At 40.8% G+C, this 54757-nt stretch carries 51 protein-coding genes and 1 riboswitch; of the genes, 23 read left to right on the top strand and 28 right to left on the bottom strand.

The features are described from left to right. Positions 1-245: 245 nt before the first annotated feature. The 12 genes from nanA to pepN form a co-directional block, all read right to left on the bottom strand. Positions 246-1127: an N-acetylneuraminate lyase gene (gene nanA, locus A3EO_RS0101475; RefSeq protein WP_018345685.1), complete on the bottom strand. Its 882-nt coding sequence runs from the start codon at positions 1125-1127 to the stop codon at positions 246-248. A 23-nt stretch (positions 1128-1150) separates the two neighbouring features. Continuing rightward, positions 1151-2017 (bottom strand): MurR/RpiR family transcriptional regulator, encoded by an 867-nt coding sequence (locus tag A3EO_RS0101470; RefSeq protein ID WP_018345684.1) that lies wholly within the window; start codon positions 2015-2017, stop codon positions 1151-1153. Positions 2018-2032: 15 nt separating this feature from the next. Further along, a complete protein-coding gene (nanQ, locus tag A3EO_RS0101465) occupies positions 2033-2500 on the bottom strand; it encodes an N-acetylneuraminate anomerase (protein WP_018345683.1) in 468 nt (155 codons plus the stop codon). 9 nt (positions 2501-2509) lie between these two features. Continuing rightward, positions 2510-3394, bottom strand: coding sequence for an N-acetylmannosamine kinase (locus tag A3EO_RS0101460; protein WP_018345682.1), 885 nt, complete (start codon positions 3392-3394; stop codon positions 2510-2512). Positions 3395-3404: 10 nt separating this feature from the next. Beyond that, the gene (locus tag A3EO_RS0101455; RefSeq protein ID WP_013747025.1) at positions 3405-4091 is read right to left on the bottom strand and encodes an N-acetylmannosamine-6-phosphate 2-epimerase; all 687 of its coding nucleotides are present in this window, start codon (positions 4089-4091) and stop codon (positions 3405-3407) included. A 227-nt stretch (positions 4092-4318) separates the two neighbouring features. Continuing rightward, positions 4319-5290, bottom strand: a complete 972-nt coding sequence (gene cysB, locus A3EO_RS0101450; protein WP_013747024.1) for an HTH-type transcriptional regulator CysB — start codon at positions 5288-5290, stop codon at positions 4319-4321. Positions 5291-5311: 21 nt separating this feature from the next. Next, the gene (gene rluB / locus A3EO_RS0101445; RefSeq protein ID WP_018345681.1) at positions 5312-6205 is read right to left on the bottom strand and encodes a 23S rRNA pseudouridine(2605) synthase RluB; all 894 of its coding nucleotides are present in this window, start codon (positions 6203-6205) and stop codon (positions 5312-5314) included. Positions 6206-6239: 34 nt separating this feature from the next. Then, positions 6240-6863, bottom strand: coding sequence for an L-threonylcarbamoyladenylate synthase (locus A3EO_RS0101440; protein ID WP_018345680.1), 624 nt, complete (start codon positions 6861-6863; stop codon positions 6240-6242). Positions 6864-6940: 77 nt separating this feature from the next. After that, positions 6941-7780, bottom strand: coding sequence for a PHP domain-containing protein (locus tag A3EO_RS0101435; protein WP_018345679.1), 840 nt, complete (start codon positions 7778-7780; stop codon positions 6941-6943). Between the two features lie 16 nt (positions 7781-7796). Then, positions 7797-8342: a cell division protein ZapC domain-containing protein gene (locus A3EO_RS0101430; RefSeq protein ID WP_013747020.1), complete on the bottom strand. Its 546-nt coding sequence runs from the start codon at positions 8340-8342 to the stop codon at positions 7797-7799. Between the two features lie 102 nt (positions 8343-8444). Beyond that, positions 8445-9461 carry a quinone-dependent dihydroorotate dehydrogenase gene (pyrD, locus tag A3EO_RS0101425; protein ID WP_018345678.1) on the bottom strand — a complete coding sequence of 339 codons (1017 nt, stop codon included), beginning with the start codon at positions 9459-9461 and terminating at the stop codon, positions 8445-8447. A gap of 86 nt (positions 9462-9547) precedes the next feature. Then, entirely contained in the window at positions 9548-12160 is a 2613-nt protein-coding gene (pepN, locus tag A3EO_RS0101420; protein ID WP_018345677.1) for an aminopeptidase N, read from the bottom strand. Between the two features lie 204 nt (positions 12161-12364). On the opposite strand from pepN, the gene purE reads away from it, so the two are divergent. The 3 genes from purE to A3EO_RS0101405 all read left to right on the top strand — a co-directional run bounded on the left by purE (position 12365) and on the right by A3EO_RS0101405 (position 15244). Next, positions 12365-12865 carry a 5-(carboxyamino)imidazole ribonucleotide mutase gene (gene purE, locus A3EO_RS0101415; protein ID WP_013747017.1) on the top strand — a complete coding sequence of 167 codons (501 nt, stop codon included), beginning with the start codon at positions 12365-12367 and terminating at the stop codon, positions 12863-12865. Between the two features lie 2 nt (positions 12866-12867). Then, the gene (purK, locus tag A3EO_RS0101410) at positions 12868-13956 is read left to right on the top strand and encodes a 5-(carboxyamino)imidazole ribonucleotide synthase (protein ID WP_018345676.1); all 1089 of its coding nucleotides are present in this window, start codon (positions 12868-12870) and stop codon (positions 13954-13956) included. A 97-nt stretch (positions 13957-14053) separates the two neighbouring features. Then, positions 14054-15244, top strand: a complete 1191-nt coding sequence (locus tag A3EO_RS0101405; RefSeq protein ID WP_018345675.1) for an amino acid aminotransferase — start codon at positions 14054-14056, stop codon at positions 15242-15244. An 80-nt stretch (positions 15245-15324) separates the two neighbouring features. Here A3EO_RS0101405 and A3EO_RS0101400 read toward each other — a convergent pair whose 3' ends face one another. Next, a complete protein-coding gene (locus tag A3EO_RS0101400) occupies positions 15325-15765 on the bottom strand; it encodes a YcgN family cysteine cluster protein (RefSeq protein WP_018345674.1) in 441 nt (146 codons plus the stop codon). Positions 15766-15960: 195 nt separating this feature from the next. On the opposite strand from A3EO_RS0101400, the gene ppc reads away from it, so the two are divergent. The 4 genes from ppc (at position 15961) to A3EO_RS0101380 (ending at position 20121) form a co-directional block, all read left to right on the top strand. After that, on the top strand, positions 15961-18597 hold the full coding sequence (gene ppc / locus A3EO_RS0101395) for a phosphoenolpyruvate carboxylase (RefSeq protein ID WP_018345673.1): 2637 nt from the start codon (positions 15961-15963) through the stop codon (positions 18595-18597). Between the two features lie 115 nt (positions 18598-18712). After that, positions 18713-19261: a PadR family transcriptional regulator gene (locus A3EO_RS0101390; protein ID WP_018345672.1), complete on the top strand. Its 549-nt coding sequence runs from the start codon at positions 18713-18715 to the stop codon at positions 19259-19261. 15 nt (positions 19262-19276) lie between these two features. Continuing rightward, positions 19277-19777, top strand: a complete 501-nt coding sequence (locus A3EO_RS0101385) for a GNAT family N-acetyltransferase (protein ID WP_018345671.1) — start codon at positions 19277-19279, stop codon at positions 19775-19777. A 23-nt stretch (positions 19778-19800) separates the two neighbouring features. Then, a complete protein-coding gene (locus tag A3EO_RS0101380) occupies positions 19801-20121 on the top strand; it encodes an HI1450 family dsDNA-mimic protein (protein ID WP_013746999.1) in 321 nt (106 codons plus the stop codon). A 56-nt stretch (positions 20122-20177) separates the two neighbouring features. On the opposite strand, the gene A3EO_RS0101375 is transcribed toward A3EO_RS0101380, so the two are convergent. Beyond that, a complete protein-coding gene (locus tag A3EO_RS0101375) occupies positions 20178-21005 on the bottom strand; it encodes a D-hexose-6-phosphate mutarotase (RefSeq protein ID WP_013746998.1) in 828 nt (275 codons plus the stop codon). A gap of 135 nt (positions 21006-21140) precedes the next feature. Between A3EO_RS0101375 and A3EO_RS0101370 the strand changes: the two genes are divergently transcribed. After that, complete coding sequence (locus tag A3EO_RS0101370) at positions 21141-23075, top strand: ATP-dependent DNA helicase (RefSeq protein ID WP_018345670.1); 1935 nt, start codon at positions 21141-21143, stop codon at positions 23073-23075. Next, positions 23072-23785 carry a tRNA (adenosine(37)-N6)-threonylcarbamoyltransferase complex dimerization subunit type 1 TsaB gene (gene tsaB / locus A3EO_RS0101365; RefSeq protein ID WP_018345669.1) on the top strand — a complete coding sequence of 238 codons (714 nt, stop codon included), beginning with the start codon at positions 23072-23074 and terminating at the stop codon, positions 23783-23785. Before A3EO_RS0101370 ends, tsaB begins: the two co-directional genes overlap by 4 nt. Before the next feature lie 54 nt (positions 23786-23839). On the opposite strand, the gene aroG is transcribed toward tsaB, so the two are convergent. From aroG to prfA, 9 genes are all read right to left on the bottom strand, one after another. Then, on the bottom strand, positions 23840-24928 hold the full coding sequence (aroG, locus tag A3EO_RS0101360; protein ID WP_018345668.1) for a 3-deoxy-7-phosphoheptulonate synthase AroG: 1089 nt from the start codon (positions 24926-24928) through the stop codon (positions 23840-23842). Positions 24929-25005: 77 nt separating this feature from the next. After that, a complete protein-coding gene (gene lolE / locus A3EO_RS0101355; protein WP_026210934.1) occupies positions 25006-26256 on the bottom strand; it encodes a lipoprotein-releasing ABC transporter permease subunit LolE in 1251 nt (416 codons plus the stop codon). Beyond that, entirely contained in the window at positions 26256-26975 is a 720-nt protein-coding gene (lolD, locus tag A3EO_RS0101350; protein WP_018345666.1) for a lipoprotein-releasing ABC transporter ATP-binding protein LolD, read from the bottom strand. The genes lolE and lolD overlap by 1 nt, the downstream gene beginning before the upstream one ends. Beyond that, complete coding sequence (locus A3EO_RS0101345) at positions 26968-28152, bottom strand: lipoprotein-releasing ABC transporter permease subunit (protein WP_018345665.1); 1185 nt, start codon at positions 28150-28152, stop codon at positions 26968-26970. Before A3EO_RS0101345 ends, lolD begins: the two co-directional genes overlap by 8 nt. Positions 28153-28260: 108 nt before the next feature. Continuing rightward, positions 28261-29202 (bottom strand): 2-hydroxyacid dehydrogenase, encoded by a 942-nt coding sequence (locus tag A3EO_RS0101340; protein ID WP_018345664.1) that lies wholly within the window; start codon positions 29200-29202, stop codon positions 28261-28263. Between the two features lie 88 nt (positions 29203-29290). Further along, positions 29291-30145 carry a 3-deoxy-8-phosphooctulonate synthase gene (kdsA, locus tag A3EO_RS0101335; RefSeq protein WP_013746990.1) on the bottom strand — a complete coding sequence of 285 codons (855 nt, stop codon included), beginning with the start codon at positions 30143-30145 and terminating at the stop codon, positions 29291-29293. A gap of 16 nt (positions 30146-30161) precedes the next feature. Beyond that, positions 30162-31004 (bottom strand): SirB1 family protein, encoded by an 843-nt coding sequence (locus A3EO_RS0101330; RefSeq protein ID WP_018345663.1) that lies wholly within the window; start codon positions 31002-31004, stop codon positions 30162-30164. A 1-nt stretch (position 31005) separates the two neighbouring features. Beyond that, entirely contained in the window at positions 31006-31872 is an 867-nt protein-coding gene (gene prmC, locus A3EO_RS0101325; RefSeq protein WP_026210931.1) for a peptide chain release factor N(5)-glutamine methyltransferase, read from the bottom strand. Positions 31873-31879: 7 nt separating this feature from the next. Further along, positions 31880-32962: a peptide chain release factor 1 gene (prfA, locus tag A3EO_RS0101320; RefSeq protein ID WP_013746987.1), complete on the bottom strand. Its 1083-nt coding sequence runs from the start codon at positions 32960-32962 to the stop codon at positions 31880-31882. A 243-nt stretch (positions 32963-33205) separates the two neighbouring features. On the opposite strand from prfA, the gene A3EO_RS0101315 reads away from it, so the two are divergent. The 5 genes from A3EO_RS0101315 to A3EO_RS13285 all read left to right on the top strand — a co-directional run bounded on the left by A3EO_RS0101315 (position 33206) and on the right by A3EO_RS13285 (position 38129). Continuing rightward, entirely contained in the window at positions 33206-34414 is a 1209-nt protein-coding gene (locus tag A3EO_RS0101315; protein ID WP_018345661.1) for an aromatic amino acid transporter, read from the top strand. Between the two features lie 343 nt (positions 34415-34757). Beyond that, entirely contained in the window at positions 34758-36821 is a 2064-nt protein-coding gene (locus A3EO_RS0101310) for an N-6 DNA methylase (protein ID WP_018345660.1), read from the top strand. An 8-nt stretch (positions 36822-36829) separates the two neighbouring features. Then, entirely contained in the window at positions 36830-37429 is a 600-nt protein-coding gene (locus A3EO_RS12520; RefSeq protein WP_080638269.1) for a restriction endonuclease subunit S, read from the top strand. A gap of 16 nt (positions 37430-37445) precedes the next feature. Further along, positions 37446-37925: a restriction endonuclease subunit S gene (locus A3EO_RS12515; RefSeq protein WP_018345658.1), complete on the top strand. Its 480-nt coding sequence runs from the start codon at positions 37446-37448 to the stop codon at positions 37923-37925. A gap of 66 nt (positions 37926-37991) precedes the next feature. After that, entirely contained in the window at positions 37992-38129 is a 138-nt protein-coding gene (locus tag A3EO_RS13285; RefSeq protein WP_018345657.1) for a hypothetical protein, read from the top strand. Between the two features lie 219 nt (positions 38130-38348). Here the strand turns inward: A3EO_RS13285 and A3EO_RS0101290 are convergent, their stop codons facing one another. From A3EO_RS0101290 to hemC, 4 genes are read right to left on the bottom strand one after another with little or no spacing between them, the layout of a single operon-like run. Further along, complete coding sequence (locus tag A3EO_RS0101290; RefSeq protein WP_018345656.1) at positions 38349-39614, bottom strand: heme biosynthesis protein HemY; 1266 nt, start codon at positions 39612-39614, stop codon at positions 38349-38351. A 15-nt stretch (positions 39615-39629) separates the two neighbouring features. Next, on the bottom strand, positions 39630-41159 hold the full coding sequence (locus A3EO_RS0101285; RefSeq protein ID WP_018345655.1) for a uroporphyrinogen-III C-methyltransferase: 1530 nt from the start codon (positions 41157-41159) through the stop codon (positions 39630-39632). 27 nt (positions 41160-41186) lie between these two features. Further along, positions 41187-41945, bottom strand: a complete 759-nt coding sequence (locus tag A3EO_RS0101280; protein WP_018345654.1) for a uroporphyrinogen-III synthase — start codon at positions 41943-41945, stop codon at positions 41187-41189. Next, positions 41946-42875 carry a hydroxymethylbilane synthase gene (hemC, locus tag A3EO_RS0101275; protein WP_018345653.1) on the bottom strand — a complete coding sequence of 310 codons (930 nt, stop codon included), beginning with the start codon at positions 42873-42875 and terminating at the stop codon, positions 41946-41948. Positions 42876-43089: 214 nt separating this feature from the next. Here hemC and A3EO_RS0101270 point away from each other — a divergent pair, with 214 nt between their 5' ends. The 9 genes from A3EO_RS0101270 (at position 43090) to A3EO_RS0101230 (ending at position 54456) form a co-directional block, all read left to right on the top strand. Continuing rightward, positions 43090-45561, top strand: a complete 2472-nt coding sequence (locus tag A3EO_RS0101270; protein ID WP_018345652.1) for a class I adenylate cyclase — start codon at positions 43090-43092, stop codon at positions 45559-45561. Between the two features lie 167 nt (positions 45562-45728). Continuing rightward, a complete protein-coding gene (locus A3EO_RS0101265) occupies positions 45729-46358 on the top strand; it encodes a response regulator (RefSeq protein WP_013746978.1) in 630 nt (209 codons plus the stop codon). A gap of 131 nt (positions 46359-46489) precedes the next feature. Continuing rightward, positions 46490-47632 (top strand): hypothetical protein, encoded by a 1143-nt coding sequence (locus A3EO_RS0101260; RefSeq protein ID WP_018345651.1) that lies wholly within the window; start codon positions 46490-46492, stop codon positions 47630-47632. Between the two features lies 1 nt (position 47633). After that, positions 47634-48005 carry a DUF488 domain-containing protein gene (locus A3EO_RS0101255; RefSeq protein WP_018345650.1) on the top strand — a complete coding sequence of 124 codons (372 nt, stop codon included), beginning with the start codon at positions 47634-47636 and terminating at the stop codon, positions 48003-48005. Between the two features lie 172 nt (positions 48006-48177). Further along, a complete protein-coding gene (locus tag A3EO_RS0101250; protein ID WP_018345649.1) occupies positions 48178-48888 on the top strand; it encodes an OmpW family outer membrane protein in 711 nt (236 codons plus the stop codon). Positions 48889-49019: 131 nt separating this feature from the next. Then, positions 49020-49661, top strand: coding sequence for a dethiobiotin synthase (gene bioD, locus A3EO_RS0101245; protein WP_018345648.1), 642 nt, complete (start codon positions 49020-49022; stop codon positions 49659-49661). 58 nt (positions 49662-49719) lie between these two features. Next, positions 49720-49890, top strand: a riboswitch (Lysine riboswitch). 82 nt (positions 49891-49972) lie between these two features. After that, complete coding sequence (lysC, locus tag A3EO_RS0101240) at positions 49973-51325, top strand: lysine-sensitive aspartokinase 3 (RefSeq protein WP_018345647.1); 1353 nt, start codon at positions 49973-49975, stop codon at positions 51323-51325. Between the two features lie 232 nt (positions 51326-51557). Beyond that, a complete protein-coding gene (locus A3EO_RS0101235) occupies positions 51558-52541 on the top strand; it encodes a sialic acid TRAP transporter substrate-binding protein SiaP (RefSeq protein WP_018345646.1) in 984 nt (327 codons plus the stop codon). Between the two features lie 64 nt (positions 52542-52605). Further along, on the top strand, positions 52606-54456 hold the full coding sequence (locus A3EO_RS0101230) for a TRAP transporter large permease subunit (protein ID WP_018345645.1): 1851 nt from the start codon (positions 52606-52608) through the stop codon (positions 54454-54456). Between the two features lie 58 nt (positions 54457-54514). On the opposite strand, the gene A3EO_RS0101225 is transcribed toward A3EO_RS0101230, so the two are convergent. Continuing rightward, a partial coding sequence (locus A3EO_RS0101225; protein ID WP_018345644.1) for an IS3 family transposase occupies positions 54515-54757 on the bottom strand: 243 nt, incomplete at its 5' end.

The raw sequence follows: 54757 nt of genomic DNA, 5'->3' as shown, positions 1-54757 counted from the left end.
ACTTCATCACGAATGAATTCAAAATCGATGGCTTTCGCGACTTTACGGACAAGGTGGTCTTTTGGAACGAGTTGTTCGAGACTTATCATCTCGATTTCATATTGGAGTGAGGGTGTATTTTTGAGCATAGGCATTTCCTTTTTTCGATATGCCTATTAGATCAAACCTCTAGAGGTATGTCTAGAGGTTTGTCAGCAGTCTGAAACCGGTGTTTCCACCGGTTTTCTTTTCTATTTCTGGCACTATTAAGCAAGATATTTTGCTTTTAGCTCTTTCGCAAATGCGATTTTTTCCGGAGTTAATTCTTTGGTCATCGGTTCACGGCAATAACCGGCATCCACGCCGTCCAATTTCAACAACTCTTTAATAGTAAGATAAAGTCCATTAGATAAAATGCCTTCGATCAAGTCGTTGGTAACGTGTTGAATTTGACGAGCTTCTTCGATCTTACCTTGTTGAGCCAATTCAAAAATTTGTCTTGCACGCACACCATTGACATTGAAGGTACTACCGATTGCACCGTCCACGCCCAATACCGCCGCGGAAAGCATCATTTCATCAAAACCTGCCCAGATAAGGTGGTTCGGATAAGCTTTACGTACACGTTCCAATAAATAGAAATCACCGGCAGTGAATTTTACGCCAATAATTTTTGGATTTTTATAAAGTTCACCAAACTGTTCCACACCGATATTCACGCCGGTTAAGAACGGAATCGAGTAAACAATCATATTATTACCGGTTTCCGCCACGATGGTGTCGTAATAGTTTTTGATTTCAGCAAAACTGAATTTGTAATAGAAAGGTGTTACCGCAGAAAGAGAGTCATAACCCAATTCAGTTGCATATTTACCCAACTCAACCGCTTCCTGTAAATTAACACTACCAACTTGCGCAATTAATGCCACTTCATCTTTCGCTTCATCTTTGGCAATGCGGAAAATCTCTTTTTTCTCTGCGGTTGAAAGCATAAAGTTTTCGCCGGTGCTGCCACCGACATACAAACCGTTCACTTTCATTTTATCAATGTTGTAACGGATAATTTCGCGCAATCCTTTTTCATTGATTGAGCCGTCCGCATTAAAAGAAACTAATAATGCACTGAAGATACCTTTTAAATTTTTCATAAAATTTTCCTTTATTAACAGAGTTATTTAATTCGTTGTTCCAAAATAACATTAATGGTTTTCTGTTTCGCTTTAATCGCTTTTTGTTCTTCTTTACGCACCAACAACGCATAAATCAGATCCATCACGAACAGCTGCGCAATTTTTGTACCGATTGAATCACCTTGCATTTGCCCTTGGCGATTACCATTAATCAAAACATAATCCGCTTCTTCGGTAATTGGCGAACGTAAATTGTGCGTTAACGCCACTGTTTTTGCGCCTGCTTTCTTGGCAATGCGTAACGCACGGATGATCTCTTCCGAATAACCGGAATGACTAATTCCGATCACCACATCTCCCGCTTTCATCAGCGAAGCCTGCATATACATAAAGTGGTTATTCGTGGTTGCATCCACCTGCAAGCCGATGCGCATTAATTTATGTTTTACATCTTCAGCGGTAATGCCTGATGAACCGACACCGAACAAGAAAATACGTTTAGCTTTGTAAAGTTCATTAACCACTTGATCCAACTGATCAAAATCAAGCAAATTGATGGTTTCACCCACCACATTCACCAACGCAGTTTGTAATTTTTTGGCAATTTCAAATGCGTTGTCCTCTTCCGATACTTCTGTATCCAACAAGGTTTGGTTCTGCTTCTCTTGTGTCGCCAATTCGATCGCAAGCTCTAATTTGAAATCGGTATAACCTTTAAAGCCGAGTGTCCGGCAAAATCGAATAAAAGTCGCTTCACCAACATCGAGTTGTTCCGAAACTTCCGACAAAGAAGATTGGCTTAACAAATTCGGTGAAGCCAAAATTGCCGCCGCAATTCGCTTTTCCGTTTTCGTCAAACTGGTCTGCAATGCGCCAATCGTATCAAGAATTTTTCCGCTTTCAGACATAACGCCTCCCTTTACTTAAAGCAAGGTAACCGGAATTTTTACCACCAATTTTTTCAAATGTTGCACTTTACCTTCGACATTACAGCCCGGTTTATGTGGTTCATAAGGAAGAAAAATCGCAAACATTTTCGGGCGCAACACAATTTCACTTTTGGCATCAATATCCGGTGTTAATTGGTAATCATCTTTTTCATCATATTCGGTATAAAGTGATAAATCAGGATAAACAGGGCTACATTGAATGGCCTCTTTACCGCTGATTAAAACTTGAATATCTAAATATTGACGATGAATTTCCGCTTTTTTACTGCCGGCATCGGTGGTATCAAACTCCATTACATTCATATAAATTTGATCGGTAATATTATGTTTACCCAATTCCAAATCTGCTAAATCAAGTGTCTGCAAATGATCCAAAGCCTCTGCAATCACTTTCGGCAAACCCAATTTATATTCCGCTTTTGTCAAATCTCCAATAAACATATCTGTTCCTTATTTTAATGTTGTTAAATTCTGCTCAACCCACCACGCTGCGCCAATCAAGCCGGCATCCTGCCCGTGAAACGCTCGTTCGACCGCACATTGATAAAATTTAGGCTGTTGTTGCAAATAACTTTTCACCAGTGGTAAATAACCTTCTGCCAAACCGACACTACCACCGACAACCACTTTTTGAATATCCAATCCAATCACTAAATCTGCAATTAAGTTAGCGATAGTTTTCGCTGAACGCTGCACCAATGCAGTCGCTTTTTCATCCTGCTGCCGAAAACGCTCAAACACCTCTTTTGGTGAACAAGGGTGTTCCCAAACGCTGGCTGCCGCTTCAATCGCACGTCCGGAAGCAATCGCTTCAACGCAGCCTTGTCGTCCGCAACCACAAATCGGTCCGTTCGGATCAGCCAATGTATGGCCAATATGTCCTGCCACACCGTTCGGTTCTGTTAATAAGCGACGCTGTAAAATAATGCCACCGCCAACCCCGGTAGAAACGGTAATAAAAACAAAATTTTCCACTTGATCAGCATTCTGCTCTTTATATTCGGCACAAGCCGCCGCCTGTACATCATTTAATAAACCGATCGGTTTGTCGGTATGACGCGCAATGCTCTCTTTTAATGGAAACTCTGCCAATCCGCCTAAATTTTTCGGATTTAATGCCGTTAAGATGCCATTATTAATAATGCCGGTGGAAGCAACCGCCACGCAGTCAAATTGCCCTTGATACTGCTGTACAATCTCCGCCAAGACCTTATGCATCTCATCAACCACATTTTGTATCGGTGTTGCGATTTGACGGCGACAAGTTACCGTCCCATTATTAACCAACGCTGTTGCAATTTTGGTACCACCGATATCTAACGCTAAAATTTGCATAGGTTTCTCCCTATTTTGCTGATTTGACTGCATCCGCAAACCAGCTGACGATATGTTCCAAACGAGTCAATGCTGATCCGACCGTAACTGAATGCGCGCCGATTTCAATCGCTTTTTTTGCCAGTTCAGGTGTGTTGTAACGCCCTTCCGCCATCACGCGGCAACCGGCTTTTGCCAGATCAATCACTAATTGATAATCCGGCTCTGACGGTACGGCACCACCGGTATAACCGGACATTGTGCTACCAATCAAATCAACACCTAATTTTTGGCAGAACATTCCTTCATCAAAAGTGGAACAATCTGCCATTGAAAGTTTGCCCAGCGCTTTAATTCTTTTCACTGTTTCTTCAATCGTTGTCGGGCGTGTACGGAACGTGCCGTCAAAAGCGATAATATCCGCTCCTGCCGCTGCTAATGCCTCAACATCGTCTAAAAATGGGGTAATTCGCACCGGACTGTCCGGCAAATCACGTTTAACAATACCGATAATCGGCACCTTCACCGTTGGTCTTGTTGCTTTTAAATTATCAATTCCCTCAATACGCAAACCTGCCGCACCACCAATCACCGAAGCTTGCGCCATTGCAGCGACAATTTCAGGATGATCCATTGGACCATCATCGACCGGTTGACAAGAAGCAATTAAACCGTGCTTAATTGCTGCTAAAATCTCTTCTTGACTCAAATTTGACATATAAACTCCAGTAATTTTATTAAAATAGAAGTTAGACTTCATAATGGGTGTAATTTACTCTTATGTCATCTCAAGAACAAGCAAAATAATTTTTTTTTGAGATCAAGATCTCACTTTTTTGCAAAAATGGAGGGGTTTTATAATCAAATGGAGGGAAGAATATCATTTTGTTAAAAAATTATGCAGAGAAAAGTCCTCTGCATAATTGTCGTTGCTTATCTCAACTTTTAGAGATATTCCAACTCAACATCATCAAACATTTTGCGGATAACATCATTATCACGAATCTGTTCAGCGGTTTCCACCTGAGAACGTGTTAAATGCGGTGCAAAAATATTAATAAAATCATAAGTATAACGGCGTAAAAATGAGCCTTTTTTGAATGCAATCTGCGTCATACTGGCTTTGAAAAGATGGCTGGCATCAATCGCAACCAAATCGTTATCCTGATCGCTGTAAGCCATCGATGCCATAATGCCAACGCCCAAACCAAGACGCACATAGGTTTTGATCACATCCGCATCTGTCGCTGTAAAAACAGTGTTCGGCAAAATACCTTCACGATTAAAGGCATAATCGAGATCGGAACGTCCGGTAAAACCGAAAATATAGGTTACGAGCGGATATTTGCCCAGCTCTTCTATGGTTAGATGTTCCACCTTCGCCAATGGGTGATCTTTCTTCACAATGACGGAACGATTCCACATATAACAAGGCAACAAAATCGCATCTTCAAATAGATATTGCGCTTCAGTAATAATCGCCAAATCAATTTCACCTGAAAGCAACAACTCATAAATTTGTTGCGGTGAACCTTGATGAATATGCAAACTCACATCCGGATAACGTTTGACAAACTTTTTCACCACCTCCGGCAATTTATAGCGCGCTTGCGTATTGGTGGTGGCGATACGCAAAGTCCCGACATCCGGACGTTTATGCTCATCAGCAATTGCTTTAATGCTCTGCTCTTTCACCAATAATTCACGAGCAATCGCAATAATTTTTTCTCCGGTCGGCGTTAAACTCTGAATATGTTTACCGTTGCGCTCAAAAATTGGCAATCCCAGCTCATCTTCTAACAATTTAACCTGTTTACTAATACCGGGTTGGGAAGTATAAAGTGACTTTGCCGCATCAGTAATGTTTAAATTATTATTTGCAATTTCAACAATATAACGTAATTGCTGTAACTTCATTCTTCCTCCCTTAATACTGCTTTAACGTGTTTGATAACGTTTTTTAAGTGAATGCTGTTTAACTGCTTTACGAATTTGGTTTGATTTGAATGAACGTGAATTTTTAGTATCCACTTTGCTTTCCGTTTCGAGCGGTAAATCAACTAATTGACGCAAATAGTTCACTTTTTCTAACGGTAATTCAATCCAACCGCCACGCGGCAAGCCTTTCATCAAATCAATGTTTCCGTAACGGGTACGGATTAATCGACTCACCTGAATACCTTGCGATTCCCACAAACGGCGCACTTCTCGATTTCGCCCTTCCGTTAAGGTTACAGAAAACCATTGATTCATTCCCTGCCCACCTTGTGCAGAAATCTTTTTAAAACTTGCCGGGCCGTCTTCCAACTGCACACCTTTACGCAGTTTTGCCAACATTTGCTCTGTCACGTGACCAAATACACGCACTGAATATTCACGTTCAACTTCTTTGCTCGGATGCATTAAACGATTAGCCAATTCACCATCGGTAGTAAACAATAATAAGCCTGAAGTATTAATATCCAAACGTCCAACCGACACCCAACGAGCATTGCTGATTTGCGGCAAACGCTCAAAAACGGTCGCACGCCCTTCCGGATCGTGACGAGTACAAAGTTCTCCTTCCGGTTTGTAATACATCAACACGCGACAAATATCTTTGCGCGCAGCAATTAATGAAACCAGCTCACCATCAACACGAATTTTGGTATCGTTTTTCACTTCGACACGATCGCCTAGTGAGGCAATTTTGCCGTTTACACTCACACGTCCGGCTGCAATAATCGTTTCCACCTCACGGCGCGATCCGACTCCGGCACGAGCCAATACTTTTTGTAATTTTTCACCGACAATTTTGCCTGTGTTTTTTTTCTCATCTTGCTTGAGTTGCATAAATCTCCTTGTCGTCTTCACAGACGTCTAATGATTAAATAAAAGGTTCAATGCTGCCGCTGCCTTCTCTTAAAATCACCGGCGGCTCAACCGTTAAATCGACTACTGTGGTCGGATCTTGTCCAAGATAACCGCCGTGAATAATTAAATCCACTTGATTTTCCAACAAATTACGAATTTCTTCCGGATCGGATAAGGTGAAATACTCCTCGCCCGGCAGCATCAATGAACAGGAAAGAATCGGCTCACCTAATGTTTTCAATAATGCCAACGCAATATTATTATCCGGCACACGAATACCAATCGTCTTACGTTTGGATGTCATTAAACGTCTTGGTAACTCTTTAGTTGCCGTTAAAATAAAGGTATAACGTCCCGGCGTATTATTTTTGATCAAACGATAAATGGTATTGGTCACCAATGAATAATTGGATAACTCCGACAGATCACTGCACACCAAAGTAAAATTATGCCCTTCCGGCAATTTACGAATGCGAATAATGCAATCCATTGCGTGTTTATCACCGAGCATACAACCTAACGCATAGCCGGAATCCGTTGGATAAACGATGACACCGCCGTCACGTAAAATATCGACAGCCTGATTGATCAAACGTTGTTGAGGATTGTCCGGATGGATATAGAAAAACTGGCTCATAACACTCTCCTGTATTGTGACAACAAAAACGGCTTATTATATAACGCATTCAATCTTAAAATCACAAAAGATTTACACTATCGTTGCCAAACCGTTTTAACATTTTCAGGAATAGTTAAGTTTTTGCCTAATTCAATCCAACCGCACGGATAATGAAAGTCTGAACCGACAGAAGCAGACAGTGATAACTTGTCCAACCACTGAATTAACATTTTTTGCTGATTGTGATCAACGCCACCGGCAATTTCGACCGCATCACCGCCCCACTGTTGGAAATCCTCAATCAGCGTGCGGATTTTATTATTTGTCATCTGATAACGCATCGGATGTGCCACCACCGCAATACCACCGGCTTGATGGATAACCTCTATCGCGGTCGGAATATCACACCAATTTGCTTTGACATAGCAAGGTTTTCCTTGTGAAAGATAACGCTTAAAGGCTTGTCCTTCATTGCTTACCATACCGATATTGACTAAATAACGTGCATAATGCGCTCGTGTTACTTCACCACTGGTCAAAGCCTGCGCTTCGGCAAAAGCATTTTCCAATCCAAATTTTTTAAACCTTTCGCCAATTTCCACCGCTCTGGCATAGCGCAACTGCGCTTGTCGCTGTAACAATTCCGTCATTGCCGGATGTGTTTCATCAAAACCAAGCCCGACAATATGAATGGTTTTGCCTTGCCACACGGTCGAAATTTCAACGCCGCTGATTAAGGTAATCTGTTGCTGTTGAGCTGCCGTTTTTGCTTCAGCAATGCCATCCACCGTATCGTGATCGGTCAATGCCAACACCTCAACGCCTTGTTCTTTGGCGCGTGAAATGAGTGCTGTCGGCGACAATACGCCATCTGAAGCATTACTGTGAGAGTGAAGATCAATTTTTGTTGCAGAAATTTGTGATAACTTTTGCATTATGCTCTTAATTTAATTATGCGTACTGTTGGAATATTGCTTGCGGTGCGGAAACTTCAATCATCAGCGATTCAAGTCGATTAATATTAATCCGGAAAACATCACCGAACTGAAGTTGAGAATGCGGTAATTTTATCTGTTCATCTAAAACAATCACGCTGGCAATATTTTCTTCAATATCGGCAACTAACAAGGTTGCCCACATCTGACTTTGCGAAATCAGACATTTTGCCAAACCAATGTCTGTCGGCATTTGAGATTGTTCAAGTAAACTAAAAAACCAATTTTGTTGCTGTTTAGGTAATAAAAAATGGCGACAGGCAACGGCACTATAAGCTAATTGATGACAAATATCTTCCGATAATTGCAATGGCGCTAGAACATCAATAAAGCGATTGACCAAATCAAAGTCATCCACTTCAAAGCTAGTGCTCCCCATTCCATCTCTATTCAACACCTCTTTATTCAGCGTTGTTTCAATAATCGTATAATTAGGCAGTATCGCAGTGAGACGATCACGTTCACTGTCATAGCTCCATTTACACTTATTATCGAATGCCATAGAAATAACTTACCTAAAAATAAAATAATAATGCTGTTGATTATATGATAAAAAAAGAGAAAAGTGCGATTTAAATAACACTTTTCTTTAAAATTTCTTTTATTATGCAATATTTTTTACTAATTCCTGCACCAATTTTGGTCCGTGATAAATTAAACCGGAATAAATTTGCAATAATTCTGCACCTGCCGCTATTTTTTGCTGTGCATTTTCCACACTATCAATACCGCCACTGCCAATAATTGGAATATCACCTTTTAATTCTTGATATAACCGCGCAATAATTTTTGTGCTTAAATCTTGTAACGGTTTGCCGCTTAATCCGCCCTGTTGATCGGCATTTTCTAAACCGGCGACCGTATCTCTTGATAAAGTAGTATTAGTCGCAATCACGCCATCAAATTGATGTCGGCGCAAACTGTCTGCAATCGCCACTAACTCCGCTTCGTTTAAATCCGGCGCAATTTTTAACGCTATCGGCACATATTTATTCTGCTGTGCTGCCAATATTTTTTGTTTCTGTTTTAATGCCGCTAATAAATCTTCCAATAACTCCCCATATTGTAATTGACGCAATCCCGGAGAGTTCGGAGATGAAATATTGACGGTAATATAATCAGCATACGGATATACTTTTTCTAAACAGAGCAAATAATCATCTCGCCCTTTTTCGACCGGCGTAAAAGTATTTTTACCAATATTAATTCCCAACGTTCCGTCATAGCGTGATCGCTTAATATTCTCAATTACTTGATCCACGCCGTTATTATTAAAACCGTTGCGATTAATAATTCCTTCTGCTGCAATTAAACGAAATTGACGTGGTTTAGCATTACCGGGTTGCGGCAACGGCGTTACTGTTCCCACCTCAATAAAGCCAAAACCTAATGCCCCGAAACCATCGATCGCTTCAGCATTTTTATCCGCTCCTGCTGCTAATCCGATCGGATTTTTAAAGGTAATTCCCATACATTGTTTCGGCGTGCCTGCAACTTGCAAATATTTCTCAAGCAAACATTTCGCCGGACTGCGACCGACTGCGCCCAACAGATGAATGGTTAATTCGTGGGCTTTTTCCGCATCTAACGAAAATAAGACTTTGCGGATTAATTGATACATACTCGTACACCTCGCTGGATAGTTAACTGTAATGTTTAAACAATATTTAACCTAGAAAAAAGAGAGGCTAATGCCTCTCTTTACCATTATTGCAATGCTTTATCGATTTTCTCAAATAAATCACGAGAAAGATTATCCACTTCTCGTAAACGCTCTAAACCACGCTTCATCAAGGTTTGTCGTTGATTATCATAACGTGACAAACGGATTAACGGTTCGATTAAACGTGCTGCCACTTGTGGGTTTGAACTGTTCAATCGCATCAAAATATCAACTAAGAAACGATAACCTGAACCATCAATGGCGTGGAAAGCACTTGGATTTTGTGAACAGAAACTGCCCACTAATGCGCGTAAACGGTTTGGATTATTAAAATTGAAACTTGGATGTTCCATCAAATGCTGCACAATTTCCAACACATTGTCATCCGGACGTGTCGCTTGTAACGCAAACCATTTATCCATCACTAGGCCATCGTGTTGCCATTTTTGCTCAAAATCTGCCAACAATTCATCACGGCAAGCTAATTGTGCTTGAGTCGACATTGCTAATGCCGCTAACGTATCGGTCATATTATTAGCGTGAGTGTAATGTTTATAAACCAACGCATTCCCCAATTCAGTAAAGGCTAAATAACTCAAGCAGACATTATTGAAACTACGCAAAGCAATGCTTTGTTGATCGATACGATACTCATCCTGTTGTGTGAAGTTATATAAACGCAACAGCTGATCTTTCAATGCTGAAGCGATCGCTTTCTGCATAAAGCTACGCACCGCACGAATACCTGTCGGGTCAATGGTTTTGAACAATTCCGCGAATTCGGTTTCTTTCGGCAACGTCAAAATTAACGCGGTTAATTCAATATCCTGATCATAATTATCCAGTAAATAACGCAATGCCTGAATAAATTCTTCCGACAGTTGTAAGCTTTCATTTTGTTGATAATGCTGTAGATTTTGACGCAATTCATTAGCCAACAACATTTGACTTGCATCCCAACGAATAAAACCGTTTTCCGCAAATTTCATTAACGTAATCAACTGCTGTTTACTATAAGGAAATTCCAATTTCACCGGCGCAGAAAATTCATTTAATAATGCCGGCACCGGTTTTTTGTATACCGGTGAAAATTCAAAAGTTTGTTCATATTGCGTTACATTCAACACATCGGAATCTAATTCAACGCCCTGCACTTTTAACGGCAACGCTTTCCCCGCTTCATCATAGAGAGAAATACGCACCGGAATATGCAGATTGACTTTATCCATCTGATCCAATGTCGGCGGTGTCATCTGATTGATATGCAGACGGTAAGTCAAGGTGTTGGCATCATACTCATCGGTGATGTTCAATTCCGGCGTACCGGATTGACTATACCAGCGGCGGAATTGGGTTAAATCGACTCCGGAAGCTCGCTCCATTGCCGACACAAAATCATCACAAGTTGCCGCTGTTCCGTCATTTTCGGCAATATACAATTTCATTCCTGCTTGGAATTTTTCTTCGCCTAACAAAGTGTGAATCATACGAATCACTTCTGCCCCTTTCTCATAAACAGTAACGGTATAGAAGTTATTCATTTCAATGACTTTTTCCGGGCGAATTGGGTGTGCCATCGGACTGGCATCTTCAGCAAACTGCACCGCACGTAGGAATTTGACATTATTAATGCGATTTACAGTACGAGAACCGGTATCGGATGAAAACTCTTGATCACGGAAAACGGTCAAGCCCTCTTTTAAACTAAGTTGGAACCAATCACGACAAGTCACACGATTACCTGTCCAGTTATGGAAATATTCGTGGGCAATCACTCTTTCAACATCAAGATAATCGTTGTCGGTTGCGGTTTGTGGGTTTGCCAATACGAATTTAGAGTTAAAGATATTTAACCCTTTATTCTCCATTGCCCCCATATTGAAGAAATCAACAGCAACAATCATATAAATATCAAGATCATATTCAAGATCAAAGCGATCTTCATCCCATTTCATCGCTTTTTTCAAACTTGCCATCGCCCAATCGGCACGATTTAAATTACCTTTATCAACATAAAGTTCCAGTGCCACTTCACGACCGCTACGTGTGGTGAAAGTATCACGCAACACATCAAAATCACCTGCCACCAGCGCAAAAAGATAGCTTGGTTTTGGGAACGGATCTTGCCATTCCACCCAGTGGAATCCATTATCTAAATCACCTTGACGAACGCGATTACCATTAGAAAGCAAAATCGGATATTGCGCTTTATCGGCGATAATGCGTGTGCTGTAACGTGCCAATACATCAGGGCGATCCAACATATAAGTAATTTGACGGAAACCTTCCGCTTCACACTGAGTACAAAGTGCTTCACCGGATTGATACAAACCCTGTAACGATGTATTTTTTGCCGGAGAAATTAAGGTAACAATCTCCAATTCAAATTTGTCACGTACAATCTCGCCCAAATCCAAAATCAAGCCGTCATTTACTTTTTCATACTGCGAAAACGGCTCATCGTTCAGTTTGATCGAAACTAACTCCAAGCTTTGCCCGTCAAGATGTAATTTCGTTGCTTCCGGATTTAATTTATGCACCAAACTCTTTGCCGTGACCTTGGTTTGCTGCGCATCGAGTTGAAATTCAAGAAAAATATCACTAATTGTGTAATCAGGTTTTTTATAATCTTTCCGATATTTAGCTTTTGGTAACATAAATCTTCCATCCATAAAATATAAAAAAACGTGTGCTAGGATAAAGTTTTATTCCTCAAGTTGCAATCTGATTTCAAGGTTTTTCAATGGTTTCTTCCTATCGCCGCTATCTTTGATTTCAATTCAAATGTGATTGTTATATTTCACTGCTTAGCAATAAATGCTATCCTTATGCCCTCAAATTCACTACTAGGAAATTATGTTATGCCTCAAACTGAAATTGCGATTGTAATGGGTTCCAAGAGCGACTGGAACACCATGCAAGAAGCCGCCAATATTCTCGATCAATTACAAATTCCTTATCACGTTGAAATCGTTTCCGCCCACCGCACTCCCGATAAATTATTCCAATTTGCCGAAACTGCCGCTGAAAACGGTTATAAAGTCATTATCGCCGGCGCCGGCGGTGCAGCGCATTTGCCGGGAATGTTAGCCGCTAAAACGCTTGTTCCTGTACTTGGCGTACCGGTAAAAAGTTCAATGTTGAGCGGTGTAGACAGCCTCTATTCTATCGTACAGATGCCTAAAGGCATTCCGGTCGGCACATTGGCTATTGGCCCTGCCGGTGCGGCAAACGCCGGTTTGCTTGCAGCACAAATTCTTGCTGTTTTTAATGCTGATTTAAGCAATCGTTTACGTCAATTCCGTCAACAACAAACTGATGATGTATTAAATCATCCCGATCCACGCGTTATCGAGCAATAATTATGCAAAAAAGTTCTCTTTATCCAACAATTTATGTTTTAGGCAATGGACAATTAGGTCGAATGTTACGCTATGCCGGCGCACCTTTAGATATTAATGTGGTGCCGCTCGCATTCCAACAGGCTGTGTTTGAATTGGAGCAACCGGCATTAGTAACAGCGGAAATCGAACGTTGGGAGCAAACACCACTCACCGATCTGCTCTCTTCTCATCCGAATTTCATCAATAAAAATACCTTCGCCCGTCTGGCAGATCGCCTTACTCAGAAACAGCTGCTTGATCAGCTTGAACTCGCCACTTCGCCGTGGCTACATTTAACCGCACAAACTTCGTGGCAACAGGTTTGGCAAAATGTCGGTGAAAAAGTGGTCGTAAAACGTCGTACCGGCGGTTATGACGGTCGTGGTCAATGGATTGTCGATCAACATAACACCGATGTGATTACTGAAGCGTTATTCGACCACACTATCGCCGAAGCATTCATTCCTTTTGACAGTGAAGTTTCTTTGGTTGGTGCCAGATTCGCCGATGGTCGTACCTATTTCTATCCAATCACGCAAAATTTACAGCAACAAGGCATTTTACGTTACAGTGTTATATCATCAACCAAGCCGCATCCGATGCAAGCTGAAGCGGAACGTATGCTTGGTAAAATTATGCAACATTTGGATTATGTCGGTGTTATGGCGATGGAATGTTTTGTGGTGGGTGATAAATTGTTGATCAATGAACTCGCGCCACGTGTACATAACAGCGGACACTGGACACAATTAGGCGCAAATATCAGCCAGTTTGAGCTTCATTTACGCGCATTATTGAATTTACCGACGCCAAAATTAGTCGCAAGAATGCCGACCGTAATGGTCAATATTATCGGCACCGAACATCACAAAGAGTGGTTGGCATTACCTTATTCTCAACTACACTGGTATGGCAAAGAGGTGAGAGCCGGCAGAAAATTGGGGCATATCAATATTGCACATCCTGATAATATGCAGCTGATAGAGATTTTAAACCAACTTGAACCGTTACTGCCGGACGATTACCAATCCGGTTTAGCTTGGGCAAAACAGCAATTACAAATTGCATAAAATGAAATTAAATCGCTAGAAACACTTGTCAAAGTCAACGCTTTAACGGTATAACTAGCACACTGTTAACACAACAATTATGTAGAAGGAAAATCTGATGTTTGAACATATTGAAGCCGCTCCGGCTGATCCTATTCTTGGTTTAGGTGAAGCATTTAAAGCTGATTCACGCAGTAATAAAGTTAACCTTGGTATCGGCGTTTATAAAGATGCCAACGGTCAAACCCCTATCGTTAAAGCAGTAAAAGAGGCTGAAAAACGTCTACTTGCCAATGAAAATACCAAAAACTATCTTGGCATTGACGGTTTAGCTGATTTTAATCGTCAAACACAAATTTTATTATTCGGTGCTGATCACGACATTGTCAAAAATAAACGTGCGAAAACAGCACAAAGCCTTGGCGGTACCGGTGCATTGCGTATTGCCGCTGAATTTATTAAACGTCAAACTTCAGCAAAAAATGTTTGGATCAGCGCACCGACTTGGCCAAACCATAACGCCATTTTTAAAGCGGTCGGAATGAATATTTGTGATTATCGTTATTACAACAAAGCGACTCACGGTTTAGACTGGGCAGGAATGATCGCCGATTTGGAAAATGCGCAAGCAGGTGATGTCGTGTTATTCCACGGCTGCTGCCACAACCCGACCGGTATCGATCCGACACCGGAACAATGGGCAACATTAGCAAAAATGTCGGCTGAAAAAGGCTGGTTGCCGTTATTCGACTTTGCTTATCAAGGCTTTGCCAACGGTTTGGAAGAAGATGCTGTCGGTTTACGCACTTTTGCCGCAAACCATCAAGAATTGTTAGTAGCAAGTTCTTATTCCAAAAACTTCGGTTTATACAACGAACGTGTCGGAGCATTCACCCTTGTTGCTGCCAATGAAGAAGTGGCTACCAAAGCATTCAGCCAAATTAAAGTTATCATTCGTACCCTTTACTCTAACCCGTCATCTCACGGTGCGAGTGCTGTTGCCACTGTGTTAAATGACGCACAGCTAAAAGCGGAATGGATTGCTGAATTGGATGAAATGCGTGGCAGAATCAAAGCAATGCGTCAAAAATTTGTGGAATTGCTTGCTAAACACGGTGCAAAACAGAATTTCGACTTCATCATTCAACAAAACGGTATGTTCTCTTTCAGTGGATTAAGCCCTGAACAGGTTGATCGCTTAAAAGAAGAATTTGCCATTTATGCCGTTCGTTCCGGTCGTATCAATGTCGCCGGTATTACCGAACAAAATATCGATTACTTATGTGAAAGCATTGTGAAAGTGCTTTAATCACTGATTAGATCAAGTCGCTCCTCATCGAGCGACTTTTTTATGACATAGCAGCATATAAAATTTACAATTCAACCGAGTCAAAACTCATCCACCACAAACTCAAACCAATCAATCACATCCTGTTCGTGAATGCCGTTTGTGATCATCACTTTGGCTTTATGCATTTCAGATTGATTCCCCACCAACAGCGGATGCCAATCAGGTAAAGGTATCCCCTCATACAGCAAGCGATAAGCACAGGTTTTCGGCAACCACGTGAAATCAGGCAAATTTTTCTTGGTTAATTTAGTACAGTCCGGCATCAATTTAAAACGTTGGCTATAATTTTGACAGCGCCCAGTTTCTAAATCCAACAAATCGCAAGCAATACGGGTAAAATAGAGCCGTTGCCGTTTACCTCTTCCTTCAATAAACTTTCGATAACAGCATTTACCGCAACCGTCACATAATGCTTCCCACTCTTCGTCACTCATTTCCAATAAACTTTTTTGTTGCCAAAACTGTTCACTTAGTGCCATTTTCAACCACTCCGTTTTTATCTTAATCCCTACTAAAAATTGTAATTTTTCTAAAATTATGTCTAAAAAAAGAAATATTTTGTTAAAAATAATCTAACAAACCAATTTTTTTATTAAATAAATTAATTATCGTTTGACCTTATTCTCTCTTTTTTGTTATATCTACCACTATCGAAAGTGAAATGAGGTACAACAATGATCGAACAATATTCTGCAATGCGCAACAATATTAATATGCTTGGGCATCTTCTGGGCGAAACCATTAGCGATGCTCAAGGGAATGATATTCTTCAACTTATTGAAAAAATAAGAATTTTATCAAAAAGCTCTCGTTCCGGCGATGAACAGGCACGCCAACAACTGTTACAAACATTAGAAAATATCTCACCGGATAATATCATTCCGGTGGCTCGTGCTTTCAGTCAATTTTTAAACCTCACGAATATTGCCGAACAATACCAAACCATCTCCCGTCATCATACTGATGAGGTGATGTCGGAACGTTCTATCGCCGCCTTGCTTGGCCGTTTAAAACAGGATAACAGCATTTCAAAACAGCAAATAATTGAAGCCGTTCAACAACTGTTGGTTGAGCTGGTATTAACTGCCCACCCGACCGAAGTGACTCGTCGCTCGTTGGTGCATAAATATGTTGAGATCAATAACTGCCTGCGTAAATTGGAAAATGCCGATTTAACCGCACTTGAACGCCAACAAATTGAACGCCGTCTGTTGCAATTAATCGCCCAGGCTTGGCACACCAATGAAATTCGCACGCAACGCCCTACTCCATTTGAAGAAGCTAAATGGGGATTTGCCGTTATTGAAAATAGCTTATGGTCTGCGGTACCACAATTTTTACGCCAGTTAAATCAGGATTTGGAACAACATTTACAATTCCAATTACCGGTTGATTTAGCCCCTGTCCGTTTCTCCTCTTGGATGGGTGGCGACCGTGACGGTAATCCGTTTGTTACTGCCGAAGTGACGCAAAAAGTGCTTTATTTGGCTCGCTGGAAAGCGGCGGAACTCTTTCTTACCGATATTCAGCAGCTTTCTGATGAGCTTTCAATGATTGAATGTTCTGCCGAATTTACACAAAAATATGGCAATCACGAAGAGCCTTACCGTGCGGTGGTAAAAGATCTGCGTGTTCGTCTTAACAATACGCTCAACTATTTTGATGATAAATTGGCTAACCGTACACCAACCATTAATCCGGAACAGATTATTACCACTGATGAACAGTTGTGGCAACCGCTATATGATTGCTATCAATCACTCTGTGCGTGCGGAATGCGAATTATCGCAAACGGCTTGTTACTTGACTGTTTACGCCGAGTGCGTTGTTTCGGCGTTACCCTCTCTCGGTTGGATATTCGTCAAGAAAGCACACGCCACCAACAGGCTATTGCTGAAATTACACGCTACATCGGGCTAGGCGACTATTCACAATGGAGTGAAGATGATAAACAGGCATTTCTCGTGCGTGAATTAAGTTCACGCCGACCGTTAATTCCGCAAGATTGGCACCCTTCTGCGGAAACAAAAGAGATTTTAGATACCTGCAAAATTGTGGCACAACAGCCGCAAGGCATTATCTCTTGTTACATTATTTCAATGGCGCGTACTGCGTCTGATGTGTTGGCAGTGCATCTGTTGCTAAAAGAAGCCGGCATTAAATATGCGCTGCCGGTAGTGCCATTATTTGAAACCTTAGATGATTTGGATAACGCTGAAAGCGTAATGCAACAACTGTTTGATATCGGTTGGTATCGCGGCATTATCAATAACAAACAGATGATTATGATCGGCTATTCCGATTCTGCCAAAGATGCCGGAATGATAGCGGCTTCGTGGGCGCAATATCGTGCGCAAGAAGCACTGGTCAATCTTTGTGAAGATCGTCGCATTGAATTGACCCTGTTCCACGGTCGCGGTGGGACTATCGGTCGTGGCGGCGCGCCGGCTCACGCTGCTCTGCTCTCTCAACCGCCTAAATCTTTGAAAAATGGTTTACGTGTAACCGAACAAGGTGAAATGATTCGCTTCAAATTGGGATTGCCGGAAGTGGCGGTGCAAAGCTTAGATCTTTATGCCAGTGCCGTTTTAGAAGCCAATCTGTTACCGCCACCCAACCCGAAACAGGCTTGGCGTGAAATTATGGATGAACTTGCGGATACTTCTTGTGAAATCTATCGTCAAGTCGTTCGTGGAAATGCCAACTTCGTGCCTTATTTCCGTGCTGCAACACCGGAGCAGGAACTCTCAAGATTGCCGCTTGGTTCACGTCCGGCAAAGAGAAATCCAACCGGTGGCGTTGAAAGTTTACGTGCAATTCCTTGGATTTTTGCTTGGATGCAGAATCGCTTAATGTTGCCGGCGTGGCTTGGTGTCGGAGCTTCATTGCGCACCCTATTTGAACAGGGTAAAAGGTCAACCATTGAACAAATGTGTAAATCTTGGCCGTTTTTCTCCACGCGTATCGGAATGGTTGAAATGGTATTCAGTAAAACCGATTTATGGTTAGCCGAATATTACGATCAACGCTTAGTGCCGGAAAATCTATGGTACTTAGGAGAATCATTACGTGAACAGCTAAAAGCGGATATTCAAACCTTGCTTTCACTGTCACACGAAGATCGGTTGATGGCAGATCTGCCGTGGATTGCCGAATCGATCAAACTGCGTAACATTTACACTGATCCGCTCAATTTGCTGCAAGTGGAATTATTGCGCCGTTTACGCAGCGGTGAAAATAACCACGCTTTGGAACAGGCGTTGATGATTACCATCACCGGTATTGCTGCCGGAATGCGTAATACAGGTTAGTTTTTAGCAAAACAGGAGCAACAAAACGGCAGCAAATGGCTGCCGTTTTTTCTGACTGTATAAATTCGCCTAAATTCAGTAGAATATTGCCCATTCTTATTTATCCTAAACAGTTATGGCGTTATCTCACACAATACTTTCAATTCTGGCGCATCAAGCTGCCACCGGTTATGACATCAGTAAAAAATTTTCGCAAACTTATGGCTTAATCTGGCAAGCAACACACCAACAGGTCTATCGAGAATTAAATTTATTAGAAAAACAGGGCTTAATCTCTTTTTCGTTGCACTTCCAACAGGGAAAACCCGATCGCAAAGAGTATCAATTAACCGATCAGGGCGAACAGCAACTGAAAAAATGGTTGCTGGAAAGCACTCTGACAAACGGTATTTTGCGCGATGAGTTTATCTCTCGGATCTTGGCAGCGTTGAAATGCCATCCGCAAATGGCATTCAGTGCGGTAAAAAAACGGCAGCTCGACCATCAACAAAATATCGAAAATATGCAAAAACTGATGCAGGAATTAGAACTGCTTGATGAAAAAACACTGTATGATAGCTTAATGATTCTGTTGCTGAAACGCAGTATTCGCCAAGAGGATGTCAATTTGCAATGGTTGGAACAGGATCTGTTGCCGATGTTACAGTTGTTACAGCAGAAATAACAAAAGGAGAAAAAGATGCCTACTACTCTTATTCGCCCGGCACAACAGCAAGATCTGCCGGCATTATTGGCGATTTATAACCACGAAATCCTCAATGGCGTTGCCACTTTTGATTTGCAACCTAAATCGTTAGCTGAAAGACAAAGTTGGTTTGATGAACATAACAAAAATAATCATCCACTGTTGGTTGCTGAACAAGACGGTGAAGTGCTTGGTTATGCTTCACTTTCTCGCTATGCAGAGAAAGCCGCATACAATTCAACAGTTGAACTTTCCGTCTATATTGCCCCATCCGCGCGCCGACAAGGTATTGCTTCACAATTAATGCTCGCGGTGATTGATCTGGCTAAAAAAGATAACGCCACCCATTTAATCGTGTCATTAATTACCGGCACGAATCAGGCAAGCATTAGTTTGCATCAGAAGTTTGGTTTCAATAAAGTCGGTACGCTGCATCAGGTCGGCTATAAACACCAACAATTTTTAGATGTTCATATTTATGAACTATTCGTTTAATTTCACTGACAAAGGGTATTTTTATGACTGAAATGCAAAAACTCGATCCGGATACGGCAATTGATATCGCCTATGATATTTTTCTTGAAATGGCACCGGAAAATCTTGATCCGGCTGATATTTTATTATTTAACCTGCAATTTGAACAACGTGGTGCGGTTGAAATGGTTGAAACCAGTGATGATTGGGACAATGAAATCGGCGTGTTGATTGATCCGGAGGAGTTTGCTGAAGTTTGGGTCGGATTAATTAATGATAATGATGAAATGGATGATGTTTTTGCCAAAATCTTGATTTCACATCAAGAGCAGGATCGGCAATATCATATTGTTTGGAAAGAATAATTTTGATGAAAATCTGTCTAACCGCATTAATTCACCGTTAGACAGATTTTTCTGAATTATTGCTGTGCAATCCGCACTTCAATGGCATCGCCCTGTTTAATCTTTTGATCGATTCGTGCGGTTTCCACACAAAGCATTGTGCGATATCCCTGTTCACTCATTGCACTGGTGGCTTTGTGCCACGGATTCCACACCACCACATTGCTCGCATTATGGTGTTCCACCTCAATAAAACGGGCATTCGCTTTATCTTCGATATGATTAATACGGTTTTCGCCGGAATAGATATAATCTGTATGCTGACGAATTGACAATGGTGATGCCACATCAATCTCCTCTTTGGCTGCCGAATCAAAGCAATGTTTTGGCAAGCCGAAAATCGTCGTTTGCTCAATATCACCAATATTAAAATAGGTATGCAACGCCACTTGTGCTTCACTGTTATCTAATTGCGTAAATTTAACACGGCAGTCTTCGGAAAATGACATTCTCACCCGAGCAATCGCAATATTATTTTCAGAATACAAGCCAAAAATTAACTTCACTTCGTGTTCAGACACTTGCCAATCACTTAGCACCCATTGACGCAAGCGCGCAAAACCGTGTGCCGGTTCGCCATTTGCTCCAAACCACGGATAACAGATCGGCATACCGCCACGAATTGCCACCCCCTGTTTAAAAGGTTCGGCATCGCTCAACCATAATAGATCCTGCGCCGCATATTTAGGTTGCCAACTTAATAACTGCGCACCCTGTAACGAAACAATCGCCCGACCGCTTTCGTGTTCCACCACAATCATTGAAATTTCATTGTAGCGTTGTAGCGAAATATTCGGATGGATCTGTTCAATAAACTGCATTTTGTTTAACAGCGAAAATGTCATTATTTATACCTCAAAAACTAATCGAAAAATATTGGCGTTAGCATAGATCGATTAGTGCGTGAAAAAAAGTTATAATCTGAAAATCCTTTCATTTATTGAGATAGTTAAAACTTTTCTAAAAAATTACTGGTAAAAATGTCAAAAATCCAACAACTACAACAAATTTTCTCCACCGATGGCTTACTCAGTAAATCTATCGCCAAGTTTCAGCCTCGCCGCGAACAACTTGAAATGGCGACAGCCGTATTAAATACCATAGAAAAACAATCACAACTCATTGTTGAAGCCGGCACCGGTACCGGCAAAACTTTTGCCTATTTAATTCCGGCACTGCTCAATAAAGAAAAAACCATTATTTCCACCGGCTCTAAAAATCTACAAGATCAACTATTTCAACGCGATTTACCCACTATTATTAAAGCGATGAAGTTCAGCGGTAAAATCGCACTGCTTAAAGGAAGAGCCAATTATCTCTGTTTAGATCGAATGGATAAAATTTACCATCGCGGCATTTTAGGTGATCGTTCGCTATTAAAAGATTTAAAAGCGGTGCAAAAATGGCGCAATGCTACCAAATCCGGCGATTTAAGCGAATGTAATGCCTTGCCGGAAGACAGTGCCATTATTCCGCAACTGGTCAGCACCACAGAAAGCTGCCTTGGTGCAGATTGCCCTTTTTATAAAGATTGTTTTGTGTTGAAAGCCCGACAAAAAGCGATTGAAGCCGATTTAGTGGTGATCAATCATCATCTCTTTTTCGCCGATATGGCGATCAAAGAGAACGGTTTCGGAGAGCTTATTCCGAATGCCGATGTGATTATTTTTGATGAAGCGCACCAACTGCCGACTGTCGCCTGCCAATATTTCGGTGAAACCCTTAGCTCACGCCAAATTTTTGAGCTTTGCCGTGATATTAATCTGGTTTACCGCTCTGAACTGAAAGATATGACGCAATTAGGCAAAGCAAGCGATCTATTGGAAAAAATCACACAGGATTTCCGCTTAACCTTTGGTTTGGATAATCAACGTGGTGATTTACGCCAACTCTTTTCCAACACTGAAATTGCCAAAGCATTCCAACAATTACAGGATAAATTGAAATTTCTGTTGGAAGTGGCGAAAAAAGGGGAAAAACGTAACGAAACCTTGGATCGCATTATCGAACGCATTGAGGATTTAATCAAACTCAGCGACCGTTTAGCGCAAGTGCAACAAGTCGGCTACTGTTACTGGTTTGAAACATTCGGCAAACAGTTTAGCCTGCACATCACGCCATTAACCATTGCCGATAAATTTCAGCTACAGCTGGAAAAACAGCAAGCAGCGTGGATTTTCACTTCCGCCACACTGGATTCCGGTGATAATTTTTCCCATTTCGCTGCCGAGTTAGGCATTATCAACGCACAGAAGAAAATTTTGCATAGCCCGTTCAATTATGAACAACAGGCACTGCTCTGCATTCCACGTTTTCTGCCGGCAAGCAACCGTGGCAACACGCTACAACAATTAGCCCAAATGCTGTTGCCGATTATTGAAGCTAATCAAGGCAACTGTTTTGTGCTTTGCACCTCAATTTTTATGATGAAAGGCTTTGCCGATTACTTTCGCCAACACAGTCAGTTAAATGTGTTATTGCAAGGCGAAACCAATAAAAGCAAATTATTGCAACAATTCACACAAAACAAGCACAGCGTTCTTGTCGCAACCCAAAGTTTTTGGGAAGGCATTGATGTGCGTGGCGATGCGCTTTCTTTGGTCATTATTGATAAATTGCCATTTGCTTCACCGGACGAGCCGCTGCTCAAAGCACGCATTGAAGATTGTCGTCTGCAAGGCGGTGATCCCTTCAATGATATTCAAATTCCTGAGACCATTATTACCTTAAAACAGGGCGTTGGGCGTTTAATTCGTGATATTAACGACCGTGGTGCGATCATCATTTGTGATTCGCGTATTGTAACGCGCCCTTATGGCCAGCAATTTTTACAAAGCCTGCCACCGGCAAAACGCACTCGGGATTTAACTAAAGTCATCAATTTTTTGCAAAAAATTAAGGATAAAACAGAATGAAACCAACTTTACTCGCATTGGACACTTCAACTGAAGCCTGTTCCGTTGCATTACTTTTTAACAATGAAGTGACTTTTTTCGATGAAATCGCACAACGCACACATACTCAGCGTATTTTGCCGATGATCGATCAATTACTGCAACAATCCGACATTAAACTGACTCAAGTGGATGGCATTGTGTTAGGGCGTGGCCCCGGCAGTTTTACCGGTGTGCGTGTTGGCGTTTCCGTTGCACAAGGGTTGGCATTGGGCGCAGATTTACCGCTCTACCCTGTCTCAACATTAACCGCTATGGCACAAGCCGCTTATGAACAACAACAAGCGCAAAGTGTGCTAAGTGCTATTGATGCCAGAATGAATGAGGTCTATTTTTCACAACTGCAATATCAAGCCGTTACGATAAACGGCGTACAATATGATCATTGGCAAACCGTTATTGAAGAACAAGTGATTGCGCCACAAAATTTGCTTTCACAATTAACTGCAAACTATGAAAATGCACTTAAAGTCGGCACCGGTTGGGCGGCATATCCCGAGCTTTCCGCTGTTTCTGCCAAAGAGAGCAACATCACTTTACCTTCCGCTAAATATATGTTATCTCTTGCAAAACTAGCCTATGCCCAAAATAACTCCATCTCTGCCACCGCACTCGAACCGGTCTATTTACGCAATGAAGTCACTTGGAAAAAACTTCCGGGAAGAGAATAATTTTTATAGGATAAAAATTTGGGGTGAATATTTCACCCCATCTTTTGAGAATAATTAAGCAAGTTTTGCTCGTCTGGCTTTTACTGCTGCTGCGAGATCATACAACACTTTTTCGGTATCTTCCCAACCGATACAAGCATCAGTAACGCTTTGCCCGTAAACCAGTGATTTTTTGCCGTCAATAATATCTTGGCGACCTTCAACAATATTACTTTCAACCATTACACCGAAAATATGTGTTGAACCTTCGCTTAATTGACGACAAACATCATCACACACTTCAAGTTGTTTTTTAAACTGTTTTGAACTGTTTGCGTGGCTAAAATCGATCATTACGTGCGGAATTCTGCCACTTTTTTCAATGTCATTTGCCACTTTTAAAACGTGTTCTTTTGAGTAATTCGGACCTTTATCACCGCCACGTAAAATAATATGGCAATCATTATTTCCTTTGGTGGCAACAATCGCTGAATGACCGAATTTGGTAACGGACAAGAAATAGTGCCCTGCTTCTGCGGCACCGATAGCGTCAAGCGCAATTTTTACGCCGCCGTTGGTGCCGTTTTTGAAACCGACCGCACAGGATAAGCCGGAAGCCAATTCACGATGCACTTGAGATTCGGTCGTTCTTGCGCCGATTGCCCCCCAGCTCATAAAATCAGCAATATATTGTGGTGTGATCATATCGAGAAATTCGCCGGCAGAGGGTACACCGAGATCGTTGATGTCTAATAATAATTTACGTGCCATTCGCAAGCCATCATTCAGTGCATAGGTGTGATCTAGATGCGGATCATTAATTAACCCTTTCCAACCCACTGTTGTACGCGGTTTTTCAAAATAGACGCGCATAATCACTTCCAATTCACCTTTGAGTTCTTCACGCAACACTTTTAAACGTTTCGCATAATCCAATGCCGCTTCAGGATCGTGAATTGAACAAGGCCCGATAACAACCAATAAACGATCATCTTCTTTGTGTAAAATGTTATGCACTGCTTGACGCGCCTGTTTAACGGTTTTTGCTGCCGTTTTACTTGCCGGATACTTTTCCAACAAGGCAATCGGTGGAAGGAGTTGTTCTACTTTTGCAATACGGACATCATCGTTTTCAATACGAATATCTTTTTTAATCACTGCCATTTAATTACTCTCTTGTTTTTATGTACTACTAAACTAGTGCAAATACTAGCATATGGAGTTTTATTTTCAACACTTTTTTAATGATTATTTAAAACTTTTGCCGGTTGTAATTTTGCCGCACGAATTGCCGGGTAAAGTGAAGCAAGCAAACTTAACAGCAAAGTGGCTACAAAAACTAAACCAACATCGGTGAAATGCAATTCACTCGGCATAAAATCAATAAAATAGACGCCGTCCGATAAAATTTTAGTATGGAAGATTTTTTCAATCGCGTAGATAATCTCGGTTAAGTTCAGTGCCACCACAATGCCTAAAATAATCCCCCATAAACAGCCTTTCATTCCGGAAAATAGACCATACCAAAGGAAAATTCGGCGGATAAAGCTACTGTTCGCCCCTAATGTGCGCAAAATGGCAATGTCGCCCTGTTTATCTTTCACCGCCATAATTAAGGTGGAAATAATATTAAAACAGGCAATGCCAATCACCAGCACCATTGCGAGGTACATCACGCTTTTGATTAATGAAATATCACGATACATATAACCGAAACGCTCAATCCAGCTGTGTGCGGTTAAGGCTTGCGGATAATCCGCCAGTGCGGAAAAATCAAACTCATTGACAGCAAAAGGTGAATGAACGGCAATCTCAACACCGCTTACCTGTGTGGGTTGATAATCAAGATATTGCTGCGCCAATGCCAACGGAATAAAAGCATAACTGTGATCGAGTTGCCCGTCTAAACGCAAAATACCGGCAACCTGCAAACGATGGTGTTGCGGTTGTGTCATTTTGTTGAGTTCCTGCTGATTTTGGTTAGACACCAATAAAGATACCCAATCGCCGACATTAACATTGAGATCTTTGGCAATGCCATAACCTAAGATAATGCCTTGATTCTGTTTGGAAAAAGTTTGCCAATGCCCATCCAATACAAATTGCCCGACTGCACTCACTTGTTGCAATAATTGAGGTTCAACGCCTTTCACTTGAATCACTTTTAATTTACCGCCGGCTTCCGCCAAAGTCGTGAAAGTCACATAAGGCGAAATGCCTTTAACCTCGCTGTTCGTGCGCAACGTTTGTACTAATTTTTGCCAATTTTGAATTGGCTCTTTTTGATAACCGCTGATATCAATATGTGGCACAACCGCCAAAATGCGTTGATCCAATTCTCGTTGAAAGCCGTTCATTGCGCTTAAACCGATAATTAAAACGGCAACGCCTAACGCAATGCCTAAGGTTGAAAACCACGAAATCAATGAAACTAAGCGATTTTTCTGTTTCGCTCGCTGATAACGCCAGCTGATAAAAAACGGCGTATTCATCATAAATGTTCCTCAATGCTGAGTATGCCGTCACGCATCAGATATTTTTTCTGTAACTTCGCTGCTAACGATAAATCGTGTGTTACCAATAAAAAGGCAATATTTTTCTCTTGATTAAGTTGTTGAATTAATTCAAAAATATTTTCTGTTGTTTTTTGGTCAAGATTGCCGGTCGGTTCATCTGCCAACACTAAATCAGGATTATTCACCAACGCTCTGGCAATAGCGACGCGTTGTCGTTCACCACCTGACAATGCCGAAGGGCGATGATTAATACGATGAGTCAAGCCTACCGCTTTTAACATCGCTTCTGCCTGTTGGTACGCTTCTTGGCGATCTTTTCCGGCAATCAACATTGGCATTGCTGCATTTTCCAATGCGGTGAAATCTGCCATTAAATGGTGAAATTGATAGACAAATCCTAAATGGCGATTGCGTAACTGCGCCACTTGACGATCGGAAAGTGTCGATAGTTGCGCACCGTTTAAAAAAACCTCGCCCGAAGAGGGTTTATCCAATCCGCCCAACAGATGCAATAACGTACTTTTCCCTGATCCGGAACTGCCGACAATGGCGGTTAAATCGCCTCGATATAACTGAAAAGAGATATTCTGTAACACAGTCGTTGCCTTGTCGCCCTCTTGATAAGTCTTAGAAAGCTGCCGGCACGCCAACAAAGGTTGTGTCTGATTAGTGGTATCTGTCATAAATTTACTCATAGCGTAACGCCTCCGCCGGTTCAATTTTTGCTGCTCGATATGCCGGATAAAGCGTTGAAATAAAAGATAAAGTTAATGAAAATAAAATGATAACGGTAACTTGTGCCGCATCTATTGCGGTCGGTAACGGGAAACCTAATGGATTAAACCAACTGAGCATCGGCGTGAGGTAAATTGTGGCAAGTATGCCCAATATGGCACCGATCAGTGTACTTAAAACTCCGATCAACATCCCTTGATAGATAAAAATCGCCATCACCTGCAAACGGGTAAAACCTTGCGTTTGTAAAATGGCAATTTCACTCTGTTTGTCCAATACCATTAAGCTTAATGACGTTACAATATTGGCAATCGCCACCAAAATAATAAGACTGACTAACAGCGACATCATATTTTTTTCCATTTTTACCGACTGGAAAAATTCCCCTTTTTGACTGCGCCAATCATCAATCTGCCATTTATCAGGTGGGAAATAGTTCGGTAATTCAGTAATTAAGAAAGGATCTTGTAAAAACAGACGTTGCCCCTGCACTTGATCCGGCTTTAAGCGTAATAATCTCCCCACATCCTGCAAAGCGGCAAAGACCTGATTATCTGCACTCCAGTCAGGATAAATCGCTGCCACTGTGAATAAACGCTGCATCGGCACACGCCCTAACGGTGTATAAACACTGTTTTCCGGAATCAATAATCGCACTTTATCACCGACAACCAAGTTATTTTGACGTGCCAGCTGTGCACCGATGATCAGATTAAATTCTCCTGCCGGCAACAAGGTTGTTAATTTTTCATTAATGCCGTTTAGTAACGGATCATCCTGACGCTGTTGTACCCCAATTAATTGCGCTGCACTTAAGCCATCACTGCTTTGCATAATCACATTTGCACGATTAATCGGCACAACTTTAGTCACAAATTTCGGTAATTTCGGCAGTTGATCTTGTGTTAACGAGAATGGCGCTTGTTGCGGAGCAATGATCGCTTGCGGAATATTCTCCAGTACATTTTGTTTCTGGTAATTTTCCAATCCGTTCATCACCGATAGCACAATAATTAATGCCATAACGCCTAAAGTGATTCCGACACCTGCCAAACGCGTCACTAAGCGACCGAAGCGATCGCCGCTTTTAGAACGCCAATAACGTAATGCCACCATTAATGGGACGTTTACCGACATAATTTTCCTTATTTTCTACCCTAAAAAGCTGTTTTATTTAAATCCAATAAAAATATGGGTGCGAAAACACACCCATTCTTTGATTTATAGCTGTTGTAAGCTCAATGCTTATTTGCCGGTTGCGACAAATTCTTCAATATTTTGTGTCACCTTATTCACCAAAGTGGTTACCGCAGAATCCGATGCCCACGCAATATGCGGAGTAATCAATAAATTCGGTAAACGCTTCGCCGCTTCCATTAACACATTGCCTTTTTCCGGTGGTTCTTGACGCATCACATCCAATGCGGCGCCCGATAATTTTCCGGAAGACAGCGCTTCAAACACTGCCTGTTCATCCACCAACGGCCCACGACCGGTATTGATCAACAACGCACCGTCCTTGCAAAGTGCCAATGTTTCACGATTAATTAAATTTTGTGTGGTTTCAGTCAATGGACAATGCAAGGTAATAATATCAGCTTGTGCCAACACCTCTTCAAATTTGGTATAGCCTTCACGGACAGTTTCTGCACCACGATGTTCAGCGAACAGCACTTTCATTCCGAGCAGTTCTGCCAAACGTCCGACTTCACGCCCTAAATTACCACGCCCGAAAATACCTAAGACTGATCCTTTTACATCTTTTACCGGATAATCGAAATAACAAAACTGTTTGCATTCCACCCATTTATCAGTGAGCTGATCTCGATACCACCCCATCAAGCTGTGGCGTAAAGCATAAATCATACCGAGCACGTGTTCCGGTACAGTAACGGAAGAGTATCCGGTAACATTTTTAACGACAATGCCCAACTCTTTTGCGGCATTAAGATCAACATTATTGGTGCCGGTCGCTGTGATCGCAATCAGTTTCAATTTTGGCAATTGTTGCATCACTTCTCGACTAAAAATCACCTTACTGGTAACGGCAATTTCTGCGTCCTGCATCCGTTCGATCACCTGATCCGCCGGCGTATATTCATATTCCACCCATTCGTGTTCAAACTTCGGGCGAGGAATCGGGATATGCTTAGGAATAGCGGTACTGTCTAAAAATACAATTTTCATATTCGGCTCCTTATATTAGTCGGAAATGATGCTCTTTATTTAACGTTACGATTAAACGCATTTTTATCGCATTTATGGCGAATTCTGTTTAATTTGAAGTATCTAACTCCGCAAAACTTTTCACTAAATCGTCCACCGCTTTCATTTGCGCCACAAACGGTTCAAGTTTATCTAAAGGCAGTGCGGAAGGACCGTCACATTTGGCTTTTGCCGGTTCCGGATGTGCTTCCAAGAACAAGCCTGCTAAACCGACTGCCAAACCGGCTCTTGCCAATTCGGTCACCTGTGCGCGGCGACCACCTGATGCAGCACCGAATGGATCACGACACTGTAAAGAATGCGTTACATCAAAAATCACCGGACAACCTTGCGATACCTGTTTCATAATGCTGAAACCTAACATATCTACCACTAAATTGTCGTAACCAAAGTTAGTCCCGCGATCACACAAAATCACTTTATCATTACCGCACTCTTTAATTTTTTCAACGATATTTCCCATTTGGCCCGGGCTTAAAAACTGCGGTTTTTTCACATTAATCACCGCACCGGTGCGCGCCATTGCTTCCACTAAATCGGTTTGGCGAGCTAAAAATGCCGGCAATTGGATAATATCCACCACCTCAGCAACCGGCTGGCATTGATAAATTTCGTGCACATCAGTAATGATTTTCACACCGAAAGTTTGCTTTAATTCTTCAAAAATTTTTAACCCCTCTTCCATTCCCGGACCACGATAAGAGTAAATCGAAGAACGATTGGCTTTATCAAAAGAGGCTTTAAAGATATACGGCACCTTTAACTTGTCTGTCACTTTAACATATTGTTCACAAACTTGCATCGCCATATCACGACTTTCCAACACATTCATACCGCCGAACAGCACAAACGGTTTGTCATTCGCGATCTCGATATTGCCTACCTTTACCATTTTATTTTGCATAAATATTTCCTATAACTTATTGAAATGAATAAGGAATATGTTTTAAATCCTGTAATTGCAATCTGATGAGCGGCGCCACCGGATCTTGTGGACACTGTTCAACGAAATAGGTTAAATCCGGCACTGCCAAATGAAAACATTCCATATTGCCGTACACCACACCACGATCTCGAATTTCATAAGGATCGTCAGGTGTTTCCGATAAACGATGTTCAATCAATGCTAACGCCTGTTCATTACGCCCTTCACGAATTAACGCACTTTTTAGCACTTGATACATCCGATCTTCCAAATCGATGAGATCACCGACACCGACATACTCTTCCGATAACGGGGTGCCGAAGCCAAGATAGCCCTCCAACCACGTTTGGATAGTTTCCTGAGAAACATATTTACCATTCCAAGGGTCGATAAAAGCGACTTCATCATCCACATCCACGCGCAATAAAAATTGTGTCGGGAAATTCACGCCACGTATCGGCAAATGAAAATTAGCGGCAATAAAAAGCAATATTGACCCTAACACCGCCGGCGTTCCCTCTTTAGTGGCGAAGACGTGAGGCAACATCAGATTGGAGGCGTGAAAATAGGTTTCACGATCACAAAAAAAGCCTTTTTCCCCATAAAAAAATTGAAGCAACAGATGTACTCGCATTTTGACATCTGTTTCCCCGTCAATAAATTTGCCGAATTCACGAATCAAATGCCCTAATCTGGAATAGATACTGCTTTTCTTGAAATCGGCATCAATAATTTGATTAAAAGAGATAAGTTGATTTAATAAATATTTCCCTGCTTTTTCTCTTTCTAAGGCGATTCTAAGCGCCTCATCATTCTCTATTATTCTATTTTTTTCCATACTACCTATCCCACTTTGCATAGGTGACGCGCTGATTGCCACCATAATCTAAAACGGTTCTTACCGCACACCAATTATAACGCTTAAACAGTGCCTGCACAGCTTCCGCCTGCTGCCAACCGTGCTCAATCAACAAATATCCACCGGTCTTCATAAATGTGGTTGCTTGCTCGATAATTCGTTCAATATCCGCTAATCCTTCTTTTTTTGCTACCAATGCGGATAACGGTTCAAAACGCACATCCCCTTGTTTAAGATGCGGATCATTTTCGGCAATATAAGGTGGATTACTGACAATCAAATCAAATTTTTGTGGCGGCAAGGATGAAAACCAATCACTCTGCATAAACTCAACATTGGTTAAATGGTTACGTTGCCCATTTTGTTTTGCCAACAACACTGTTTCAGCCACACGATCTACGCCAATAATACGATAAGCCCGCTTTTGTTGTGTTAATTCAGCTGCCAACGCTAGCGCAATCGCCCCTGTTCCTGTGCCTAAATCCAAAATCGATAACGCTGCTTCGCTTGAATAGTGCTGCAATAGCGATAATGCGGTTTCCACCAAACATTCGGTATCGGCTCTTGGAATCAGCGTTACCGGCGAAACCAACAAATCTAAACTCCAAAACCCTTTTTCACCGAGAATATAGGCGATCGGCTCGCCTTGCAGACGACGTTGCAGCAACAGTTCCAAGCGTTGCTGCTGCGCTTCACTTAATCGTGTTTCCGCAAATGCCATAATTTGTGCTTTGCTTTTCTCAGTCACAAAACACAACAAGGCATTTGCATCTATTTTCGCGTCCTCACTACTCTGCTCAACACTTAATCGTGCAACCGCCTGTTGCAGCCACTGCTGATAATTCAAGGGCGCATTACTCATTTTCAGATAAAGCAGCAAGCTGTTCCGCTTGATATTCAGTAATGATCGGCTGGATCAAATCATCAATTTTTCCGTTCATAATCTCGTCCAAACGGTATAAAGTTAAATTGATGCGGTGATCGGTAACACGCCCTTGCGGATAGTTGTATGTACGAATTTTATCGGAACGATCACCCGATCCTAACAAACTACGTCGAGTATCCGCTTGCTCTGCGGCTTTACGCTCCTCTTCCGCCTGCACTAATCGGGATGCCAACACCGACATCGCTTTCGCTTTATTTTTATGTTGTGAACGTTCATCCTGACATTCCACCACAATACCGGTTGGAATATGAGTAATACGCACCGCAGAATCGGTGGTATTAACGTGCTGACCACCGGCACCGGATGAACGATAAGTATCAATACGCAAATCGGCAGGATTAATTTCCGGCAAGGCAGATTCCGGCAATTCCGGCATTACAGCTACAGTACAGGCTGAAGTATGAATTCGACCTTGAGATTCCGTTTTCGGCACACGCTGCACGCGATGACCGCCGGATTCAAATTTTAATTGACCATAAACATTTTCGCCGCTGATTTTGACGATAATCTCTTTATATCCGCCCTGCTCGCTCTCATTCGCGCTCAGCACTTCTGTGCGCCAACGCTTGCTTTCTGCATAACGGCTGTACATTCTGAACAAATCGCCGGCAAAAATACCGGCTTCATCGCCACCGGTTCCGGCACGAATTTCTAAATAACAGTTATATTCATCATTCGGATCTTTCGGCAACAATAGGATCTGTAACTGTTGTTCGCTCTCTTCGATGCCTTGAGTACAATGGGCGATTTCCTCTTCCGCCATCTCTTTCATACTCGGATCATCAAGTAGAATTTGTGCCTCTTGCAAATCACTATTAAGCTGTTTCCAACGAGCAAAACATTTCACCACATCTTCCAACTGTGAATACTCTTTTGAATATGCTCTGAATTTCTCCTGATCATTGATTACTGAAGGGTCGCCAAGCAACGCCTGTAACTCTTCATAACGCTCATCTAATGTTTCTAATTTACTGATAATAGAGGCTTTCATCATTCACCTTTTATAAATGTTATAACTTGAACTGAAAAATCTGCTTATTCTAACGAATAATCATAATGATGAACAGGCAAATCACATCATTCTTTTCACTCGTTTCGTCCCGATATTCGTTACAAATAGAATAAAAAATAAGCTATTAAAACAATGAAAATCGGAAACTGTAAAAAATAGATTACATTGTAAACCTTTTTATATACAATCAAGGCTCTCATCCACTCTCAAAGAGAATTTATTATGAAAAATAAAACGTTAGGTAGTGCTTTAATCGTCGCCGGAACCACCATCGGCGCAGGAATGTTGGCGATGCCGATTACATCCGCTGAAATGGGGTTCGGTTACACTTTATTATTACTTTTTATCCTTTGGGCTTTGCTTTCTTATAGTGCGTTGTTGTTTGTTGAGGTTTATCAGAAAGCGGAACGCAAAGATGCCGGAATAGCCACCTTGGCTGAACAACATTTTGGTATGGTTGGTAGGGTTTTAGCAACCTTATCTCTTGTAATTTTTATGTATGCTATCTTAACCGTCTATTCTTTGGGCGGTGGTGATCTTTTTGCACCGTTTTTAACTATTTTCGGTGAACACGCTTCCGCTGCGGCAATCATTGGCTTCGTGGTTATTTTGGCGATCGCAGTAACTATCGGTACAAACGCCGTTGATGGTTTTACCCGTTTATTATTCCTGATTAAACTTGTTGCGTTTGCTTTAGTGTTGTTTTTAATGTTGCCAAAAGTAACAGCGGAAAATTTAGGTGCTTTACCGCTTAATTACTTTTTAATTATCTCCGCTAGTCCGGTCTTTTTCACTTCATTCGGTTTCCACGTCGTTATTCCAAGTATCAACAATTATCTGGATGGTGATATTCGCCGTTTACGCATTGCCATTATCGGCGGAACCGCTATTCCGTTGGTGGCGTATATTGTGTGGCAGATGGCAACTCACGGTGTTTTTGAGCAATCACAATTCGTGCAAATTATTCGTAATGACCCAACATTAAACGGCTTGGTCAATGCAACTTATAAAGCTACCGGCAGTGATTTAATCAGTGGTGCAGTGCGTACCTTCTCAACTTTAGCATTAATCACCTCTTTCCTCGGAGTATCATTGGCATTGGTTGACTGTTTGGACGATTTGTTAAAACGTGTTCGAATTACGGCAAATCGCTTCACTTTAAGCCTATTAACCTTTGTTCCGACTTTATTATTTGCATTGTTCTATCGCGATTTCTTAGCGGTATTAACTTATGCCGGTCAAATGTTCACCTTCTATGGATTGGTGTTGCCGGTAGGTATGGCGTGGATGTTAAGACGCAAATATCCGGATTTACCATATCGTGTTATCGGTGGTAACATCGGGCTATTGGTAGCATTGGTATTAGGCTTATTAATCATCAATGTACCGTTCTTAATTGATGCCGGTTATTTACCGAAAGTTGCCGGTTAATAACTTTCCTCACGCAAATGACACAAAGACCGCAAAATATTGCGGTCTTTGTGCTTTTATGTAGATCGGCTTAACCTTTAGTTTCTTCGACTTCCCCAAATACCTATAAAAAAGATCAATATAGCAAAGCGCATAATAATCCACGCCATAGTAAATGGTGTACCATCTGAAAAAACAGCAGCAACAAGGTAGTGCCAACAATAATAATGCCGTTCAGTGAGAAAAAATCAGAACAGGCAGAAAAACACCGTATACACTTTAACCTGTTCAATCTTTCCTTCAAAATATGCTATCATTTGCCATTTTTAACTGTGCAAAGCATTTAAAAAATAAGGAATTTTCTATGAAACAAAAACTTCAGTCTGTCGAGCCAAATATCGCCGAGCTTGGCAATGGCTGGCTTAAACAATATGATCTACCATACAAACTTGAGCAAGAGTCACTCAATACAGAAATTGATCAAGCCCTAGAAAACTATGCTTCTAAAAATGGCGGTCTAGGCGGTAATCGTCCTGATGCCAAATTGCTATTACAAGACAAGAAAAAACGTTATTTCCCCGTACTGATTGAATACAAAGGTGAGAAAAGCAAATTAGAAAAATTAGACAGTGATGGCACAATCGCCAATCGTGATGCCAAAGGTGCGCCGCTCTATAAAAACATTAAAAATTATGCCGTTAACGGTGCAATTCATTATGCCAATGCTATTTTGCACCATACCAGTTATACCGATGTAATTGCTATTGGAATGACGGGCAGTAAAAATGCCAAAGATGAAATTGAACACAAAATCGGTGTGTATTACGTCTCAAAAAGCAATCTCGGCTTTGGACAAAAAATCGGTGAATACAGTGATTTTTCTTTTTTAGCACGCGAACATTTTGAAGCGTTTATTGAAAAAATTGATGAATTAAGTCTTGATGATAAGACCTTAAAACGCTTAAAAGAGTCCAGAGAACGTGAAATTGATGCTAGCCTTGTGAAGCTCAATAACGATATTTATAACGAAGAAAAAGGACTAAGCGAAAACGACCGTATTTATCTTGTAGCAGCCACTATCATTGCCACATTGGGCGTAGATGGCAAAGTTGCACCACTAGAAAAAAGCGATCTGCCTTCAAAATATGCAACAGGCAATGATTCAGACGGTAAAATCCTTATGCGCAAAATTGAGGACTTCTTAAATGAGCGCGCCATTCCGCAAGATAAAAAAGAGCTGATTATCCGCACGCTTTCTAATGCCGCATTGGCTGAAAATGTGAATAAAATTCGAGATGGCGAAAGCCAATTAAAGCGCGTTTTTTCTAAAGTTTTTGATGACTTGGGTATTTATTACAAAATCGGTCTTACCACTGATTTTACTGGCAAGCTCTTTAATGAAATGTACTCCTGGCTAGGCTTTACGCAAGATAAATTAAACGATGTGGTTTTAACACCTTCTTATGTCGCCACGCTTTTGGCAAAACTCGCTAAAGTGAATAAAGACAGTTACGTTTGGGATTTTGCCACAGGTTCGGCGGGCTTGCTGGTGGCGGCAATGAATGAAATGCTCATTGATGCCAAAAATACCATCACTTCACCTAAAGAATTACGTCAAAAAGAAGCCAAAATCAAAGCCGAACAGCTTTTGGGGATTGAGATTTTGCAAAACATTTATATGCTTGCCGTGCTGAATATGATCTTAATGGGCGACGGCTCAAGCAATATTCTCAATAAAGACTCTGTGCGAGATTTCTCTGGAAAATATGAAATGGGAGACCACAAAGAGAAAGAATTTCCTGCAACGGCTTTTATCCTCAATCCACCTTATTCCGCTGCAGGCAATGGCATGGTATTTGTTGAAGCCGCTTTTCAAAAAATGAAAACAGGCTATGGTGCAGTGATTATTCAAAATTCCGCAGGCAGTGGCAAAGCCACCGAATTTAACCGCCGAATTTTAGAAAAAAATACCCTCATTGCTAGCATTAAAATGCCTGTTGATCTATTTATTGGCAAATCCAGCGTGCAAACCAATATTTATGTATTCAAAATCGGCGAAGCGCATCATACCAAGCAAACCGTTAAATTTATTGATTTTAGCTATGACGGCTACACGCGCACCAATCGCAAAAAAGCCAGCGTCAATCTCAAAGACACCGACCACGCTAAAGAACGCTATGAAGCTTTGGTGGATTTGGTGCATTTTGGACAAAGCGAAGAAACCAGACGGTTTTTTGATAACCAAACCTATTATGAAGGCACTATTGATCCCAAAAACGGCGCAGATTGGAATCAAAGCGCGCCGATTGACAGTACACCAAAACTAGAAGACTTCAGAAAAACCGTTGCCGATTATCTCGCTTGGGAAGTGAGCAATCTGTTAAAAAACAGCGGAGGAAATGACTTGGGAAAGTTCCAAGCCACTTAGCCGAAAAACTGGAACAGGCTAAGTGGGGAGAGTTTTTCTTAAAAGATCTATTTACGACTATAAGAGGAACAAGGCTAGTTGTCGCTAATCGAATAAGTGGAACAAGAGCACTGGTTACAGCAGGATTTGAAAATACAGGCGTAGCTGAATTTATTGGAAATTTGGATCAAAAAATATTTCCAGCTTCTAAAATTACTATTGATATGTTTGGAAATTCATTTTATAGAGATTATGAATTTTCTGCTGACGATAATATTTTAGTTCTTTACGAAAAAACGGAAATGAGCAAAGCAGCAAAAATTGCTATATCTTCCATTATTCATAGATCTTTATTAAATAAATATAGCTATGGAAATCAATTCAGGCTAAATAGTTTCAACAAGGAAAAAATATCACTTCCAATTACTGCAGAAGGTAAAATCGACTTCCCATTTATGGAATCCTTTATTAAAGCACTCGAAGCCGAACGCATTAAAAAACTTGAAGATTATTTAATCTCAACGGGGCTTTCTCACTATCAATTAACCCCGAAAGAAGAAAAAGTGCTTGACATCTTCACCAAAAATATGCGGGGGGGGGGTAGAAACACCTACCGTCTTGTGGCGTGAGTTTTCTTTTCAGCAGATGTTTAAATATATACAACAGGGCAGACGTTTAAAGAAAGAAGATCAAATTTCTGGAGATATTCCTTTTGTGATGGCAGGAACGACAAATACAGGCGTTGCTAATTATGTTTCTAACCCCGTTGCTCAATTTCCTAAAAATGCCATCACAATGGATATTTTTGGCAATGCGTTTTATCGCAGTTATGCTTTTGGGGCTGGTGATGATACAGGAGTCTATTGGAACCCACCCGAAAATGAATATTCAAGAGAAATAATGTTGTTCTTAACAACAGCAATGAGTAAATCCGTCTTTAAGAAGTTTTCTTATGGCAAAAAATTAAGAAGCTCACAAAGTTTGAAAATAAAAATGAAACTCCTCGCCACCCCAGACGGCCAACCCGATTTTGACACTATGCAAACCCTGATTTCTGCCGTGCAAAAACAAGTTATAAAAGATGTGGTGAAATATACCGAGCAAAAAATGGCGGAGAGTCACTAATTGTTGAATAGTCAATTACGTTTCTTATATCGTTCAGTTGATGCGAAAGGCTTTTGCAGGCTAGCTATGAGGAATGACACGGAAGCAGATCTTGTGGGACATATTATGCTAAGCAAAGCACGCATTAAGGGCGAAAAAGTGTTGGCGTTAGTGCCACTTACGCTTTCGTCGCAATGGCAACAGCAAGGCGTGGGACTGCTTTAATAGAGGCGGCGCATCAGTGGAGCCAATCAGTTAGGAAAAATTTCGGCGATTTTTGCAATGTTTTTGTCCGTCAGATTAGGGCTGTGCATTTTTAGCTTTTCTATATTATTCATTTTTTAATTCCTTAATAACCATAAAAATCTGCATCTTAATCAGTTGCTTAGTTCAACTTTTAGGATGCAGATCAAAACGTATTTTTAAATCTTAAATAAAACGAAACTATTTTTTCTCTAAACTCAACACATCATCTGTGGTGAGTTCAGCATTATCATCAATCTTCATTGTGTCTTTCAAACACTGCTGACGAATTTGTTGAGCTGCAGCCATATCATTGGCTTTCTCTGCTAAATACGCCGCAACAGTGTAATCCTGCACTTCAATATCGGCTTTATCTTCGGTTGCCAGAATTTTCGCAAATGCTTGTCGGGCTTTATCAAATTCATTCGCACGTAATGAAAGGTAACCAATGGCGCGGGCAAAAGCGCAATTTAATTTCGCATCAGTCTGCGATTTAGCCGATTTTTCTAACCATTTCATTATCTTACTGCTGTTAGCCACCTGCAAACGAGCAATTTGTGTGGCAAAAGCCAACATTTCGCTGCTTTCAATACGTTTAAATGAATCCAATGCCAATTGATATGCTGAGTCGTGATCATCGCTATCAATTAAACGGCGGATCATACCAACAATGGCATAGCTGTTTTGGCGACGTGAACGCGGTTGATCTTCCCACCATTTCAATAGACCGTCGATACCATCTTCATTCATTTTTTCATCAAGCAGACCATCAACAACTTGATGTTGTAATTGCATAAATTCAGCTTCGGCATATAAACCGCTTTTACCAATCTTCGGCAATAGATTATCCAACGCCAAATAGGCGTGCGAACGAAGATAAATTTCCACCGCTAAACGCAACACTTCGACATTTTGCGGTGCTAACACTAGCAAACTGTCCACTGCTGTTCTTGCAGTCGGTAATTTATTTTGCTGTAACAGAATGCGAGTACGCGCCAATTCAACAATTAAGTTATCTGAGCCGGCAAGCTCTGTCGCTTCAATCAGATATTTATTGGCACTGAATTCATCACCGCGTTGTTGCGCCGCTTCCGCTGCTTTAACAAAATTCAGAATCGGCTCGGATGAATGTTTCGCATTTTTACCAATCAATTTTTCAGCTTTGGCGTAATTTCCTTCATCCATTTTCACAAAACCTTGCAAAATCTGTTGCTGCGCTTTGCGGCGTTTTCTCACGGAAAACCAATTATAAGTACCGCTACTTAAACGGAAAAATCGAGAAATTACCCACTCAATACCATAAACAAGCGCCAATGCGATGACAAAAAATATCACCAGCATTGTAATGCTCATCTCAATACTGTGAGATTCAGTCAAAATACGCACATAACCCTGTTTACCCGAAATATAAGGCCCGCCAATAAAACCGACCAGTAGGATAATCATTAAGAATAATACTCTGAACATATCACATCTCTCCCACTATTCTGTTTTTTCCGGAACTTGTTCTGTATTCGGTGTTTCCGATACAGGTTGTTGTGGTGCAGCGGCTTTATCATCCGTAGTGGATTCAGGCGCAGCTTCTTTTGCTGCTTTCTCTTCCGCTTTATTCTCTTCTAGAATTTGTGAATTCGCTTTCAAATCAACTTTTTCAATTTGATGCGGCTGTTTATGCAGAATTTCATCAAGAACGGTCAAACTTTCAAAAGTATTCGGCGCATCAACATAAATAGACTGCTCCGATAACTCATCCAGCTGTTGCAAGAATTTTTGTGCTAACGCACTGTCAACATTGAAATAACTTCTTACCCAGCTGGTAACCGCTTCAAGCGAACTTTTATAAAGCTCATTCTGTTGGCGAGGCACCGCTAAGATAGCAATTTGCAAACGTAAGCGAATGTTTTCGCGTAGATAAATATCCTGATTTGGTGCAAGCAGTGCTTTCTCAACCGGATCTCGTGGTTGAATGCGGATAAAATGGTTTAAGAAAGAGTTGGCTGATTTTTCAATGTTGCTTTTCCAATCACTGATAGAATCGGAAGGATCATCACTATTTTCGCTATCACTGTTGTTGGCGGACAAATCCAATAATTCCAAATCATCAACAGAATTAGCCAGTTGTGATAATTTTTGCATAATGACATTTTGATCGACATCATTCACGTTTGCCAACCGTTTTAAATCTTGCGCAATTGCCGTGCGGACCGTAATCGCACGCGGATCAGTAACATCATTAAGTACTAAATCCGCCTCTTTTAATAATGAAATCGCCGTTCCTAAATCATTATCTATGATCAATTTACGCTGTGCATTGCTCAACAGAAAATCCGCTTCCGACATTAGCCATTCATTCGGCTGCGCTTGTGATTTTTCTGCCATTGTTTTATTAAGTTGTGTCTGTAACGCAATAATCTGCTGTTCGGTAATGCCTTTATTTTGTTGCAGCACCTCTAATGTTGATTTGGTCGCATTCAGCTCCTGTTCGGTTTTCGTTAATGCTTCTTTTAATGCGTTAACTTCCGACATATCGACACTATTTGACGATGCTGCTTTTGTCACTGCTTGCTGACTGGATTCCAACGCTGCAACCTGTTGTTGCAAGTTAGATAACTGTTGCTGCCCAAGATAATAGCCACCGGCACCGACACCCAAAGCAACCAATAATGCCAACAAAGCTAATCCTTTGCCGCCTCCGGATTTTTGTCTGTTTTCTGTTGTTTTCATTGCTTTTTCCGCTTGTGTTGAAGTTGAATTAGCTGAAGTTTTATCCTCTTTCGCAGTGGTATCCGCTTCCGCTTTTTTATCTGATGTATCCGCTTTCTTGGTTACAGAAGCTTTTTTCTCAGCAGTAACCACTGTTTTTTCGGTTGTTTTTACTTCTTCCGCCGCTTGAGAATCTGCCTGCGCTTTTTTGTCAGGTTCGGTACTGCTATTCTCATCTGTAGTCAACGACACCTCTTCGTTTATTTCTGCACCGGTTTGAATATCAGTTTCGTTATGTTGTTTTTTCATCACTACACACCTTATCTATTATTTATCTCAAGAATGGGGATAAAAGGATAATATTGTTTTTAATAAACTAAGATTATCAGCCTTTTCAGTGAGAATAATCTTATCCTGTTGCCAACCTGCCTCCAACGCAAGCTGCATCAGACGATCACTAATCACCACCAACTTACAACTCATTAGCCAATTATGTTCACTTTTTGGAATAAAATCCAGTAAATACCGCAAAATTTCACCGCTGGTTACCACAATCGTATCAATTCCGGCACGCGAAAAAAATTTCAATTCAGCTTCACTTAATTGCTGTGCCTGACGACAATAACACGCCACTGTTTCCACCGCTGCACCACGTTGCGGCAACTGCTGCGGTAATAATTCGCGACCGCTCTGCCCTCGCAAAATAATAACACGTCGCCCGTTACAATTTTGCATTTGCGGCAATGCCAATAAACCCTCACTATTTTCATTGGCAAATGGATAATGCACCGGTTGTTGCGTTGCTTCACTTAACAGTGCCGCCGTTTTCCGCCCTACTGCAAAATAGTGCACATCTTTACGCCAACCAAACCCGGTATTCTGCAACACTTGATGCGCATATTGCACCGCATATTGCGAAACAGAGATCACATAATCACCGGCGGCGAGCTGTTGCAATTTTTGCGGTACATCATTTAACTGTTCGCCGGCTTCAATTTTAATGAAAGGCGCATAAATTGCTGCTACGCCTGCTTTGTTTAACATTTCTGTTAAATGCTGACCGGCATCTTCCGGTCTTGTGACCAAAATACCCATTTATGATTTCATCACCTGTGATAATAAATCTTGCGCACCTTGAGCCAACAGCATTTCCGCCACCTGTACGCCCAGCTGCTCCGCCTGTGCTCGAACTGCCGTTGCTTCAGCTCTTAACACTTTGCTGCCATCAATCGCACCGACCAATGCTCGCAAGAAAAGTTGTTCGCCATCCAAAATAGCATAACCGGCAATCGGCACTTGGCAACCACCCTGTAACCTATTGTTCATAGCCCGTTCGGCAATGACGCGATCCCAAGTGTCTTGGTGTAACAACGGTTTCAGTAATTGATTTACCCATTCATCATCCTGACGACATTCCACACCGACTGCACCTTGTCCGACCGCCGGCAAGGAAACTTCCGGCGCAATAAAACTACGGATACGTTGCTGTTCCCCCAAACGGATTAATCCGGCAGAAGCTAAAATAATGGCATCATATTCGCCCTCATCCAATTTGCGTAATCTGGTGCCGACATTGCCTCGTAAGGTTTTTAATTCAATATCGGGGCGAAGTGCTTTCAACTGACATTGCCGTCTTAAACTTGATGTTCCCACCACTGCATTTTGTGGTAATTCATCCAAACTTGCATATCGATTGGAAACAAATGCATCGCGCGGATCTTCACGTTCACAAATGACACTAAGATGTAATCCTTGCGGAAACTGCATCGGTACATCTTTCATTGAATGCACCGCAATATCGGCTCGCCCTTCCAATAAAGCCAATTCCAGCTCTTTTACAAACAAGCCTTTACCACCAATTTTTGCCAATGGTGTATCCAAAAGCACATCACCTTTGGTCACCATTGTCACCAATTCTACCGTTAATTGTGGGTATAAAACTTGCAGTTTATGTTTAATATAATTGGCTTGCCATAATGCCAGAGGACTTTGACGCGTTGCAATGCGGAGAACATCTTTTTGCATAATTAACTCTTTTTATTCAAATTATTATTCATTTGTTCTATATCCTACCATTGTTGCCCGATATTGTCAGTGTTTCCTCTTGACAACTTCATTGAGATTAATCAAAAACTAAGCATACGTGCTACATCGACTATTTACCAATAAAGGTTAAAGTGTTAGAGTTTTCGCCAAATTATGTATTGAGATCATTTATCAAAGAGATAATAGGCCGTTGATGAACAATCTGGATGTCGCAAAAAAGAAAGTTGAACAGCTGGATAAACTGCGTTTAGAGCGGGCACTTGCCGGTGCGCCGAACGAGTTCCAGTATGTTTTAAATTTAGTTTGTGTCTTATTGCATCATAACATTCCTGAATTGCCGGGATATGTAGAAGATGCACCTTTCGGTATTGTTAATTTTTGTTTCAACCGCTATCAGGAAAATTATCTTTCTTCAACGCTATCCAATTTAGAACGTTATAGCCTTAATCATCACAACACGCACAAAGCAGATATTTGCGGTGTTTATGCAATGGGTAGCTTAGGATCAATTACACAAACTTCCCGTTCTGATTTAGATTTATGGGTTTGTGCCACTCGTAGCTTAACGCCGCTTCAACAACAAAAATTGCAACAAAAGTTCGATCTTATCTGTCAATGGGCACATAACGTCGGCGTGGAATTAAATCTGTTTTTAGTCGATCAGGATCGCTTCCGTTACAGACAAGCTGCCGATCCGCTCTCTGCCGATAATTGTGGCTCAAGCCAATATATGTTGTTATTGGATGAGTTTTATCGCTCCGCTATTCGGCTCGCCGGTCGCCCTTTATTGTGGTTACATTTAGCGGTGGAGGATGAATCCAAATATGATGAAACCGTACAGCAACTTATCAATAGCGGGCAATTAAATTCGAATGAATGGGTAGATTTCGGTGGTTTGGGCGATCTTTCTGCCAATGAATATTTCGGCGCAACCTTATGGAACCTCTATAAAGGCATTGATTCCCCTTATAAAGCGGTTATCAAAATTTTATTGCTTGAATGTTATTCGTGGGAATTCCCTCACACTAAACTGATCTCACATCAATTTAAACTGGATTTATTACTGGATCGTGACGTTATCCATCATTTTGACCCTTATATGGCAATGTTAGATAAAGTAACCGACTATCTGTTACGCCTCAACGATCTGGAACGCCTTGATAATGTCCGCCGCTGTTTTTATATCAAATCCATTGAGGACATTGATAATAATGAATTAACCGGTAATTGGCGCATTACCCTATTAATGAAACTGGCACGTCAGTGGCAATGGGATAATGATACCATTCAAGAATTAAATCAGAAAAAACATTGGCGTATCAAACAGATAAGAAGGAGTTACAACAGTCTTGTCAATTTATTAATGTGCAGTTATCGCCAACTGATGGAGTTTGCGCGTAAATATAATATTTCCGGAGGCGGCATTATTCCTGAAGATATCAGTATTTTAACGCGAAAACTTTATGCGGCATTTGAAGAATTGCCGGGCAAAGTTACACTGTTTAACCCTAACATTTCCACCAACATTGCGGAAAAAGAGCTCACTTTTGTCGAAACTGATGGCAATTCTGCAATGAGCAAAGGTTGGTATCTGTTAAATCAAGCACCGAAAATTTCTTCATTATCAAAATATCGCCACGTTGAATACAATCCACAACTTAATAAACTGGTCTGTTGGGCTTATTTTAATGGCGTATTAACCGAAGATACTGAACTGAACATTATCAGTAAAAATGTGTCATTGGAAACGTTGCGACAATTTGTGGCAGATTTAAGAAACACCTTCCCGATACAGGTTAAACCGGCAACCAATGCTGATTTATATCAACCTTGCGAAATCCGCAATTTAGCGGTTATCGTTAATTTGGTCAAAGATCCAACCGAAGAGGCTTCACTTCTTGATCACCATTTCCGTTTGCAGCCGAAACATCTGTTCAGTAATTTAAGCAGCAAACAGACCAAGTTGATTGGCAGTATCGATTTTACCTACCGTAATTTATGGAATGAGATCCGAACACTGCATTTTGAAGGGCCAAGTGCTATTTTCCGTGCGTTAAAGGTATTATCCAACAAAATTTATCGCAGTTCCGTGCCGATCAATTCGGTGAGTGTTTTCTGTTACAGTCGCCACTATCGCAACATTCTCAGCCGTTTCGTCAGCGAATTGGTTGAACGTTGTATTAACATTCAAACCAGTAATTTAATCAATAGCAATCAGCTTAATACGCTGCACGTTGCCAGCGAAGTGTGGAACCATTTTTTCCATAAAAATGAGTTCAATATTACGGAAGAAATTCTGAGTGAAAACCAACACCCTAATATCGCTATTACGCAAAAACCGCATACCAACGGCGAATTGAAATATCCTCAAGCGATTGAGTTCTATTCAAATGAAGGCTTTCTTCAATTCTTTTTTGAAGATAATAGTGACAATACGTTTAACATTTATATCCTTGACGAAAGCAACCAGCTCGAGGCTTATTACCATTGTGACGGCGTTAAAAGTCAAAAAATCGAAGAGATTAATCAGATCTATCGTACTGCTTCAAATGGAGATAATAGCACTCCATTTCAGATCTCAAAAAATAAATTCAATTACCCACAGTTTTATCAAATTAATCATCTACAGGGGAAAACAACCATCACCCCATATCATTCAGAGTAATTTACTCTCAAATATCGGCAATATCGCGATGTTAAAGCGAGTTTAGCTTAATCTAAATCAATATTTATCAGTGTTAAGATAAAATTTCCTCAGCAAAAACACACTCTTCATATTCATCTTGTGATAGTATGTGCCGTATTTTTGAAAAAATATGGGGTTATTTTTAGATGAAAAAAACAACAATTTTGGTGATTGATGATCACCCATTAATGCGTCGCGGCATTACTCAACTCTTACAATTAGATGATTCTTTTGAAGTATTAGCTGAGGCCAGTAATGGTACCGAAGGGTTGGCATTGGCCAAACAATTCTCACCGGATATGATTATTCTCGACCTCAATATGAAAGGGATGTCCGGTTTGGACGTACTAAAAGCATTACGACTTGATGATATTGATGCACGTATTGCTGTGTTGACTGTTTCCGATGCGCGTTCCGATATTTTTGCGCTGATAGAAGCCGGTGCTGACGGTTATCTATTAAAAGACACCGAACCGGATACTTTATTGGTGCAACTGAAAAAAATTGCCGAAGGGCAAGTGGTGTTAAGTGATGCGGTAAAACAACGCTTGTTGGATAATCACTCCGCTAATGATCCATTACAACTCTTGACCGACCGCGAAATGGATGTATTGAAACTTATCGCCACCGGTTTATCAAATAAACAGATTGCAAATCAATTATTTATCTCCGAAGAAACCGTTAAGGTGCATATCCGAAATCTGTTACGCAAGTTAAACGTACATTCTCGCGTTGCCGCTACTGTGCTCTATTTAGAACACCGGCACTTAGATTAAAACTTAATTGACGGGCTAAACGGGTTACTTTCGATTAAAAAACGGACAAATTCACTGTAACCCTGCTTACGCTTTACAAATTCTTGATATAATAGCCCGCCATATAACACGTCGAAAGATTAGGTAAATAAATGAAGTTATTCTCTTTCTGCTTTAGTCTACTGCTACTTTTATGTGCCGCTACCGCCAATGCTGATTGGAAACAGGTCGGTAAAGCCGAATATAACTGGGGGCCGTTCCATATTTATACTGTTTCGCTTTTCACTGAAAGCGGTAATTACAGCAGCGAACAGCGTCCACTTATGTTACGCATTAAATTTGCCAAACCCGTTGAAGGCAAGAACTTCGCCATTTCACTCTTCAAAGAGATGGCATTGGATAAAATGCCTGCCGATCAAGCAGAAAGTTTAAGAAAACGCCTAATAAAAAATTTTCCTGATTTTAAACCTGACGATGTGTTGAATTATATTGCCTTGAATGATGAAGGTTATTTTGTTTTAAATGATACCGTTTTAGATGAACACTTCGATGCGCCTTTTAACCACGAATTTATTGCTATTTGGCTAGATTCTCCAAGCAGTTTCAAACAGTTACAACCACGTTTATTAGGTGAAAAGAAAGAAGAGCAAACTGAAACCGCAACAGAAAATGCTACTGCAACTGCTACAACTAAAGCAGAAGCAAGCACACAGCAGACTGCCGATAACAATTCGACTGAGAATAAACAACAAGCCACTAAAACAGCTGAAACAGAGGAAAAAGGAAAAGCGGATAATACCAGTGTAAACAGCTCTCACAGTGCAAGTGCAAGTGCAAGTGCAAAAGAAGAAAAAACAGTGGAAGAAAAACCAATTAAAGCTGACGGCAACGACAAATCAGCGTCATCTTTGGCAGAAAATAAATCGGCTGAAATAGATAAAAAAATACAGCCATCGCAACCGCAAGCCTCTGCAACACAAGAGGTGACTAAAAAGAGTGCCGATGCAAATCAAACAGCAAAAATGAAGGAAGACGATGTGAAAAACCAATCCATTAGTGCGGACACCAAAACTGTTGACGCAGACACAAAAGCAACAGCAACAAATACGCAAATAGACGCTAAAACCGCTGTGAATGAAGAAAAGACAAACGCAGCAACGGATAGCAAAAAATCGCAGCAGGAAAATTCAGACACTGAACAACCAAAAGCGCAAGAGCCAGATGCTGAAGAGCCGATTGAACCGGCGATTGAGTGTGATCCGATTTTGCCATTTTTAAAACAACATCATTGTTAATATGTATACTTTAGAAATTAAACGTATTTATCAACCCATCGATCAAAACGATGGGCTTCGTATTTTAGTGGATAGACTGTGGCCTCGTGGCATAAAAAAAGCCGAAGCGGAAATTAATTTATGGGCAAAAGAGATTACGCCTTCACCGCCATTACGCAAATGGTTCAATCACGAAGCCGATAAATTTGAACAGTTCAAGCAAAGCTATCTCATTGAATTAAATAATAATCCTTATGGTCTTGAATTTGTATCTTTATGCAAACAGCAATTATTGCAACAAAATGTTACGCTGCTCTATGCTGCTAAAGATCCGCAATATAATCACGCACTGGTATTAAAACAGTGGTTGCTGCCACAATTAAACGAAAATTGATCTAAATTCTGTTTTATATTTGCACTTCACTTTATTATTTTTGATATAGTTAAAAAGTTCCCGATTAATTATAAATTCATTGATATTTATCAAAAAAACGCCTACCCAAAAGAGGTATCTTTATTGCCGTCATTAAGACAATGTCACAGATACCTATTTCAAGGAGGGTTTTATGAAAAAATTAGCACTAGCACTTGCAACTTCTGCTGCATTATTAGCAGCTTCTTCCGCAGCAATGGCTCACCAAGCCGGTGAATTCTTCGTTCGTGGCGGTCCAATTTTAGCCGTTCCAAATACCGATACTCACAATTATAAAAGTGATCTTCCATTATCTTATGATTTTGATGTAAACAGTAATGCGCAACTTGGTTTAACCGGTACTTATATGATTACCGATAACCTCGGTGTGGAATTATTAGCGGCATCTCCATTTAGCCACGAAATTAAATTAAATACACTTTCTGTAGGTAATAATGATATTAAAGATGTCGGTACTATTGCGAAAACCAAACATTTACCACCTAGCCTCTATTTACAATACTATTTCTTAGATGCAAATTCTCCGGCTCGTCCATATGTTGGTGCAGGTATTAATTACACTCATTTCTTTGATACTCACTTTAATTCAACAATCGACAATGCAGGATTAGGTGTTACTGCACATAATCTTAAATTGAAAGATTCTTGGGGTCCTGTAGTAAATGCCGGTATTGATATTAATATTACCGATAAATTATTCTTCAACACCTCTGTATGGTGGGCAAAAATTAAAACCAAAGCAACATTTGATTTGAAAGACGCTAATGGCAATGTAGTTCCTCAAGAAGCACGTGTTACTCTTGACCCAACCATCTTCTTCGTTGGTTTAGGTTATCGTTTCTAATTTACTGTTAATCGTTAAACATTAACATTCCAATTAAAGCCATAGCCAAAATTGCTATGGCTTTTGCTTGATCCCATTCTCAATGTGCGTATAGTAATGCTCTTGTTTTATCTAAAAAATAAGGAATTGCGATGCAAAATATTCTTTTTGTCAGCGGTATCGATACCGAAGTTGGAAAAACCATCGCCACCGGTGTTTATGCTAAAAATTTAATGGCACAAGGTTTTTCCGTTATCACACAAAAAATGGTGCAAACCGGTTGTGATAATATTTCAGACGATATTTTAGTTCATCGAAAAATTCAAGGAATTGAACTGACAGAAGACGATCGAAACGGCAACACTTGCCCGTATCTTTTTCACTATCCTTGCTCGCCACATTTGGCAGCAAAAATGGAAAATCGCCATATTGATGCCGCCGTGATTGACGAAAAAACCAAATTATTGGCACAACGATATGATTATGTGCTGCTCGAAGGGGCTGGCGGTTTAGCGGTGCCTTATCAAGCTGACAAAACTACACTTGATTTTATCGCCGAACGCCAATATCCATTGATTTTGGTCACTTCCGGCAAATTGGGCAGCATTAATCACACTTTATTGAGTCTAATGGTTTGCCAACAACGGAATATTGAAGTAAAAGCATTGATTTATAACCGTTTTCCTGAAAAAGATAAGTTCATTGAGCAGGATAGCCAACAATATTTACAACAATATTTGCAGCAATATTCACCAAAAACGGAATTTATTTTGTTAGAAAAGTTGAATTTTTAAAATTTTATTTGACAATTCGCACATTAACAGGTATTTCTATACACGTTTGTAGCTTCGGCTACGCAGGAGAGGCGCGGAACTCAGGTCGTTATTTTTAGGTCTGGTACCAAAGAGAAATAATCAGGGGAGTTTCGCCGAGATAAACAACACTGCCAGGGTTTTGTTTATCGGCTATTAGGGCTGAATCCCTAAGGCTGTCATCGGTAAACGATGGAGAGCTTCTGAACAAATCAAGTTTCATCTCTTCCAAGTTTTCCTTAACCTTCTGCAAATTTAATTCTACTCACAATATCATTATTTAAGGAAAAACTATGTCACATTTATCTGTTGCTAAATTTGGTGGTACCAGCGTTGCTAACTACTCTGCGATGCAATCTTGCGCAAAAATCGTTATCGCTGATCCAAAAACTCGCGTGGTCGTGCTGTCCGCTTCTGCCGGCGTTACCAATTTATTAGTGGCGCTTGCCAATGGCTGTGAAAAAACAGAACGTGAAAACTTGCTCAATCAAGTTCGCCAAATCCAATACAATATTTTAGATGAACTTAAAGATGCCGCCGTATTACGCGAAGAAATTGATCGTTTATTAGATAATATTGAATCACTTTCCGATGCCGCAGCTTTAGCGACTTCACCGGCATTAATCGATGAAATTATCAGCCACGGCGAAATGATGTCTACCTTAATTTTCGTGGAAGTCTTACGTGAACTCGGTGCAAGTGCGACTTGGGTAGATGTGCGTACATTGGTGGCAACCAACGACCATTACGGTAAAGCTGCACCAAATGATGAATTAACTCAACAAAATTGTGATCGTGTTTTAAAACCATTAATTGATCGCGGTGATCTTGTAATTACTCAAGGCTTTATCGGCCGTGCACCAAATGGCAAAACAACCACTTTAGGTCGTGGCGGCAGCGACTACTCCGCTGCACTATTAGCGGAAGTTTTGGATGCCGATGATGTGTTAATCTGGACTGACGTTGCCGGTATTTATACTACCGATCCTCGCATTGCACCGGCAGCACAAAAAATCGATACTATGAGCTTCTCTGAAGCGGCAGAAATGGCAACTTTCGGTGCAAAAGTGCTTCACCCGGCAACGTTATTACCGGCTGTACGCAGCAACATTCCTGTCTTTGTCGGTTCAAGTAAAGCACCGGAACAAGGCGGAACTTGGGTAACTCGTGATCCGCAACCACGCCCATTATTCCGTGCGATTGCATTACGTCGTGATCAAACATTAGTCACTTTATCCAGCTTAAGTATGTTGCACGCACAAGGCTTTTTAGCGAACGTTTTCAATATCTTAGCGAAATACAAAATCTCTGTGGACACGATTACCACGTCAGAAGTGAGCGTGGCATTAACCTTAGACAAAACCGGTTCTGCCTCTTCCGGTGCGGAATTATTGTCTAATGAACTTCTCACCGAATTAAGCGAAACCTCTTCTGTTAAAGTAGACACCGGTTTAGCATTGGTTGCACTTATTGGCAACGATTTGCATAACGCCGCCGGCGTGGCAAAACGTTTATTCAACACCATTGCTGACTACAACGTGCGTATGATCAGTTATGGTGCCAGCAATAACAACGTTTGTCTGTTAGTAAAAAGTGAAAATGCGGACGAAGTAGTTCGTAAATTGCACAAAGAACTTTTTGAATAATTTTTGCTATAAATTGAGAGCCTTTGCCGATGCAAAGGCTTTTTTTTGCACAAAATTAAAGCAAATATGATAAATTTTTTGTGATTTTTGTGATTAATCTCTCAGTAATGAAATATTACTTCATTTATAATAAAAAAATGATTTATAGTAATCATAAAAGAAATGAGCATCCTCTACTTTATGTATGATCTGCTACTTTCAGCCAACTATCTAACTCTATAGGAGAAACGCAATGAAATTTAACAAATTATTACTTGCCACACTATGTATGGGTCTTTCTGCAACCGCATTTTCTGCAGAATATGATTTAAAAATGGGCTTAGTAGCCGGTCCAACATCCAACGAATACAAAGCTGCGGAATTTTTTGCGAAAGAAGTAAAAGCAAATTCCAACGGCAAAATTGAAATTTCACTTTATCCAAGCGCACAGCTTGGCGATGACCGCTCAATGATTAAACAACTCGGTGACGGTGCATTAGATTTCACTTTCGGTGAATCTGCCCGTTTCCAATTATTCTACCCATCAGCAGAAGTGTTCGCACTTCCTTATATGATCCCAAATTTCAAAGTAGCGAAAGAAGCCTTGTTTGACACCAAATATGGTCAAAACTTGGTGAAAAAAGTTCACGATGAATTGGGCATCACCATTTTGGCTGATGCTTATAACGGTACACGCCAAACTACCTCCAACCGTGCGATTAACAGCATTAAAGATATGAAAGGCTTAAAACTTCGTGTACCGAATGCCGCAACTAACCTTGCTTATGCCAAATATTCCGGTGCTGCGCCTACACCGATGGCATTCTCTGAAGTTTATTTAGCACTTCAAACCAACTCTGTAGATGGTCAGGAAAATCCATTACCGACCATTCAGGCACAGAAATTTGAAGAAGTACAAAAATATTTGGCATTAACCAATCATATTCTTAATGACCAGCTTTATTTAGTCAGCAATGCAACACTTGAAGATTTACCTGAAGATCTACAAAAAGTCGTGAAAGATGCTGCTGAAAAAGCCGCTGATTACCATACAAAACTATTTGAAGACGGTGAAAAAAATCTTATTGCTTACTTTGAAAGTAAAGGTATGACTGTGACTAAACCGGATCTCGTTCCGTTCAAAGAAGCAATGAAACCTTACTATGAAGAGTACATTAAGAAAAATGGTAAAGAAGGTGAAGAAGCGATTACTGAAATCAATGCTTTGACCAAATAATCCTACCAGCCTTAGCGTTATATGACGCTAAGGCTTCTCTAACCTAAGATGTATGGGGTTACTTATGAAATACTTTAATAAACTTGAAGAGTGGCTCGGTGGTGTGCTGTTTCTAGTGATTTTTGTTGTTCTGATTGCACAAATCCTGGCACGACAAGTGTTTAATGATCCTCTAATCTGGAGTGAAGAGTTAGCAAGATTGCTATTTGTTTATGTTGGAATGCTCGGCATTTCAATGGGTATTCGGACACAACAACACGTCTTTATTGATTTCCTAACCAATATGATGTCCGAAAAAATGCGAAAAATGGCGGTCTCTTTTACACAGTTGTTAATTTTCATCTCACTTATTCTATTTATCCATTTCGGGATTAAACTCTACAACGGTGCTACATTTGAGATCGTTTCATTAGGCATATCCGAAAAATGGCTTTACGCCGCATTACCGCTATTATCGGTATTAATGTTAATCCGTTTCTTGCAAGCACAAGTTGAAAACTACCGTAATAACTTAAGTTATTTCCCTGCTGCATTCTTTCTTATTAGTGCTATTTTATTGATTTCATTAATTTTAGTGCATCCGGATATCTTTAAAATTCTACGCGTTACCAACTATGTGAAATTTGGTAGTGAATCCGTTTATATCGTGCTGTTGGTTTGGTTAGTGATTATGTTTATCGGCACACCGGTCGGTTGGTCACTCTTTATTGCGACCATTCTCTACTTCACAATGACGCGTTGGAATGTGGTCAATGCTGCCTCTTCAAAACTGGTAGATAGCTTAAACAGCTTCTCTTTATTAAGTGTGCCATTCTTTATTCTTACCGGCATTTTGATGAATACCGGCGGTATTACCACAAAAATTTTCGATTTTGCAAAAGCCTTACTCGGGCACTATCGTGGCGGTATGGGGCACGTTAATATCGGCGCAAGTTTGATTTTCTCCGGAATGTCAGGTTCTGCGCTGGCTGATGCAGGCGGTTTAGGACAGTTGGAAATTAAAGCAATGCGTGATGCCGGTTATGATGATGATATGTGTGGCGGTATTACCGCAGCTTCTTGTATTATCGGGCCGTTAGTGCCACCAAGCATTGCAATGATTATTTATGGGGTGATTTCCAATCAATCTATCGCCAAATTATTTGTTGCCGGTTTTGTGCCGGGGGTATTAGTGACCGTTGCGTTGATGGTAATGAATTATTTTATTGCTAAAAAACGTAATTATCCGCGTACACCAAAAGCTTCACTGGAAGTGCTTTGTCGTGAATTTAAAGGTGCAATCTGGGCATTATTAACACCGATTCTTATCATTGTTGGTATCTTTTCTGGCTTATTCACCCCGACAGAAGCAGCTGTGATTGCCGCACTTTATTCAATTATTGTCGGTAAATTCGTTTATAAAGAACTCACTTTACAAAGTTTATTCAAAGGTTGTGTCGAAGCCGTCGCTATTACCGGCGTAACCGTGTTAATGGTTATGACCGTCACTTTCTTCGGCGATATGATTGCGCGTGAGCAGGTTGCGATGAAAATTGCAGAAGTGTTTATTACTTTTGCGAATTCACCATTGATGGTTTTAGTGATGATCAACTTATTGTTGTTATTCTTAGGAATGTTTATCGATGCTTTAGCATTACAATTCCTCGTATTGCCAATGTTGATTCCTATTGCAGTACATTTCAATATTGACCTAATCTTCTTTGGTGTGATGACAACCTTAAATATGATGATCGGTATTTTAACTCCGCCTATGGGAATGGCATTATTTGTGGTGGCTCGTGTCGGTAATATGCCGGTCAGTACTGTTACTAAAGGGGTACTTCCGTTCTTAATTCCAATCTTTGCGACACTGGTTTTAATTACGATTTTCCCGCAAATTATTACCTTTATTCCTAATCTACTGTTACCGGGTTGATTTGATTCCTAAAGAAAAGCCCATCAGCTTTGTGATCTGACCCCGAAAAGTTAGACTGTTATTTTAAGGACTGAATTCTGTATTGAACAGGGCTCAGTCCATTTAATTTTAATTGTATTCTTTCCTCATTGTAATAACGAACATATTCTTTGATAACAGATTCAAGTTCTTCAATGTTTTCGAAAGTTTTGCCATAAAAACATTCCACTTTCATCCGACCAAAGAAACTCTCCATCGCGGCATTATCTAAACAATTGCCTTTCCTTGACATACTCTGCACAATATTGTGCTCAGCTAATAA

This window comes from Gallibacterium anatis DSM 16844 = F 149 (assembly GCF_000379785.1).
Lineage (GTDB): Bacteria > Pseudomonadota > Gammaproteobacteria > Enterobacterales > Pasteurellaceae > Gallibacterium > Gallibacterium anatis.
This window is presented reverse-complemented; position numbering and strand designations above follow the sequence as displayed.

Coding starts and splice junctions, on each gene's coding strand:
- nanA (WP_018345685.1), bottom strand. CDS start 1,127: ATGAAAAATTTAAAAGGTATCTTCAGTGCATTATTAGTTTCTTTTAAT.
- A3EO_RS0101470 (WP_018345684.1), bottom strand. CDS start 2,017: ATGTCTGAAAGCGGAAAAATTCTTGATACGATTGGCGCATTGCAGACC.
- nanQ (WP_018345683.1), bottom strand. CDS start 2,500: ATGTTTATTGGAGATTTGACAAAAGCGGAATATAAATTGGGTTTGCCG.
- A3EO_RS0101460 (WP_018345682.1), bottom strand. CDS start 3,394: ATGCAAATTTTAGCGTTAGATATCGGTGGTACCAAAATTGCAACAGCG.
- A3EO_RS0101455 (WP_013747025.1), bottom strand. CDS start 4,091: ATGTCAAATTTGAGTCAAGAAGAGATTTTAGCAGCAATTAAGCACGGT.
- cysB (WP_013747024.1), bottom strand. CDS start 5,290: ATGAAGTTACAGCAATTACGTTATATTGTTGAAATTGCAAATAATAAT.
- rluB (WP_018345681.1), bottom strand. CDS start 6,205: ATGCAACTCAAGCAAGATGAGAAAAAAAACACAGGCAAAATTGTCGGT.
- A3EO_RS0101440 (WP_018345680.1), bottom strand. CDS start 6,863: ATGAGCCAGTTTTTCTATATCCATCCGGACAATCCTCAACAACGTTTG.
- A3EO_RS0101435 (WP_018345679.1), bottom strand. CDS start 7,780: ATGCAAAAGTTATCACAAATTTCTGCAACAAAAATTGATCTTCACTCT.
- A3EO_RS0101430 (WP_013747020.1), bottom strand. CDS start 8,342: ATGGCATTCGATAATAAGTGTAAATGGAGCTATGACAGTGAACGTGAT.
- pyrD (WP_018345678.1), bottom strand. CDS start 9,461: ATGTATCAATTAATCCGCAAAGTCTTATTTTCGTTAGATGCGGAAAAA.
- pepN (WP_018345677.1), bottom strand. CDS start 12,160: ATGTTACCAAAAGCTAAATATCGGAAAGATTATAAAAAACCTGATTAC.
- purE (WP_013747017.1), top strand. CDS start 12,365: ATGCCTCAAACTGAAATTGCGATTGTAATGGGTTCCAAGAGCGACTGG.
- purK (WP_018345676.1), top strand. CDS start 12,868: ATGCAAAAAAGTTCTCTTTATCCAACAATTTATGTTTTAGGCAATGGA.
- A3EO_RS0101405 (WP_018345675.1), top strand. CDS start 14,054: ATGTTTGAACATATTGAAGCCGCTCCGGCTGATCCTATTCTTGGTTTA.
- A3EO_RS0101400 (WP_018345674.1), bottom strand. CDS start 15,765: ATGGCACTAAGTGAACAGTTTTGGCAACAAAAAAGTTTATTGGAAATG.
- ppc (WP_018345673.1), top strand. CDS start 15,961: ATGATCGAACAATATTCTGCAATGCGCAACAATATTAATATGCTTGGG.
- A3EO_RS0101390 (WP_018345672.1), top strand. CDS start 18,713: ATGGCGTTATCTCACACAATACTTTCAATTCTGGCGCATCAAGCTGCC.
- A3EO_RS0101385 (WP_018345671.1), top strand. CDS start 19,277: ATGCCTACTACTCTTATTCGCCCGGCACAACAGCAAGATCTGCCGGCA.
- A3EO_RS0101380 (WP_013746999.1), top strand. CDS start 19,801: ATGACTGAAATGCAAAAACTCGATCCGGATACGGCAATTGATATCGCC.
- A3EO_RS0101375 (WP_013746998.1), bottom strand. CDS start 21,005: ATGACATTTTCGCTGTTAAACAAAATGCAGTTTATTGAACAGATCCAT.
- A3EO_RS0101370 (WP_018345670.1), top strand. CDS start 21,141: ATGTCAAAAATCCAACAACTACAACAAATTTTCTCCACCGATGGCTTA.
- tsaB (WP_018345669.1), top strand. CDS start 23,072: ATGAAACCAACTTTACTCGCATTGGACACTTCAACTGAAGCCTGTTCC.
- aroG (WP_018345668.1), bottom strand. CDS start 24,928: ATGGCAGTGATTAAAAAAGATATTCGTATTGAAAACGATGATGTCCGT.
- lolE (WP_026210934.1), bottom strand. CDS start 26,256: ATGAATACGCCGTTTTTTATCAGCTGGCGTTATCAGCGAGCGAAACAG.
- lolD (WP_018345666.1), bottom strand. CDS start 26,975: ATGAGTAAATTTATGACAGATACCACTAATCAGACACAACCTTTGTTG.
- A3EO_RS0101345 (WP_018345665.1), bottom strand. CDS start 28,152: ATGTCGGTAAACGTCCCATTAATGGTGGCATTACGTTATTGGCGTTCT.
- A3EO_RS0101340 (WP_018345664.1), bottom strand. CDS start 29,202: ATGAAAATTGTATTTTTAGACAGTACCGCTATTCCTAAGCATATCCCG.
- kdsA (WP_013746990.1), bottom strand. CDS start 30,145: ATGCAAAATAAAATGGTAAAGGTAGGCAATATCGAGATCGCGAATGAC.
- A3EO_RS0101330 (WP_018345663.1), bottom strand. CDS start 31,004: ATGGAAAAAAATAGAATAATAGAGAATGATGAGGCGCTTAGAATCGCC.
- prfA (WP_013746987.1), bottom strand. CDS start 32,962: ATGAAAGCCTCTATTATCAGTAAATTAGAAACATTAGATGAGCGTTAT.
- A3EO_RS0101315 (WP_018345661.1), top strand. CDS start 33,206: ATGAAAAATAAAACGTTAGGTAGTGCTTTAATCGTCGCCGGAACCACC.
- A3EO_RS0101310 (WP_018345660.1), top strand. CDS start 34,758: ATGAAACAAAAACTTCAGTCTGTCGAGCCAAATATCGCCGAGCTTGGC.
- A3EO_RS12515 (WP_018345658.1), top strand. CDS start 37,446: ATGTTTAAATATATACAACAGGGCAGACGTTTAAAGAAAGAAGATCAA.
- A3EO_RS13285 (WP_018345657.1), top strand. CDS start 37,992: ATGAGGAATGACACGGAAGCAGATCTTGTGGGACATATTATGCTAAGC.
- A3EO_RS0101290 (WP_018345656.1), bottom strand. CDS start 39,614: ATGTTCAGAGTATTATTCTTAATGATTATCCTACTGGTCGGTTTTATT.
- A3EO_RS0101285 (WP_018345655.1), bottom strand. CDS start 41,159: ATGAAAAAACAACATAACGAAACTGATATTCAAACCGGTGCAGAAATA.
- A3EO_RS0101280 (WP_018345654.1), bottom strand. CDS start 41,945: ATGGGTATTTTGGTCACAAGACCGGAAGATGCCGGTCAGCATTTAACA.
- hemC (WP_018345653.1), bottom strand. CDS start 42,875: ATGCAAAAAGATGTTCTCCGCATTGCAACGCGTCAAAGTCCTCTGGCA.
- A3EO_RS0101270 (WP_018345652.1), top strand. CDS start 43,090: ATGAACAATCTGGATGTCGCAAAAAAGAAAGTTGAACAGCTGGATAAA.
- A3EO_RS0101265 (WP_013746978.1), top strand. CDS start 45,729: ATGAAAAAAACAACAATTTTGGTGATTGATGATCACCCATTAATGCGT.
- A3EO_RS0101260 (WP_018345651.1), top strand. CDS start 46,490: ATGAAGTTATTCTCTTTCTGCTTTAGTCTACTGCTACTTTTATGTGCC.
- A3EO_RS0101255 (WP_018345650.1), top strand. CDS start 47,634: ATGTATACTTTAGAAATTAAACGTATTTATCAACCCATCGATCAAAAC.
- A3EO_RS0101250 (WP_018345649.1), top strand. CDS start 48,178: ATGAAAAAATTAGCACTAGCACTTGCAACTTCTGCTGCATTATTAGCA.
- bioD (WP_018345648.1), top strand. CDS start 49,020: ATGCAAAATATTCTTTTTGTCAGCGGTATCGATACCGAAGTTGGAAAA.
- lysC (WP_018345647.1), top strand. CDS start 49,973: ATGTCACATTTATCTGTTGCTAAATTTGGTGGTACCAGCGTTGCTAAC.
- A3EO_RS0101235 (WP_018345646.1), top strand. CDS start 51,558: ATGAAATTTAACAAATTATTACTTGCCACACTATGTATGGGTCTTTCT.
- A3EO_RS0101230 (WP_018345645.1), top strand. CDS start 52,606: ATGAAATACTTTAATAAACTTGAAGAGTGGCTCGGTGGTGTGCTGTTT.